Origin of the sequence: Bacillus sp. ISL-55, assembly GCF_018613155.1 — a bacterium.
GTDB lineage: Bacteria > Bacillota > Bacilli > Bacillales > Cytobacillaceae > Mesobacillus.
Map to the genome: position 1 here is coordinate 1 of NZ_JAGGQU010000038.1, position 57,671 is coordinate 57,671.

Consider the following 57,671-nt stretch of genomic DNA (forward strand, 5'->3'; position numbering starts at 1 on the left):
ACCCATGCTGGGCGCACACAAGAAAACGGCTTCCCATTCAGGGAGCCGCTTTTTTTTGGTTCTCTATCCTATGTCTCAAGACAATCCAATTCAACAATCACTGTGGTCCCTTGGCCTTTTTCACTGACAATCTTCATTGTGCCATTGTGCTCCTGGATGATTTTATTGCTGACAGTCAGGCCAAGCCCGATTCCTTTATCTTTTGTTGTATAAAAAGGCGTTCCAAGGTATCGCAGCCGGTCCGATTCGATGCCTGCTCCTTCGTCGGCAATTCTTATCAGTACTTTACCCGGTTCATTCATCTGAAGGTCAATCAGAATTTTTCCGCCATCATTCATTGATTCTATCGCATTTTTTAAGAAGTTCAGAAATACCTGCTTTAGCTGATGCGGATTGCAGGAAAGCATGATAGTTTCTTCTGGATAATCAGTGATGATTTGGACGTTGTTCATCAATGCCTGCGGATGGATGATATTGATCGTACTGTCCAGGATAGACTTCAGATCTTCTTTTACATACCGCACTGCCTGAGGCTTTGCCAGTGACATGAACTCATTGACGATCGTATCGATCCTATCGAGTTCATTCATCATGATGGCAAGGTAATCACTTTGCTTCTCCTTATCGAGACATGTCTGCAATAACTTCGAAAATCCCTTCAACGAAGTCAGCGGGTTGCGGATTTCATGAGCCACACCAGCTGCCAGCTGGCCGGTGACAGAAAGCCTGTCAAGATTTCGGATGGTAGCATCCTGCTTGACCCGGTCCGTAATATTCCTGCCGACACTGACAAAGGACTCTATCTCTTTTTTTTCATTATATATCGGTGAAAAATTGTACTCTGTGTAAACGACATTTTGATCACAAGTGGTAAACTTCTTCCGTAAAATCTGCGGCTCACCTGTTTTAATTATTTCCACCAGTTTTTTATCAAGAATGGCATCTTCCTCAGGAGACAAAAATTCACTCAGGCTTCTGCCTACAATTTGTTCCGGCTTCAGACTGATTACTTTTTCATGTGAAGGTGAAGCATACACAATCATCTTATCCTTATTAATCACCTTGATCATGTCACTCGTATTTTCGGTGATCAATTCATACAATTCCCGGGTTCTATTTAATTCACGCTCCATGCTCACTATTTTCGTGATATCACGGTATATCGCAATGATCGCTATGATTTTCCCATGCTTGTTCCGGAAAGGAGAATAAGAAACTGCAATATCCAGCATGGAACCATCTTTATGGAATCGCTTCGTTATCATATTGGTAAACGCTTTCCCATTCTGGACTTCAGAAATGATTCCCGGGACGAAATCGGGATTTGAAAACTCATAAAAAGTTCTCCCAATCAAGTCTTCTTCTGTATAGCCGAAAATTTCCGTATACTTATGGTTGATCCTTAAAAAACGATTCTCCATATCGACAATAGCAAATCCGTCAGCCGTGCAATCCAAAAATAAACTCAGCAGTTCATCAGGATTATAGATTGTTTCATCATCTGTCCCAAATATAGGGAAACTACTTCGCATAGAGATCTCTCCAAACTTTTTCTACCTTATAACTCTATTTTACAGAAGATTATGATATTAAAAAAGAAGTATTTGATTATCTCTCTAGTAAAAATAATAACCGCTATCTCTAAAAGATAGCGGCAGGAATTATTATAAGGAAAAATGAGCGATTACTTTATCCACCGCAGCCTCCGCCTGATCGATACAACCAGGTATGCCAACACCCTCAAATGACCCTCCGGCAAGGAAAACACCAGGGAGTTCCTCGTCGAGTTTCTTTTTAACATGGGCAATCTTTTCGAGATGCCCAACCGTATATTGCGGCATCGCTTTTCTCCATCGGGATACGACATGGAAGATTGGTTTTTCAGTGATATTCATCGTCTTGTTCAAATCTTTCAACACCAGTTCGACAATTTCTTCATCGGATAATTCGACTGCTTCCTGGTCATCCGGTTTGCCGACATAGCAGCGGAGCAAAGCCATATTTTCAGGGGACGTGCCAGGCCACTTCTTGTGTGTCCACGTACAGGCGGTGATCCGGAAATCACTGTTTCTCGAAACAAGGAAGCCTGTTCCTTCAATATCTTTTTCAATCGCGGATTTCGGGAATGCCATCGCGACATTCGCCACGGAATTGGACGGCATATCTTTGAATTGTTCCATGAATGCATACTCCGAAAGCATGCGTTGCGCATGGAAATGGTCAGTTGTGATGACGACACTGTCCGCTGATTCAACCTCTCCAGTTTCGAAGTGGACTTGATAGGTACCGCCTGTTTTCACTACCTTTTTTACAGACGTTCCTTTGACAACCGTTCCTTGTTCCAGTCGGCTTTCAACCTGGTGAATCAGCTCCTCAAGGCCCGTAGACAATGAGATGAACATTCCTTTTTTAGAACCAGGCTTTTTTACTGTTTTGGGCGGCTTTGGCATCGATTTATTCAATCCAATCACAAGGCTCCGATGCTTCTGCTCGATTTCATAGAAGTTCGGGAACAGCGCCATCAAGCTCAGTTCGTCAATATCGCCAGCATAGATACCTGACAATAGTGGATCAATCAGGTTGTCGACCACCTCGTCGCCAAGGCGATGGCGGAAAAAGGCTCCAAGCGACTGGTCTGCTTTAGGCTCTCCTTTTGGTAAAATGAAATCCCCCGCCGCACGCAATTTCCCGAGCGGAGAAAATAATCCTGATAACGCAAATGGCGTCACCTTTGTTGGAATGCCCATGAAAGACCCTTCAGGCATCGTATGAAGCTTGCCTCTAGCGTAAATATAAGACTTTCCGGCAGTGTTGGAGATGATTTTATCTTTAAGGCCAACTTCTTCTATCAATCTCATCGCACTCTTTTTTCTTGCTATGATCGAATCCGGTCCTCTTTCAATGACGAACCCGTCCCGTTTCTCCGTGCTGATGACACCGCCAAGACGATCGCTTGCCTCAACCAATTTCACTTTAATGGACATTTGCTTTTCTCTTGCTTCCTTTTGGAGATAATATGCTGTCGCGAGCCCAGTAATCCCGCCGCCGACTACAATGACCTTCTTTTCTTCCATTCCGCTCACCTATTCTCAGTAATATATTTTGATTATCCTATATTTAAATTAAGTAGGTATGTGAAGTTTTTAACACATTTAAGTATAGCACCCATAACGAGAAGGAAGATGCCTGTTTTTTTACTAAAATGTGAACGGGGAAATAAGTGAGAATTTTCAGGGCGGGAAATGTAATGGATTATTGCGGAATAGATTTCGATTTTTAAGTGGGGACGGGTGGAATTAAGGATATCGCCTTCGCTCATCGTATAAATATATTAATGAAATGTACCCTTATCGAAGACGGAAACCTCGCATAAGGGCACGTTTAACCCAAGAATCACATATTCATATCTCTTTTACGATAAAAAACGTAGGTCACGATTGTCAGCCCGAACAGCAGCAGAGCTGACAGTGCCAGATAGAGGGGTTCGAACCCGCCTTCCTCCAAAACAAGCTTCGCATCATAATATTTAAATGGAGTCAGGAACTTCAATCCATCCAGCTTTTCATTCATATCAATTGCTATTGATAAAATGAAAAGGATAAGCAAGGTGCCAGTTGCCAGCGATGTGGCTTTTTTGGCGTTTTTATAGATAGCAGCGATTGCGGTTCCGGTAACCAGGAAGATCAGCTGCAGAATAAACATTCCGGCCATCAGTAAGGAAATATCCCCGGTCACGCTCTCACCTTCCGCATAGTATTGGACCATTCCCACAGAGGTAGCGAAGGTCACAATATTGAAAATCAGAATGTTGACCAAAGCGGCTATTAGTTTGGATGTGATCATTCTCGTTCTTGAAACTGGTTTGACAAGCAGGAACTCGACCGTCTTGTCACGCTCTTCCTTGGCAATGATGTTTGAGCCGAGCATCGCTGCGTGGATAGCTCCCATCACAGCCAGGTATAGGAATAAGACTCCAAAATAACCAATCGGTGTGGACAGATCGAGTGAACCCGTTCCCATGATGGCCTGCAGCGATTTAGGCATATCGGCCATCAACGCATTCATCGATTGCCCCGTCACTTCCAGACTTGAGTACTTGCCCATGCCCGCGGCGACCATGAAGATGACACCGATACTCCAAATGATGAGCGACTTGCGATTTGCTTTCATTTCCCTTTTAAAAAGATTCATGACTTTCCCTCCTCCCTAAACGGAATGGACATCTTTTTTAGCATAAAAATAATAGCTGGCCGAGACCGCAGCGATGATAAAAATGACCCCCGCTATGATAAATGAAGTTTCATAGCTTGAGTTTTCTGTGATATAAGCAGAGTCGAAATAATTGAACGGCGTCAAATAACGTAAAGCTTCATCCTCTGTCGTCGAACTGATCATTCCGAGCATGAAAAATCCAAAAACAGTACCTAGTGAAACGGATATCACAGATTTTATTCTCGGGAAAATTACCGAAATGATAATTCCTAGTGCCATGAACATTAGCTGGATGAAAAACAGGGAAATAGCAATCAGGAACAAAGCTTGCTTGTTAAAATCGTCACCTTCTACAATAGACGCCATCACGAAAGTCGCTCCGATAAAAACGATGTTGGTGATTACCAGCGAAACCAGCGCTGCCAACAGCTTGGAAGTGACTACCTGAGTCCTTGTCACTGGCTTGGTGAGCAGGAAGTCGGCTGTCTTTTCCCGTGTTTCCTTTGATAGGATCGAGGTTCCAAGTTTCATAGCCTGGATGGCGCCCGCTAGCTTCAGGTATAGGAATGCGTAAGAGAAAAAACCAATCAATGTCGCGATGCTGTCCACTGACAATCCAATTGCTTTCCTTAATTCAACCGGGAATCCTTCAAGCAGCTTCTTAAACTCTTCTGCATCCTTTGAAAAGGAAGGAAACATTGATAAAAACAAGACAACCATCGCCACCAACGACAAGGTCCAAATAATAGTCGACTTTCGATATGCCTTCAGTTCATGAAGGAATATATTCATGTTCTATTCCTCCTTTTCATAGTAATGCATGAAGATCTCTTCCAAGTCAGGCTCCTCGACCCATAGGTTCGCAATCTCGATTTCAGCAATTTTCTTCATGATGGAATTGATGTTGCCTCTGAAAAGGAAGCTGACCAATTCACCGTCCTGCTCAAGCTGGTTCACACCGTCAATATTGAAAAGGGTTTTATCGATTACGGAATTGGTTTCGATTTTGAATTTCTTGTAGGTGTTTTCTTTTAACGTGCTGATTTTCTCGACAGTGACAATCCGGCCATCCTTGATAATCGCAACCCTGTCGCACAGTCTCTGCACCTCGCTGAGAATATGAGAAGAAAAGAGAATCGTCGCGCCTTTCTTGTTTTCTTTTTCAAGAAGGTCAAAGAACTTCTGCTGCATGAGCGGATCCAGCCCGCTCGTCGGTTCATCAAGGATAATTAGCTTCGGTTCATGAAGCAGTCCCTGAACGATGCCAACCTTCTTTTTGTTACCAAGCGAAAGGTCATCGATTTTCTTCGTAAGGTCGAGCTCCATGATGTCAGCAAGCTCTTTAATCCGCTTTGTGCAGTCCTTTTTGTAAAAGCTTGCGGAATACTTGAGCAGATCCATAACCTTCATATTGTCATAGTAAAATACCTCAGATGGCAGGTACCCGATATCCTTTTTGATTTCCGGAGCAGCGGTGATGATATCTTTTCCAAATATCGTCGCGCTGCCGCTCGTTGGATAAATCAATGATAGTAACGTCCTGATCGTCGTTGATTTCCCTGCGCCATTCGGGCCAATGAACCCGAAAATTTCTCCTTCCTTCACATTGAAACTAACATCCTCAATTCCCCTGGCCTTGCCGTACATTTTAGTCAGATTTTTAATCTCAATCACGTTCATGCCAGACCCTCCCAGATTATAATTCTTTTTATCTTTTCATTCTCTTTTTCTTAGACATTCTTGTAAAAAGCCTTCTTCATCATCTCGATATACACTTCGACTTCTTTGAATGCTTCATCAAAGTCGTGATGTGCTTTGTTCAGCTTTTTGGCTTTTTCTAATTCCTGGTTGCTGAAGCCCTGGAGTGTCCACATTATGATGTTGATGGCTCGCTGGATGTCGACTCCAGCCCTGAACCTAGTGATGTCAATATTCTCGAATAGCCTGCTGTAACTTGCCTGGATCAGCTCTGTATTTGTGTTATTCAATATTTCCTTTACTTCTTCCGCGGTTTCCATGGAGGCTGCCACCATGAAGTCGAATACTTCCGGATGCCTTGCCATCAGTTTGTTTTTCAGGATCATCAGCGTTTTCATCCGTTCGAAAATGTCGCGTTCGCTCAGGTCCAATTCATTAAAGAACTCTTCTACCATCACACCGGCAAAGTGGTTATAAAGGAACAGATAAAGTTCTTTCTTGTTATTAAAATAGTGGAATAGCAGTCCTTTTGAGATGCCTGCTGATTTGACGATTTCATTCGTGGATGCCTTTTCGTATCCTTTCAGGGCAAACTCCTTTAGAGCGGCGTTCAGGATTCGTTCTTGCTTTTCAGGATTCAAGCTTAAAAACTTTGAAGACATAACGCCCTCCTTAAATTATTATTGACCACATCGGTCAATTACATCTTACTCCTCATTGACCACATCGGTCAACAATGTTTGTGGCAAAATTTTCGACAAAAAAGAGACTGCACCAAATGGCAGCCTCCCTCTTCTAACTTTATTTAATTTCACGGATCACGGCTCTGACAGGACTGCCGTCACCCTGTTCCAGCGGCAGAGGCAGAGCAGCGAGCTCGTATTCTCCTGGTTCAATTTTATCAAGTACCAATCCTTCAAGGATATGAATGCCCTGGCTGTTCAATTCATGGTGGGCCCTCAGTTCCTTGCTATCCAATGGATCGACCGATGGCAAATCAAGACCAAGCAATTGCACTCCTTGCTCAGCAAGATAAGCAGCCAATTCAGGCTCGATATGCGGAATAGATTCAGGGAACACAGTCTTATCCTGCCACGCGTCCGTACGGATCATCAAACGCTTGACCCCCTGCAAATCCAAAGATTCTACTTCCTTAACTCCGATACTGGCTGGATTTTGCAAATGGATGACCTTTGCAGGGCCGATATAAAGGTTAAAGTCGAGATCGATCACTTTTCTTCCATCGTTTTCGAAATGGAAAGGCGCATCGATATGCGTGCCGGTATGCGTGCTCATCGTCACCTGTCCGACATTCACAGAGCCGCTTTCTTCCATTCCCCAGCTCACTTCATAATGAAATGGAGTGTCGCCCGGCCAAACAGGAATTTTATCATTTAAAACCTGCGAAATATCAATCCAATTTCCCATACTGTTTCCTTCTTTCTTTTAAGCTCTTTTCTCAAACTATTGACTACAAAATAGGATTGAATGACACTTTTTCTTTGCATCCTTGACTCCTTTATAAAGAGAAAAGAGCATGCAAACTTAATACCGACCAGCAAAATAACTTTATATACGTTAAAATCGGCTTTAGGATTTTAACAACAATCTCTAGTAATCAGCCCTTATTTTATAGCTTCGTCCTCAGGCTCCATAGCTCAGGGAAAAATCGGTGGTCTACGACCTTTTTCAGATAGGATACACCGGCGGAACCGCCTGTTCCAGTTTTGTGGCCGATAATCCGTTCCACCGTACTCATATGGTTAAAACGCCAAAGCTGCTGCTGGCTGCCGATATCGACAAGCTTCTCCGCAAGCTCATATAAATCCCAATATTGATCGACGTTACGGTACACCGTCAGCCACGCTTCCTCGACACTGGCATTTGGTTCGTATGGAGCAGACCAATCACGATTTAAGGCTGCATCATCTATCGGCAGGCCGCGCATCGCCATCGCACTGATCGCCGCATCATAAATCGACCGTTCATACAGCGCATCCTCCATCTTTTTATACAGGTCCGCATCGTGCTTATAAACAGATAGAACATGAGATTGTTTTTGTCCCAAAGCAAATTCAATCAAACGGTTCTGATAGGATTGAAAACCTGATGAATGGCCAAGCTTGTCTCGGAATTCCATATACTCAGCCGGAGTCAGCGTCGATAGTACACTCCACGACTGGATCAGCTGCTGCTGGATCCTCGACACCCTCGACAGCATCTTAAAGGATGGCTCCAGGTCATTTTTACGGATGCAGTCAATCGCCGCGCTCACTTCATGTAAAATCAGCTTCATCCACAGCTCGCTAGCCTGGTGGATGATGATGAACAGCATTTCATCATGGTGATCAGACAAGCGGTGCTGGCTCGATAAGATGTTATCCAATTGCAGATAACTTCCGTAAGACAGCTCTTTTGAAAAATCGGTATGAATTTCATGTGAAGTTTTTTGTTCTTCCTTCATTGCCAGACTCCCCCCTACGCTACAACTCCGCGCTCATTGCTGAATTTCTCGTATAATTTATGATCCATGATTTCTTCTAACATCTGGACAGCATTCCAGACATCAGTGTAAGAAGTGTATAGGGCCACAGGTGCCAGTCGGACGATGTTCGGAGCGCGGAAATCAGGGATGATTCCTTTTTCCTTCAACGCCTTGCAAATCCTTGCTGCTTCTTTGTGCTCAAGACTGACATGGCCGCCACGTTTAAAATCTTCAACAGGACTGCCGATTTTAAAACCTGCTTCGCCTAACTCATGCTGAATCAGGTCCATTAGATATTGATTAATCCTCAATGATTTTTCGCGGATATTCTGAATTCCCGCTTCGGCGAACATTTCCAATGAGCCAAGTAAAGGAGCAAGGCTCAACACATGTGGTGTACCAATCTGGTAGGCACCGGCATTCTCTGCAGGTGTCAGAACATGCTCCATATCAAACTGTTTATCTTTCCTTGAACCGAACCAACCTGCAAGACCAGGCTTCGTGCCAAAATGCTTCGAGTTCACATAAAGACCTGCCACAGCCCCTGGCCCGCCATTCAAATGCTTATAATTGCACCAGTAGGCAAAGTCGACTCCCCAATCAGAGAAAGCATGAGGAATTGCGCCAATTGAATGGCAGCCATCGAAGCCAATAAGGATTCCACGCTGGTGAGCCCCCCTTGTCAACCGCTCCATATCGAGGATTTGCCCACTGCGGTACAGCACAGTCGGCAGCACAACAAGCGCAATTTCTTCGGTCATTGCCTCAATGATATCGTCCTCAGCCAAGAACCTGCCATCCCTGCTTTTCACTCTGATCAGGTGCGTATCCGGATCATAGCCATGGATTCGCAGCTGGCTTTGAAGCGCATAGATATCGGACGGGAAATTCAATTCATCAGCAAGAATTTTTGTCCTCTTCCCCTCAGGCTTATAAAAAGTAGCCACCAGCTGATGCAGGTTGACTGTTGTGGATCCGCTTACAATAACCTCTTCAGGAGCGGCACCAACAAGCGGAGCAGTCAATTCTCCTAGTTTTTCAGATAAATAGAACCACGGATGGTTGCCTTCCATCCAGCCATCGATGCCAAGCTCGCGCCAGTCGGCCAATGATTCAAGCAATGTTTGTTCAGCCCGCTTTGAAAGAAGACCAAGCGAGTTTCCATCAAGATAGATTGAATCAGGTTTCAGGTAAAATTCATCCCGGTAACAGGCTAATAGATCTTCGCGGTCAAGCTGTGCGGCAAATTCCGCATCAGGTTGAAAAGAATAAGGCTTCATCGTCATCTCTCCCATTCCATTTGCAACTAGAGAAATCGTAACAAAGAACAGAAGCAAGCGTCAACAAAAGGTCTGATAATTCTAAAAAGAAAAAGCAGCCCCATTGAGGCTGCTTAAGCAAATCGATAATAAATCAACACAAAGGTCGATAAGACGAAAATGAAGTTCAAAAATATAAAGATGAATTGGTCCACTCTTGTTTTGTGCATTTTAATTGGCGGATTATAGAAGGATACGCCTTCGATGATGAAGATGATCAGGACAATATGAATCATAAAGTGGCCGATGATTTCAGTAAAACCGAACAACATTGTCGTTAAAATAAAAATCGTTGTGACCACAAAACCAAGCACTCGATTCAGGATACCGACAACCAGCAAGTAGCCGACTACGAATTCTACAAAAGCGGCCATGACGATAAAAGCTGCTGGTTCAAAGCCGAAGGTAGGTACCTGGTGGTTTGCGACGATATCCAGCGACATGGTTGGGTATACCCATTTTTCAACGGCGACCCAGCATAATGAAAGTCCTGTCCCCAAATATAAGAATGGGAAGCCAACGTTTTCAAGCTTAGTGCTGCCGACAAGCAGCACGCCGATGATAGCCACATAAAAACCGTAATCAAGCATATAAAAAATACCATGCTTTACCGTGACCATGATAAATAGGATCAGTAAAATGGATGCCCCTAATTTTGTTGAGATATGGTGCGGAACAAGGAGCAGGCCAATCGTGACCCACGCTAAAACCGTCATCAAGCTGCTGTCCAACTGGAACTCCGGTGCAAACAAGGTACCGTTTGTGACCTGGATAATCAAGGCCGCTGCCGTTCCGTACTTCAATAAGTATCGGGAATACTTCCGGAACCCTGAAAGGTAATCATCCCACTTTTTGATTAGCGGCATTTGAGCCATTTTCGGAATAATAATAGTCAATGAAGCGAGAACAACTGCCGCCAGTATGGCAAGACCCATAAATAACGGCGATAAAATATTTTCAATACTTTCTTTCTTTGGCGCAACTTCGGTAAACCACTTTACGTGAGCATTTGTATATAAAGGTGTCAGAATGAGTCCGAACACAATAAAGATTTGCAACAGTTTTTTCACTATAAAACCTCCTGGCATATAAACACTATCTAGATAGTAATAATACTACTGAATCATAAGATATTAGCAGCAGAGTTTTGAACTTTATGTGAATCTTTTCACAAAAATATCTTTGGATAGTTTTACTATACAAAGTTTGCCCTGTCACCAAGCTAGTATGCTTTTTTAATCAAGTATTAATGGGTATATTGGTGATAAGGAACTAAGGATGGTGAGAAAACTCTTGAGACGTTTATTTTCCCTCGTGATTTTAGGGGCTTTGTTTTACTTTGCATGGCCATTTTTAACGAATGAAAAAGATTTTCAAAGTTTAAATACTGAAATAGATAAGTTAAAAGAAAATCCCGAACTCAGCAAAGCATTGGAAACGGTGAACAGCGGGATCAATCAGCTGATATGGCAGTTAAATGAGAAAAAGGAAGAATTGACGCAGGAAGAGCAAAACCTTTTGCCTAAAGTGGCTAAGCCCGAGCTGGAAACACCTTCTGAAAAAACATTCACCATCCATAATATTGGCATTGGCGATGCGAAACCTGAAGTAGAAGCTCAGCTTGGTGATCCTAAACGGGTTTCCGTGAACGAGTATGGAACAGAGTGGCATGCTTATCATGAGAATTTCCAAAACTTCATCATGATTTCATACAGCAAAGATGGGGTTGTGAATGCTTTGTATACAAATCAGGATTTGGTTGCGGCTAAAAATGGAATCAAGTATGGCACTCCAAAGGAAACAGTCCGTCAGACACTTGGGGAGCCGCTTAGCGAAATAAGGAAAGGACTTGTCTATTACCAGTTTCAAAAGGACCAGGACTATGACGTCTATAATTTGGATGACAGCTATGTGACGGTTTTTTATGATAAACATAAAAACAATACCGTGACAGCAATCCAGATGGTCAGCGAAAAGCTGGAACAAAGCAAGGCGGGTTTTTATACGGAGGCAAGTGAGGCATTGAAGGAAGGATTTGAATACCAGCTGTTTGATCTGACCAATGCTTCAAGGTTGATGCACGGACTTGGCATTCTTACCTGGGACGACGAGGTGAGAGTCACTGCCAGAAAGCACAGCGCCGATATGGCGGAAAACTCATATTTCAGCCACACGAACCCTGAAGGCCAGTCGCCTTTTGATAGGATGGCTGAGGATGATATCGCGTTCTCGGTCGCCGGGGAGAATCTTGCGTATGGGCAGTTCAGCAGCATCTTTGCCCACGAAGGATTGATGAACTCGCTCGGCCACCGTGAAAATATTTTGAAATCCGACTTTAAGCTGCTCGGTGTCGGCGTCGCGTTCGGGCCGAAGCATGAGCCTTATTTTACAGAGAACTTTTATAGTAAGAGGAAGTTTTAAACCGAGTTAAATCGCTCGGTTTTCTTTATTACTGCTGGAAAAAATCGCGGATAATTTCCAATTCGCTATAAAAACGAAAAAATCGCTATAAAAAAATTTTTTTCGCTATAAAAATCAGAAAATCGCTATAAAAAATCTATTTTCGCTATAAAAATGAAAAAATCGCTATAAAAAATATGAAAGTCGCTATAAAAAATCTATTTTAACTATATAAATCAGAAAGCCGCTATATAAAATTAAAATTTCCGCTATATTATCGTGAACAAGCATTAGAAAGTCCAGATTTCAATACAAGTTCCAACTCTTTTTCATGCGTGAATTCATTTTATTGGCGGTTTTCACAACTTTATTGGCGATTTTCACCTGCTTATTGGCGAAAATCAAATTATATTGGCGAACTGGAAATTTTGGGCGCTTTTTCCCAGTTCACCAATAACAAAAACCGCTTAATCACAGCACTCGATTAAGCGGTTTTCCTAACAATATTTACTTCACACGCGGGAATCCAAATCCTGAAGCATAGTCATCACCAGATGCTGCTCCTGATCCGCCAAGGATATCGTTACCTTTTGCACGGTTCTGAAGCTCAGCACGAAGTTGTGTATGGCTCATGTTTGGATTGGCAGCCCAGATTTTCGCTGCCAATCCGGAAACGTGCGGTGTTGCCATTGATGTACCACTAATTGTGTTGTATGAACCGTCATACCAGGTAGATTCGATTGCTCTGCCTGGTGCGGACAGCTCCACATCAAGCTCACCAATGACATAGTCACCATCTGTAAGCGGATTTCCGCGGGATGAGAAGTCAGCGACACGGTATGTACCGTTTTCCTGGACATCTTCTAAAGCTGCTACTGCTACTGCATTGGTAAGCGCACCTGGGTAACCAATAGTATTGGCGTTCGGTCCGCTGTTACCTGCTGCGGCAACTACGAGGACGCCTTTTCCATATGCATAATTAACAGCATCAGCAATCATCGCACTCTTGCTGCTTGATCCAAGTGACATCGAAATAACGACTTTTGAGCCTGTTCGAACTGCTTCATCCGCAGCATGCCTAATTGCTCCTGCGATGTCATCAGAATAGCCTGATCCTCTGTCATTCAACACTTTATAAGCCCAAAGGTCAGCATCTGGTGCCACTCCGTAAATTCCCAAACCAGATCCGCCATGAGCAAGGACTGTTCCTGCAACATGAGTTCCGTGTCCATTTTTATCGGAACAAGAATTATTAACCAGCGGTGACTTTCTCTGTGTAAAATCCTTACATTGTTCATCGCTTCCTGCTAAGTCAGCATGGTTTACGTTGACTCCAGTATCGAGAACCGCTACTTTTACACCGTTACCACCGGATGTTGCCTGTAGATTGTTATCATTATAGATTGCTTCCATCCCCCATGGTGTTTGATCGGTTGGCGATGCCTGGGCTCCTGCACCCGGCTTTGCATTCACCTGTACCTGGGAAACTGCTTCAACTTGAAGGTTCTTATTTTTCAATAGTGCCTGGTATTGCTTTGCATTAACAGTTGTTGTAAAACCATTCGCTCCGAAGTCCCATCTTTTGCCGAACTGATCCTTTGCCTTTGCTTGTTCAGCTTTTGGCCCTTGAATTAATACCCGGTAAGAATCCTGTGCCTCTGGCGCCTGGCCAAATGCCCCAGCCGTGAACATAGATAAACCCATTGTCATGCTTAATAGTGCGGCTCCTAGTACTTTCTTCTTTTTCATTCAACCACTCCTCTGCATTTTATGGTGTTGCTGGTTTTACAGAATCTATTATATTTAAAATATTCTGACATCAACAATATGCTAAACTAATCATTTTTGAGTCTTTTGAATCAGGAGAAAATGCACGTTTACAAAAAAGTCACATGTATTAAGTTCTATTTTGAAATTTTCCCAATATCAAAAGAACCAAAAAGAGTGACCATTTATTTACAGGTCACTCTTTTTGGTTGGAAAATAATAGGATATTATTCACTTGTATTTCTAAATAAAGAGCAGCAAGCTGACGGCCATGACTGCCATCCCCGCGACCAAACCATAAATGGCAAGGTGTGATTCATCATACTTTTTAGCTGCCGGAAGCAGTTCATCAAGTGAAATGAAGACCATGATTCCCGCTACAGCTGCAAAAATGACCCCAAACATTATGTCATTCAGGAATGGCATTAGGAATAGGTAAGCCGCAAGAGCGCCGATCGGCTCGGATAAACCGGACAAGAATGATAGTTTAAAAGCTTTCTTCTTATCACCAGTCGCAAAATAAACCGGTACGGAAACGGCAATTCCCTCAGGAACGTTGTGTATGGCTATCGCGATGGCTATCGCGACACCCAAAGCCGGGTCCTGTATGGCCGAAGTGAAGGTGGCAATTCCTTCAGGAAAATTGTGTATCCCGATCGCAAGAGCTGTGAATGTTCCCATTTTCAGCAGGGCAGCATCGGTGGCAGGTTTGGAAGGAGCATTCATGTCCTCGACTTTTTTCAGTTCATGAGGATTTCCCTGCTTTGGTATCAACTTATCGATCAAGGCGATCAGCAGGATACCCGCGAAAAAACCGCCGACCGTTGCCCAGTTGCCTAATTGCACGCCCATCGCAGAAACAAGTGCATCCTTCGCTTTGACAAAAATTTCAATCATCGACACATAAATCATCACACCTGCTGAAAACCCAAGTGCTATTGAAAGAAATTTTGTATTGGTCCGCGATGTGAAAAAGGCAAGAACACTGCCAATTCCAGTGGCAAGACCTGCAAACAATGTCAAACCAAATGCAAATAAAATTTCCTCTGTCATTTTTATTCTCCTTTGAATATCAATTTTGAGCCTGCGCCGTAAAATTAACATAAAAGAATACAATAATTCTTAATTTATGCCGCAACACGAATTTTGTTTCACGAACGAAACTTTTGGGCACTTTTATGACCAAATGATGGTCAAATGCTAAAATGTTTCCTTTGGTCAACTTTCAGGGTGCAGGATTCCTTTTATTAAAAATAATATATGCGTTCGTATTAAAAAGTTTCCTTTGGTCAACATTGTATCGCAAAGGAAACTTGACCTGCAACTAAATAATTTTAGAATGTTCATAATTTGCTCCATTACCATTAAAAAAAAACCCTGCAGAACACTGCAGAGGCTCAATAATTACCTATAGATAACTTTTAATTTCATATTCTGCTTTTTTCTCCTCCAGCCAGTTTGGATATTCCGCCTGGACTTTCTGGTCAAATAGCAATTCCTTGATTTCTTCCTTATGGTCATCAAAATTTGCTGTCTTCGCTGCTTTTTTATCAATAAGCTTAATGATATGGAAACCGAATTCTGTTTTAACCGGCTCGCTGATTCCATTGACTTCCATTCCGAATGCAGCATTCTCGAATTCCTCAGCCATTTCTCCTTTTCCAAAATACCCGAGGTCTCCTCCGTTAGCACTATTAGATGAGTCTGTTGAATATTTTTTTGCCAGTTCGGCAAAGTCTTTTCCATTATCAAGCTCTTCTTTTACCTTCTTGGCCGTTTCCTCATCTTCTACCAGTATATGGCTCGCCTTCACCTGTTCCTTTTGGTCAAAAGAATCTTTATTTTCATCGAAATATGTCTTCATTTCCTCTTCAGTCACTTCTATAGAAGGTCCGATCATTTTTTCTGCGAGCAGGTAAATTTCGATGTCCTCCCTGATTTTGTCCATTGATACCTGGTTTTGCTCAAGTGCCGAAGCAAATGCTTCTTCACCGCCATATGATTCCTGCAATTTTGTTAACTCTTCATCTATCTCATTCCCCGTTACTTTTACCTTTTCCTTTGAAGCTTCCATTTCAATCACCTTGTTTGTGATTAAGGAATCTAAGATATCTGCACCATACATTTCTGTCAATTTTGTATTTAGTTCTTCCTTTGTGATTTTCTCCCCATCAATGCTCGCTGCAGTTTCTGTTTTGGCAAAAGCTGTTGTAAAAATCAGGAGAAGCCCTAAGAAAACCACTGTGAATACCATTAAGAGTTTATTATTTTTCATAAAAGAAATCATTATTTCCCTCCATTTATTCTGCATTAGCAGCAGACAATGCTACCTTTAAAGTTTGCTGCTTGCCGTCACGATATATTTTCAATTCGACATTGTCGCCAGTTTCAAGTTTCGTATACATGTATCTTCTTAGATCACTTGCATTCCCTACTTTTTCATCATTGATCCCCACGATGACATCCTGTTCCTTGAGTCCTGCAGCAGCAGCCGCGGAGTTAGGATCAACATAGGTAACCATCGTCCCAGAATCCACATTCTCTGGCAGGTTGTCGAGATACATATCGGGAATTTGCGCCAGATCAGCAAGGCTTACACCCAAATAAGGACGTTCCACTTTTCCTTTTTCAATCAGCTGGTTGACGATTGGCAGTGCTTCATTGCTAGGGATTGCAAACCCGAGGCCTTCCACGCCATTTTGCGAAATTTTCAAGCTGTTGATGCCGATTACTTTACCGTCTGTATTGATTAACGCGCCGCCGCTGTTGCCTGGATTGATTGCCGCGTCCGTTTGAATAACGCTCATTTCCCATTCCCCTGCAGAGGTTGGCACAGAGATTGAACGGTCTACCGCACTGACGATTCCTTGAGTCACAGTCCGCGATAAGTCCAGGCCAAGCGGGTTTCCGATGGCCAGTACCTGGTCGCCAGCCCTTAATACAGATGAATCACCAAATTCGATGACATCCGCTGCTTTAGCTGCATCAATTTTGACAACTGCTAAATCAGTCAATGCGTCTGCTCCAACCACTTCTGCATCAACTTTCTCTCCATTGTACAGGGAGACATCAACCTTTGATGCACCTTCAATGACATGATTGTTCGTGACAATGAAAGCACTGCTTCCTTCTTTCTTAAAAATAACCCCAGATCCAGAACCGCTCTCAACATTGCCCTGGCTTTGCGAAAATGGATTGCTTTGCGATTGGAGATTGGTGATGCCAACAATTGATTTCGCAGAAGTTTCAATGATATCGGCAATCGAACCAGAGCTTTTTGATGAGGTTGGTGTCGTGACGATATTTGAATTTTTTTCTGTGACTGTTTCTGTTTGAGGCTGCAGCTGATTCCCTGCGTCAGCTTCTGTAAAATTCACCGCTGCTAGTGTAATCGCGGAACCAACTACCCCAGCCATAACAGTGGACAATATGCTTTTGAATTTATTTGGTTTTTTGACCGGCGCCGGTTCCTGGTACCGGGAATTCTGTTCAAAGTCGTTCATGGTTTTTCCTCCTCGCTTCTAACTTGTCTTCATCATAACCAGAAATTATGAACAAATTATTAACAAACTGAGGCGAGAATTTTAAAAGATTGGGAAAAATTCGAGGTAATTATGAATGAAGCAGTCCATGGGATAAAACAGCCATTTAAAAAACTGCAGACAAGGATGCCTGCAGCTTCAAAAGTTATTACATTTCAATATTCTTCATCAAATTAGCCATTTCAATTGCGGACATTGCAGCGTCCCAGCCCTTGTTTCCGGCTTTTGTGCCTGCACGTTCGATTGCCTGTTCAATCGTATCGGTTGTCAGAACTCCGAAGATGACCGGAACACCTGAATTCATCGCTGCGGCTGATACACCTTTTGCTGTTTCATTGGAAACATAATCGAAGTGTGGAGTGGATCCGCGGATGACTGTGCCTAATGTGATGACCGCGTCATACTTATTGCTTTTTGCCATTTTTTGCGCCACCAATGGGATTTCGAACGCACCTGGAACCCAGGCAACATCGACATTGCCTTCCTCGACACCATGTCTTTTCAAAGCGTCCTGCGCGCCGCCCAGAAGCTTGCTAGTGATGAATTCATTGAACCGCCCGACTACGATGCCGACTTTAAGACCTGTTCCTACTAGATTACCTTCAAAAGTTCTGTTCATGTCCTATTCCTCCAATTATATGGGTTAATTTTCATTAAAAATTAAGTAAATGGCCTAATTTGCTATGTTTTGTTTTTAAATAATTCTCGTTTTCATCCCTTGTAGGCATTTGGATCGGCACCCTGTCGACTACTTCCAGGTCATAGCCCTTTAGCCCTTTGATTTTCCTTGGGTTGTTGGTCAACAATTTAATTTGCTTGATGCCAAGGTCTTTCAATATCTGGGCGCCAATTCCGTATTCACGGAGGTCTGCACCGAAGCCGAGCTTTTCATTGGCCTCAACCGTGTCATAGCCCTCTTCCTGAAGCTTATATGCGCGCAGTTTGTTCATCAAGCCAATGCCTCTGCCTTCCTGGCGCATGTACAGGAGGACACCTCGTCCTTCCTCGTTAATCTGGTTTAAGGCTGCATGCAGCTGCGGGCCGCAATCACAGCGGAAGGAACCGAATACATCGCCAGTCAAACATTCAGAGTGTACTCTCACCAGTACTGGTTCATCAGGATCGATTTCCCCTTTTACCAGGGCGATGTGCTCTTTGTCATCTACTAGATTTGAATAACCGACTGCCTTGAAAATGCCGAATTCAGTAGGAAGATTGATCTCAACCTCTCTTTTAATCAGCTGGTCTTTACGATTGCGGTATTGAATGAGATCTTTTATCGTAATCATCTTCAAATCGAATTGGTCGGCAAACTTGCGCAGCTCGGGGACTCGAGCCATTGTGCCATCTTCATTCATGATTTCACAGATGACTCCGGCAGGCTTGGCACCGCTTAATTTAGCGAGATCGACCGCCGCCTCCGTATGGCCGGCTCTCCTTAATACTCCGCCTTTCTTGGCAACGAGCGGAAAGATGTGTCCTGGTCTTTTAAAATCAGCAGCCTTTGAATCTGGGTCAAGCATGCTCAATACAGTGGCCGAGCGTTCAAAAGCAGAAATTCCGGTTGTTGAATACTTATGGTCAATGCTGACGGTAAAAGCCGTTCCGTGTGGATCCGTATTCCGTGAGACCATCGGCAGTAAGTCCAGCTTCTGTGCCAAGTCCTGTTCAATTGGCACACAGATCAATCCCCGGCCATGGGTCGCCATGAAATTGATCACATCTGGGGTCGCCTTCTCCGCAAGTGCAATAAAATCTCCTTCATTCTCACGGTCTTCATCGTCACAAACAATGACGACATTTCCCTGCATGAGTTCATATATAGCCTCTTCGATTGGATCAAACATTTTCATCACCCTCACATAAACCCGTTATCCTCTAAGAATTGGGCTGTAATATTGTTGCCTCGTTTTGGTGCTGCTGGATACTGGTTACTCAAGAAATGCCCTACATACTTGCCAATCATGTCGCATTCGATATTGACGATATCTCCTGTATCCTTGAACCCTAAGACTGTATCTTTTAAAGTGAGCGGGATGAGCGATAGAGTCAGGCTGTCTTCTGAAATTCCAAAAACAGTCAGGCTTGTACCATCAATAGCGACAGAGCCCTTCATGATGACATATTTCAGCAATTCTGGATCCACTTGAATTTCATAGTAAACCGCGTTATCTATTTGCTTTTTCGCTTTGATGGTGCCGACTCCGTCCACATGGCCAGCGACAAAGTGTCCGCCGAACCGGCCGCCCGCTGCCATCGCTCTCTCCAGGTTCACCTTTGAACCTCTTTTAACAGTTTTTAAACTGGAAGCTTTGACCGTTTCCGGCATGACATCGACGGTAAACCTGTTTTCGGTAAAAGAGGTGACGGTTAAGCATACCCCGTTTACAGCAATGCTGTCTCCGAGGTTCACATCCGTCAGCACTTTTTTCGCATCAATTGTCAGGACAAATGACTCACCGCTATGCTGGAGATTGGCGACGGTCCCAATTTCTTCTATAATCCCAGTAAACATACAAACCTCCTTCTATTCAGGCTCAGCAATGATCCGGATATCCTGGCCAATTTGTTTAACATCTATGATTTTTAAAGGAACTGTATCTTCAATCCGGGCAATTCCTTCGCCTCCGTATGCAGCCGGTGCATTTTTTCCGCCGATCAGCTTTGGAGCGATATAGGTGATGACTTGCTGGAAGGCTTTTTCTTTTAAAAAGCTGCCATGGACCTCAGCTCCGCCTTCTACGTAGACAGAAGTGACGCCGCGCTCACCGAGTTTCCCCAGCATGTCCTTAATTCCGACTTTCGCAGTCTCTAACTTGATGATTTCGATGCCTTGCTCTTTAAATTTTTCCGCTTTTTCTGGTTCGGCATCTGCTCCTGTAACGATGATTGTCGGAGCAGCCTGATCAGTGATGACTCCTGATTCCAAAGGTGTCCTGAGGGTTGAATCCAGAATCACGCGAATGGAGTTTTTCCCGCCAGCTTCAAGTCTTGTCGTCAGGCTCGGGTTATCTTTTATGACAGTATTGACACCAACCAGAATAGCATCATATGTATGGCGGAACTGATGGACATCCTTCCTCGCTTCTTCACCGGTAATCCATTTGCTCTCCCCGGTCACTGTTGCGATCTTGCCATCAAGGCTGGCAGCTGACTTCAAGGTTACATATGGAAGTCCCGTGCTTATGTAATGAAAAAACACCATATTCAGGGCAATGGCTTCTTCCTCCAACAATCCAACCTCGACCTCAATGCCTGCTTCCCGCATCCTTTTGATTCCTGCTCCGCCAACGAGCGGGTTGGGGTCAACCGATGCCACAAACACTTTCTTAATGCCAGACTCTATCACCAAGTTCGAACATGGCGGTGTTTTTCCGAAATGACTGCATGGCTCGAGAGTGACGTACAGTGTGGCTCCACTAGCTTTTTCGCCCGCCATTTGGATAGCATGCACCTCGGCATGGTGCTCACCCGCCTTCAAATGGGCGCCCATCCCAATGATCTGGCCTTTTTTTACTAGAACAGCACCAACTTTCGGGTTCGGGGAAGTCTGGCCTTCAGTCGCACTGGCTAGTTTGATTGCTAGTGACATATAGTCCTGATCATTCACCTGGCTTCCTCCTTTCTAAATTTCCTTCGGGCATTTTTTTAAAAATAAAAGACCCCGAAACAAATTTGCTTCGGGGTCCTAAAAAAGGTTATGCCAAAATAGAGGGTTAAAAAAGGGCATACTAATCCCATTCTCTTAATCCTCATTTTTTTCCTTCTCCCATCCAGACTTTAACTGTCGGCCCTGGAGTTTCACCAGATCCACCGTTTAACAAATGTTAACCGGGTCACGGACTAAGAAGCAAAAGCTTCATCACCGCCGGTTGGGAATTTCACCCGACCCCGAAGGAATGTATTAAGTTAGTGTCATTATACGTAACATGTTCTTAAATGCAAAACAAAACGGTCTGCTATTTTTTCATCAGCTTCTCAATCGTGGTCAATAGTTCATCAACCACTTCATTGTCGCCTTCCTGGATGCGTTCGACGATGCATGATTTCATATGGCCTTCTAGCAGAAGTTTGGCCACACTGTTCAGGGCAGCCTGCGTCGCCGAAATCTGCGTAATGACATCATCACAATACGTATCTCTCTCAATCAGGCCTTTGATGCCGCGAATTTGTCCTTCTATCCGATTCAATCTCGTCACAAGATTCTTTTTCGTTTTTTCAGAGTGATGGCTCTTTCGTTCTGATGAGCAACAGCTGTCACCACATTCAGATGGGTTCACTTCGGGCTCTAAAATGTCCATCTAAAAAACCCCCTTATATCTTTTAAGCTTATTTTATCATACCCCCTAATAGTACCTAACATAAAACCTATTTATTCTTAAAAACAAAAATACACCCCTCTGGACAGGGTGTAGTATATGAGACTCTAAATATTTTCTTCTCTCCTCGATTGTGAAATCAATAGGAGCTCTCTCGAAATCCCTGCGACGAAAAGGCTGCCTGCGAGTAGCGCCAGTGTTCCGTACAAGGGATCTGTCACTTTTGAAAAAATCAGTTGGGCATAGAAGTAAAATCCTGCTCCGATGGCTAGAATGAGTAAAGTATTCCAAAAGTATCGGTACATTTTTTTCCCTCCTGAATCTTATATTATTTAAAACATTATCATAGACTCTACTAGTTGGTTATTGGGAAATTTACTGTCGAATACAGTTGAGATATGAAAGGAGCGAACTAAAAATTGAAACAAAAAACTACAGCAATCATCATATGTTCACTTGTTACCATCTTAGCCATCATTCCGTTTTTTCATACAGAAGAACCGCCAGCCAAGGCTGTTGAGCCTAGTGGGCAGTTGTCCACAGAACTAGGTAGGCTGTTAACAAATGAACCGGTACTTGATGGAGCTTTGGCCGGTGTCAGCATCAGGTCTGCGGAAGATGGAAAAATTTTATACGAGCATATTGGGGATACTCGGTTGCAGCCGGCTTCGGTGCTGAAGATGTTTACAGCTGCAGCAGCTTATTCGGTTTTAGGGGCAGAATACCGCTTTACAACTGAAGTCCTGGCAGATGGAAAAATTGACGGCGGGAGGCTTTCAGGTGACTTCTATCTAAGAGGAATGGGTGATCCGACCCTGCTCGCGGCAGACTTTGATGAAATGGCAAAAAAACTTAAAAATAAGGGAATCAAAAAGGTCTCCGGCAATTTAGTGGTGGATGACAGCTGGTACGATGATGTCCGTTATTCAGAGGATCTAACTTGGAATGATGAGCATCAATATTACGGCGCCCAGGTTTCTGCCCTTACTGCTTCGCCGAATCAGGATTATGATGCAGGCACTGTTATTGTCAATATTTTACCAGGAAAGAAAGGAAAAGCCACAAACATTACACTTGAACCGGAAACCGATTATGTAACTATCTTAAATGAAACGGTAACAGTAGATTCTGGGGGAAAACATGAGGTGAAAATTGAACGTGAGCACGGATCGAATTCCATTTTAGTAAGGGGAACGATCCCGGTCAACGCCCATAAAGCAAGAGAATGGGTTGCCGTCTGGGAGCCATCCCTGTATGCAGGAAGTCTTTTTAAAAAGTCATTAGAAGATCATGGGATAAAAGTTGTTGGGAAAATTATCACGGGACGGGCGACGGAGACAATGACCAAGTTAATTTCTCATAAATCCATGCCGCTTGCAGATCTGATGATACCCTTCATGAAATTAAGCAATAACGGACATGCCGAAGTGCTTGTTAAAGAAATGGGCAAAGTCGATCATGGGGATGGCAGCTGGGAAAAGGGACTTGAGGTCATGGAGACAGAGCTTTCCCGAATCGGGGTTGACACCAGCCGGCTTGTGTTGCGAGACGGATCGGGAATCTCACACGCCAATCTCATTCCAGCGAATGAAGTTAGCAAACTGCTATTTCTGGCCCAAAAAGAGGAATGGTTTCCTGCATTCCAGCGCTCACTTCCAGTTGCCGGAGTTGAGCTCAGAATGGTTGGCGGAACAATGCGCAATAGGCTGAAAGAAGCTCATCTGAAGGACCGTGTATCCGCTAAAACAGGGACGCTGACAGGTGTTAGCACGCTAGCTGGATATGTAAAAACAAACAGTGGGGATACTCTAATTTTTTCCGTCTTGCTGAATAACCTGCTGGATGATCGAGATGGCAAGAAGGTTGAGGATAGAATCGTTAGGATACTTGCAAGATAGCGCATTAAACATAGTAATGTACCCTTATGTAGGTGAAATACGATGCATAAGGGTCCATTTAACACTTGAAATGTACCCTTATGTAGATGAATTGTGGTGCATAAGGGTACATTTAGCCTTCAAATGTTCCCTTAGGTAGGTGAAATACGATGCATAAGGGTCCATTTAGCCTTCAAATGTTCCCTTAGGTAGATGAATTGCGGTGCATAAGGGTGCATTTAGCCTTTAAATGTGCCCTTATGTAGGTGAAATGCGATGTATAAGGGTACATTTACCCTTTAAATGTTCCCTTATGTAGATGAAACGCGGTGCATAAGGGTGCATTTAGCCTTTAAATGTTCCCTTATGTAGGTGAAATGAGGTGTATAAGGCTGCATTTAACCTTGAATGGCTTTTTGAATTTCCTCCAGAAGGATACCTTTTTCATATACTTACTCTAATAGCAGATAACCCTCTTTATTTTCTTTAATTGTATAGTGAGCACCACGGCCACAGCCGCTCAATGTAAAGTCATCTACAAGAATGTTCCTGATGGCTTTTTTCGTTTTGATTGATTTGCACCAATCTTGAATCTTGCTGACTGTTAATTCTTCTTCCGGAAAAAGTAATTGAAGGTCTCTTACACTTCTCAATACTGCTTCATGAATATTTTCCCGCTTCCCGCAATTATTGCATATTAATGTTTTTCTCGTGACTATTGTATTCAATGTATGACAATGAGAACAAGCTATTCCCTTCTTCAATTTCTCGAAATTATATTCAGGGAGCCTCTTATACGGTGAATCGTGGGAATGCAAGGAAAGCAGCCTATCTGATAGATTTGTATGAGTATTTTTTATTGGGGTAATTTGTTTTTGCAGATTATGAAGTAGTCTCGGAATATGGTTGGGAAAGATAATTGGTAAATTACGAGGAGCTTGATAGAGGTAAAAGTTCGGGTTCACGAAGACTAGAGTTGATTCAATGTTAATATTGAATCCAAGTTCCCGTATCATCCTTCGCAGGAGAGACTCAGCTCTTTCCATTTGTATTAGAGGATTCTTGATTTCTGTTCCATTGCTGGTGTACCACCTGTCACCTTCCATATAATAATCGCCTTCGAAATACTTTACTTCAAACAAGTGGATGATCTTGGAGATGAATAGGGAATCGATTTGAAATTTGGTATTACCATGTTCAAGGAGCAGGTCATTCATTACCAAGAAGCCTTTTTCAATCTCCTCCATCCTGCGATCAAAAATCACTTCTCCTTCATAACCTTTTTCCAGGTAGAGATAGTTACTGTATTCTTTCGGAGACAAGTTCATTCGGGCATTCAGTATCCTCAGAATCTGCAGTTCAAGGGATTCAACACGTGATTTAACTATCAAAAAACATTCCTCCATTCGCTATGTATTGCAATTAAATAGTATGTTTTATTTGAATATTTAACAAGTTTTTTTTACTTTGAGTGTCATGCAAAAAGTTTCCGCATAACCAATTGAGAAAAAGCCGTGCAGATTGAGAATATGCACGGCTTTTTCTGGCTTAGTTCGTTACCTTTTGTTAAGGTTACTTAGCAAATCTATGATTTCCAATTGTTACGGTCACTTCTCTTGAAAACACCCATTTACTTACTGCTGTTTTAGGGTTGAAGAAGAACAATGAGCCACTTCCTTGCCCTCTGAATGCTAGCGCTTCTTTTACAGCTTTCTTTGCTTCTGCATCTGCCGGCTTATTGATCGCGCCATTTTTTACAGGAGTGAAAGCATAGTAGCCGTTTGCCTTTTCATAGACAACTCCCTTTACTGTGTTAGGGAATTCAGGGCTTGCTACTCTATTCAAGACAACAGTTGCTACTGCTACTTTCCCTGCATATGGCTCGCCTTTTGCTTCAGCGTGGACCAGCCTTGCAAGCAAGTCCTGATCTGCTGCAGATACGGCTGAAGCCGGGATGGTCAACTTTTGTCCTGGATATAGTAGATTGCTAGTTCTATTGTTCGCTTTCTTCAATTCTGTCAGTTGCACACCATATTTGCTGGCAATTCCCCACATCGTATCTCCTGTTTTCACCTGGTAAGTTGCCGCTTCAGCAGCTGCACCCGTTGAAAATAATGATAAGGATACCACCGCTGTCAGCGCTGCCAATGTCTTTTTCATTTTTCTCATTATCCATACCTCCCAGTAATGTTGCTCTCTTTCTCTACTAATAAGGCTAGCAGTTGTAACATAGTTATTCATTGCCCAATAAGTACCAGCAGAGAAAAAGGTCACAAATTCACTGAAAACGCTTGATTCTTTTTAAACATAGAAATTTATTCCACCTTTCCTAACCTTCCTTCAATAACCAGTGTTGTAAGTATACGGTTCAAATTTTACGGTATATTACAGTTTTGTAACTTGGTAACTTGCTCTATTCCTCTAAAAATTACCCTGACTGTTCGAACTAGCACGATGATCCCTGCAAATCACAAGAGATTGATATTTTATTGAAAAAAAACAAAAGATATCGACCACATTTTGCAATATATCAGCGAATTTTTATTTTATCGACCAAATTCAAAATATATCGACCACTTCCCCCTATATATTGACCACTCCACATAATCCATATCAAAATGAGAGCCTTACGTTAGATTTATTACTTAATTAAAATAATTATAATTAAGTATTGATTTTTAATTGAAAAATGTTATCATTTGACTATAAACCAAATTCACTATAAAGGCGGGATTATGATGAGCAATAATCAAAATAAACTTCTTACTACAAGCTGGGGTGCTCCGGTTGGGGACAACCAGAACTCGATGACTGCAGGACAAAGAGGTCCTACTCTACTGCAAGACGTACACTTGATGGAAAAATTGGCGCACTTTAATCGTGAGCGTGTGCCTGAGCGTGTTGTGCACGCAAAAGGTGCAGGAGCACATGGCTATTTTGAAGTTACTAATGATGTAACAAAATATACGAAGGCAGCATTCCTTTCAGAGGTTGGCAAAAAGACACCACTTTTCGTCCGTTTTTCAACGGTTGCTGGTGAACTTGGATCAGCAGACACTGTCCGGGACCCGCGCGGTTTCGCGGTGAAGTTTTATACAGAGGAAGGAAACTATGATATCGTCGGGAACAATACTCCGGTATTTTTCATCCGTGACGCGATCAAGTTCCCTGATTTTATCCATACACAAAAGAGAAACCCACAAACACACTTGAAGGATCCAAATGCAGTTTGGGATTTCTGGTCACTTTCACCTGAGGCATTGCACCAGGTAACCATCCTGATGTCCGATCGCGGCATCCCGGCTACCCTACGCCATATGCACGGTTTCGGCAGCCATACGTTCAAGTGGACAAATGCCGAGGGCGATGGCGTCTGGATCAAGTATCACTTCAAGACAGAACAAGGCGTGAAAAATCTTACAGCAGATGTAGCCGCTAAAATTGCAGGCGAAAATCCTGACTATCATACAGAAGATTTGTTCAATGCGATTGAAGCTGGGGACTTCCCTGCATGGAAGCTATATGTGCAGATCATGCCACTTGAGGATGCGAACACCTATCGTTTCGATCCATTCGATGTCACAAAGGTATGGTCACAGAAGGATTATCCATTGATTGAAGTCGGCCGCATGGTATTGAATCGTAACCCAGAAAATTATTTCGCGGAAGTTGAGCAGGCTACATTCTCTCCTGGAAACCTTGTTCCTGGTGTCGATGTTTCTCCTGATAAAATGCTACAAGGCCGATTGTTCGCATATGCTGATGCGCACCGTTACCGTGTTGGCGCAAACCATAATCACCTGCCGATCAACAGGGCAAAATCAAAAGTGAACTCCTACCAGCGCGACGGCCAGATGCGTTTTGATGGCAATGGCGGCAAATCAGTAAACTACGAGCCTAATAGTTTCGGAGGACCAACTGAAGTGAATGAGCACAAGCAAGCAGCCTTCCCTGTCAGCGGGGTAGCTGAAAACGTGGGCTACGATCACCACGACCATTATACACAAGCCGGTGACCTGTACCGCCTGATGGGCGAAGAAGAACGCGAACGCCTTGTCGCTAATATTGTCGCTGCAATGAAGCCAGTTCAGCGAGACGATATCAAACTCCGCCAGATCGGCCACTTCTACAAAGCAGATCCAGAATACGGAACACGCATTGCTCAAGGATTGGGCCTGCAGGTGCCACAGGAAGTTTAATATAACTTGAAAACGGATGTCCCATAGAGGGCATCCGTTATTTTATATAGTAACAAGCTGATAGGCTTAGAGGGATTTTTTGGATTAGTGTCCATTAGAAATGCTCTATCGGACAAACTCATGGCGATCTCTTCAAAATGTGTCCGTTAGACAGGCTCTATCGGACAAACTCATGGCACCCCCCTCAAAATGTGTCCGTTAGACGGGCTCTATCGGACAAACTCATGGCGATCTCCTCAAAATGTGTCCGTTAGACAGGCTCTATCGACACAGTCACGACAATCTCCTGAAAAAGTGTCCGTTAGACGGGCTCTATCGGACAAACCCATGGCAATCTCCTCAAAATGTGTCCGTTAAAAGACTTTCTCTCGGACAAACCCGGTTCGACATTTCAAATAAGTGGCCGTTAGAATGCCTAAAAACAAAATAAGCAGACCGGTAATCCGGCCTGCCTGGTCTTTTATTCATTAGAATGTGTGCGCCAAATCCTTAGCACGCGCAATTCCGTTTTCTTTGATTTCCTGTGCTTTTTCCGGGTTGGCATTGTGCCCTTCCAGGTATAGGCATTCCATTGAAGGTACACCGAAGAAGTTCATGATTGTTTCAATGTAGCGATTTCCCATTTCCATGTTTGCTGCAGGTCCTTCTGAGTAGTAACCGCCGCGAGCTTGGATATGGATGGCTTTTTTGTCTGTCATCAAGCCGACAGGTCCTTCCTGGGTATATCTGAATGTCTTGCCAGCAACAGCTACTGCGTCCAGATATGCCTTCATAACTGGCGGGAATGAGAAGTTCCAGAGCGGTGTTACGAAAACAAATTTGTCAGCTGCTGTGAATTGGTCAACCAGTTCAGCAAGGCGGCCTATTTTTGATTGTTCGTCTGCTGTCAGCTCAGTAAACTCTGTACCTTTTTGCAATTTGCCCCAACCGCCTAATACGTCGGCGTCAATGTAAGGAATGTTTTCCTTAAATAGATCCAAATGAATGATTTCGTCATTCTGGTTCTGCTCTTTGTACGTATCGATGAACGCTTTCCCTGCTGCAAGACTGAAAGATTGCTCTTCAGTCAGCGGGTGTGCTGTGATGTATAAAACTTTTGCCATGATGTATTCCACCTTTTCTTTCTTGATTGTAAAACTATTACGAGAAAAATAAATCTCGAATTTAAAATAGCTTACTTCGAGATATTAATCATTTTTTCATCAAAGGTCAAAAGAAATGCTCGCCTATATATCTAATGTTTTTACAAAGCTCAGCATCATAACCCGACCTCACACAGCCTTGCACTGACATGATCGAGGTGCAAGGCGTGCGGCTTACTCGCATTTAGGCTTTAGATTACTTGTGTAATCAGTAATAGTATTCTTTTTCATTTACTTTGCTGTTTCCAGCTTGATGCGGTTTCCAGAAGGATCTGTCGTAATGAAAATACGATTCTCCTCTTCGACCTGCGCCCCAATTTTCTTCAGCGAGGCAAGCGTTTCATTCAAATACTTTTCATCCGGCAATACTAAAGTAAAAGAGGCAAGACCCACGCTATTGGCAGGAGGTTTAGGTGCACCTACTCCATTCCAGGTGTTCAGCCCAATATGATGATGGTACTTTCCGGAAGAAATGAAGAGTGCTTGTGGTCCATAACGGCTTACCACGTCAAATCCAAGTCCCTTTGTGTAAAACTCTTCTGTTTTTACCAGTTCTCCGACGTGTAAATGGATATGCCCCATCACTGTCCCTTCAGGTAGCCCATTCCATGTACCTTCCATCCCCTCTGCAAAAAGGTTTTCAGCATCCAATGGTTCAGTGGCCATCACTACATGCTGCTTATTCCATTCCCATTTTGAAGCTGGTCTGTCTGTATAGATCTCGATACCATTTCCATCCGGATCTGCTAAATACAGTGCTTCACTTACAAGATGGTCAGATGCCCCCTGCAAAGGATATCCAGTCTGCAGGAAATGCTTCAGTACTTTTGCCAGGTTAGTCCGGTCAGGCAGTAACAGTGCGAAATGATACAACCCGGTAGTTCTTCCCTTCTTCGGGATCACATCGGATGGCTGCTCAAGGCTTAATAGCACATTCTTTCCATCAGCAGTTAACTGAGCGGAATTATCCGTTTTTTCATACACCTTAAAACCAATAACTTCTTGATAAAAGGCAAGGGAACGTTCCAGATTTTCTACTTTTATATTTACCTGTCCCACAAAAGTGACTGGCGGTTGATGAAAGTTCATATTCACTTCCTCCTTTTTGATTGAGCACTCTATAGTAAGTCGGATATAGTCAGGATGGCCAAATCAAGCTATGCTCACATATCGCCATTATAAAGATGCATTTAGGTTATTTTATGTAAGTAAATATATATATGTAATTAAATTACGTCAAGTATCCTTTTTATAAAAAGTAATTTATTTTTCAGTTGTTAAGTTTATAATGTTAGTAAGGAGTGATTGATATGGATAAGTCGATTTGTCCCAGATTTGAAAAAGCCATGACAATCCTAAGCCAGCGTTGGACTGGCTTGATCATATACCAGCTGATTTCCGGTCCACAGCGTTTTTGTGCGATTGAATCCTCTGTTGGAGTAAGTGGAAGAGTGCTTTCAGAGCGATTGAAGGATTTGGAAAACGAAGGGATTGTTAGACGTGAAGTTCATCCTGAAACTCCAGTCCGAATCGAATATTCTTTGACCGAAAAAGGTAAGTCTCTGGAACCTCTTATGAAAGAAATAGAAAAATGGTCACAGAGCTGGCTGGAGGCATAAATAATAGCTTCGCACTGAATTCTTCTTTTAAAGCACCCGTTAAATGGGTGCTTTTTGCGTTTTGAAATACTAATTTTTTATAAGAAAAAATGCCAAGCGATAAAGAAACATTTTATAAGACATTTCGGTCCCGCATCTTGCTTGAAATGTCCATTCCCCCTCTAATTGGCTTTCTGCTGCTGACTCATACTATATTGTCTATCGAAAAAAAAGACGTATGCGAATACATACGTCTTTTTTGCCTCATATTTATCTTCCAAGGAAGGAGTTCAGCATCCACACATGCTTTTCCAGACCGGAGTGAATGGACAGAAGCAGGTCGCTTGTTGTTTCATCATTGACTTCTTCTGCCAGCTCCATTCCTTTCTTTAGTTCTTGAATCATTGTGGAATAGTCATCTACTATGCTTGCGACCATGTCAGTTGCGCTTTCATTTTCTGTTGCTTCTTTTACAGATGCGATTTCAAGTGCAGCGGACATGGTTGCGACTGGTTTGTCCCCCATTGACAGCAATCTTTCTGCTAGTTCATCGATATGTAAGGCCGCTTCGTTGTAAAGCTCTTCGAATTTTGCGTGCAGGGTGAAGAATTCTGGTCCGGTCACATACCAGTGGTAGTTATGAAGCTTGATGTAGAGTACAGTCCAGTTTGCAATTTGTTTGTTGACTGACTGCGTCAATTCATTTTTCATTTTGAATCCCTCCTATATGTATGTACGGATTCATTATAGTCCAAGATTATCCAACATTGAGTTAGAACCCGGAATTGTTCACTGTATTGTCAACTTTTAGACAAGTAATGTGCTAGTACCGGGTCAAAAACCAAAATTCTCCATAGACTATACATAAAAAAGCAATTTTTTCTCCAAACTATGCATAGAAGTGGAGGTGTCTAAAGATGGGATTGTTTAATGCGCTTAACCAATTGAGAAATGCAAGATACGAAAACCACATTGCGACAATGAAGGACCAGAATAAATGCCCGGACTGCCATGGCAGAGGATATTACGCTTTTTCCGCGAACGAGTTTGTCTATTATGCAGCACCATACGAATGTCCTGGATGCAGCGGCAGTGGTTTATATACAGATTGGAGCAACAGTACGACATAAAAAATGGCCCCTGCTAGTGCAGAGGCCATTTTTTCCATTTAATAGAGAAGGTACTTTTCCCTTACCTGTTTGAACTCTTTCAAATCATCTTCCCACATGGACTGGATTTCTTCCACGGATGTCCCCGCTTCAATTTCTTCCCTGATCCAGCCGTTACCTGTCAGAAGGTCGAAGAAGGAAATCCCCTTGCTGTCTTCAGCACGGAATTCGAAGTCTTCAGGATACATATCATGAATGGTTTTTACAATATGAAGCCCTGTTACAATCGGCTCAAAAGATTCATAGTCGGTAATATGAATCTGGATACCATGTGACAGTTTGCCAACATGCTTTGAGAACGTCGGGGTGAACGATGCTGCCCTAAATTTTACTCCCGGAAGATCCAGGGAATTTAATTCGGCAGACAAGTCATCGGAGTTGATGAACGGTGCCCCGATCAACTCAAACGGTTTTGTCGTTCCTCTTCCCTCCGATACATTCGTTCCTTCAATCAGTGCTGCTCCAGGATAGACGAATGCTGTATCAAGAGTAGGCATGTTTGGTGAAGGCATGACAAACTGCAGCGGCGTCTCATCATAATGCATTGTGCGCTTCCATCGGTCCATCTCAACGACAGTCAAGTCTGCACCGATGTTGAATTCTTCATTAAAGAGCTTCGACAGCTCACCTACGGTCATACCGTGGCGCAGCGGGATTTCATAGTTTCCTACAAAGGATTTGTATTCAGTTTCAAGGACAGGCCCTTCAACCTTAACACCGCCAAGTGGATTCGGGCGGTCAAGAACAATGAATGGGATATCGTTTTCCTTAGCAGCTTCCATTGCATAAGCCATTGTGTAAATATACGTATAGAATCTTGTTCCTACATCCTGGATATCAAACAGCAGGACGTCCACATTTTCAAGCATATCTGGTGTGGGTTTTTTCGTTTTACCGTAAAGGCTGTAAACAGGAAGCTGCGTTCTTTCATCGATATAGTACTCGACATATGCTCCTGCCTGTGCGCTTCCGCGTACTCCATGCTCCGGTCCGTAAAGTGCCGTCAACTCGACATCAGGATCGTTGAAAAGCAAGTCGACAACACTGTTCAAGTTTTGATCTATTCCAGTAGGATTCGTGATCAGTCCGACTCGCTTTCCTTTGATCAAGTCTTTGTGGTCGTCAAGCAATGCTTCAGCACCAACCTTGAATTTCTTCAGATCCTGGCTCTTGCCCTGTCCGCTATCATGATTTGCCAACGCAATGGTCAATGAAGAGAGAATGAGTACGGTCGTTAATAATGCTGCCAGCCATTTTTTCAACATGATCACTCCTGTTTTAATAGATTTTGAGACTCTTTCATATGGCAAAAATTAAACATACTACCAAGGGCGGGCCTTGCACAAAGCCCGCCTATTCACTTATTAGTAGGTTAAACCATGGCCAAACTCGTAAAGAACTCCGCCATTATAATCAGGAATCGTGATAGGCAGCTTTCCTGTTGGTGCGAATTCACCAAACATTGCTCCGGCCGCTGCTTCAAAGCTTGCTGGACGGAATCCGTATTGGGTCATGTACGCGTCGATTTCTGGGAAAGCCATAATGTCATATGGATTGCGGATGCCGACACCGATAACAGGAGCATCTGCTAGCTCAATGATCTGGTTGACCATTGCCATCTGGGCACTAGAAAGTGTACGGCCTGATACATTGTAAGTATAGGTGCCGACTACCACCGCGTTGGCGTTTTTGATTGATTCCAACTGATCCTCAGTCAGCTTATAAGTTGAAGAGGATATGACGGTTGTATTTTCATGGCGTTTTTTAATTGCATCACCCAGGCTGCTGATAAAAGTGTTGCCCACAACGACGACCTTCTCACTGCTTTCAAGGTTCAAAGGAAGTCCAGCATCATTTTTAACCAGCGTGATTGATTTCTCTGCCGCCTCTTTTTCAATACGCTTATGCTCAGCAGAACCGACCACTTTCACCGCATTCGCAATCTTGTCTTCAACTGAAACAGGATTTTCTTCCTTGATCACGCCTCTTTTTACCTTCAAGGTTAAAATGCGTCTAACAGATGCTTCTACCCGTTCTTGGGAAATCTCGCCAGACTTCACTGCTTCTAATAATCCTGATGCAACTTCTTCAAGACCGACTGGCATTAAAACGATATCCGTGCCTGCTTTTACCGCGCGGATAGCCGCATCAACTGGGCCGAAATGGTCAGCGATCGCTTTCATGTTCATTGCATCTGTTGTGATGACACCTTCATAGCCCATTTCTTCACGCATCAGCTCTGTCAGGACCTTGTATGAAAGGGTTGCCGGAATCGCGATTTCTTCTCCCGTTTTCTGAGAAATGGCTTTTGTTCCGTCGATTTTAGGGAAAGTGACGTGTGCTGTCATAATCGCATCCACGCCTGCTTCCATTCCTTTTTGGAACGGATACAGTTCAACTTCCTTCAAGCGTTCTTTATCATGGGGAACTTCAGGCAATCCAAGGTGTGAATCGACAGCTGTATCCCCATGTCCCGGGAAGTGTTTCGCTGTCGCCGCAACACCTGCGGCCTGGAGTCCTTTTGTATAAGCAACACCCATGTCAGCAACAAGCTGCGGGTCTTCGCCAAATGAACGAACGCCGATTACCGGGTTGTCCGGATTGTTATTGACATCCATAACTGGCGCAAAGTTCATGTTAATACCCAGAGACGCCAATTCCTCGCCGATCGCGTTGCCCACGTTATAAGCGATTTCTGGTGACCGTGTTGCCCCTAATGCCATATTTCCCGGCATATCCGTCCCGGATTGGAGCCTTGTGACAATTCCGCCTTCCTGGTCAATCGTCAGCAGCAGGCCGAATTTTTCAGCAGCAGCTTGATAATCAGAAACCAGGCGTGCCGTCTGTTCGGTTGTCACCACATTTTCTCGGAAAAGGATAACTCCGCCCAAATGGTATTTTTTCACGAGTTGCTCTATTTCCGGCAGCATTTCTGTTACGTTTTCACCCTTCCATGTCCTGAAATCCGGCATCAGCATTTGCCCTGTTTTTTCCTCCAGGCTCATTTTGCTGATTGCATTGCCAATCAAGTCATACCGCTTGCCTTCCTGCTTAATGACCACTGCTTCCGATTCAGGCTTTCCATTTTCCCCTTCTTCTTTAGAGGATGATTTCACTTTATAATCGAGTGCGATGCGGTCCTTGAAGCTACCGTCTGTCACTGTAATGAACGTCCGTCCATTCTGTCCTGTGAACTCCACATTTCCATCCTTGTCCACAGTTGCGACATTTTTATTCGCCGACTCCCATTTAAGGTTTTCGGATGCCAGCATAAAGTGTCCTTCTGAATACACATGGAGTGCTTTCAACTGTAATTTTCCATCTCTCACTGCTGTTTCCGCTTCTGGTACATTTTCGTAAATCACCAGATCTTCCACTGTGTTCTTTTCCTCGGCATTCGCCTTCTTCAAAGAAATGCCAGGCAGCATTTGTGAAAAAGCCAGCATGAACACTAGTGAATAGAGCATCACCTTACTGAGTTTCCTCATCGTATCTCCTCCATTTTGCATATTTTATCCATTTTATTAAGAATTACTAAAGTTAGTAAGTTCTTTGCTCCCAGCCTTCTCCTGAAAACTCAGGCTCAACCTTTTTACCATCAGAAGTTACTAGACTAATATTGTCCACATACCAGCCGCGGCCATTTGTATAACTGTCTGTTTGGTAGCGGAAACGGATGTGCTTAGTCCCTGCTGGAATTTCAACTTGCTCTGAATTCCAATCTATACTGCTTCCTGTAAAAATAGCTGCTTGCTGCCAGCTTTCACCGTCTTCTGAGATCTCCAGATAACCATAATCTGCATCATTTTCAATCCGATGCCAGGTGTCGAATGATAGTTTAGCAGACTTTTCAAGTTTTACCTCTGCTGTCATCGTGCGTTGGAGTTTGTCTCCATATCCTGAAAACCACGCAGACCCATCCGGAATGTTAACCGGGATTGAATCGGCAACCTGTCTTGCCAGCTGTCTCCGTGCGACATTCGTGGAAACCGTGCTGCGGCTTGGATGGACTCTGTTGGTGAGCAGGATAGCAATTGTGCCATTATTCCTGTTCACGACGATTGAAGTTCCGGTATAACCTGTATGGCCAAGTGAAGTACCTTCTGATAAGGCATCCATGAACCAGCCCTGAGCTAGCTCCCAGCCTAATCCATGGTCATCACCAGGGAACTCTGGGATTTGGTTTTCAACAATCATTTCTACGGTTTCTGGCTTTAAAATGACTTCGCTTCCATAACGGCCGTCATTCAAATACATATGGGCAAGCTTTGCCAGATCCTCCGCTGTCGAGAACACTCCTGCATGCCCGGCAACACCATCCAGTGACCAGGCGTTTTCGTCATGAACTTCACCCCAGACCATTCCGCGATGAAGCGCTGGCTGGTATTCTGTGGCGGCGATCCGCTTTTTCAGTGAAGCCGGCGGATTGTACATCGTATCAGCCATTCCCAGCGGCTCTGTTATATTCTCTTTGACAAACTCATCCTGGCGCTGGCCAGAGAGCCTTTCGATCAACAAACCGAGTGTGATCATGTTGAGGTCGCTGTATGTATAAGTACTGCCCGGCTCATTATTTAGCGGATGCTCTAACACAAAATTCATTCTGTCCTCTCGGCTGCTTCCTTTTGTATAAAGAGGCACCCATGCAGTGAAACCAGATGTGTGGGTAAGGAGCTGCCTGATGGTGACGTCTTCTTTTCCATTGGCGGCGAACTCAGGAATATGCTTAGAAACTTTATCATCGAGTTCAAATCTGCCCTGGTCATATAAAATCATCGCCGCAGTGGTCGTAAAAATTTTACTGATAGAAGCAAGATCAAAGATTGTATCCTCCTCCATCTTGATTGGTTCACTAGATTCAGTGAACTGGTCATCTTCATATCTGTAGGCAAAACCATAGGCTTCCTGCTTCACGATATGGCCGCGGCGGGCGACGAATGCGACAGCCCCTGGCATCACGCCGTCAGCAATCATTTTTTCCATATGCCCGTCGATCTCGTCAAGCGGCTGCTGTACCATCCCCGCTCCCCGAACCGACCCTCTATGGAGCACTGGCGATAAAGGGCCTGGCTTGTCCCATGAAAAGACAGGATGGACTTCCTTGAAGCCACCTTTGCCCTCCCGCTGTTCAATTGAAACCCCTGGTGCCTGATTGCCTTCCGCAAATGATACCGGAATCATCACTCCTGTACCGAGAACTGCTGCCGTTAAGGCAATTGATAGTCGTTTGTTCTTCATGTTTCCTCCTTTTCCGAGCTATTGCTCCATTAATCTAGTAAACTTTGAAAAGGCTTTCATGTTGTAACCTTAGACTATCTAAATAACAGTATAGATGTCTATACCACTATAGACCCAACCCTCCTGATAAATAGAAAAATCCCGGGACTGCTCTCCCGGGATTTTAGAATCATTTTTGTAAAAATATTCAAATATTTTGCAGGGATTTTCCCAACATCAAACTTCGTGAATTATTTTCGCTTATTCTCCTTTTGTTTGATCCAATACCTGATCCCCTTACCTGCAAGAGGTTCATCCTTGAAACGCGGTATGACATGCAAATGGGCATGGAAAATCGATTGTCCTCCAGCCCTTCCCGTATTCCATCCAACACTGTAGCCGTCCGGAGTATACTTATCGTCAAGAAATCTTTTTGCACCAAGCAGTAACTCCCGCGAATCCTTCCACTCCTGTTCAGTTAACTCAAAGACGTTCTGCTTATGAAGCTTCGGGATAATCAGCCCGCTCCCCTGCAGGACCTGCTGCTCAGACTCCTTCTGGATGAAGTAACAGGTTTCATTCTCTAGTACAATTTCTTGCTCTTCATCTGCATGTACATTGCAATATGGGCAATTGTCATGGTACATCTTTTAGTGCCTCCATTCCCACTAATTTACTAATCATGCGTATCTTCTTGTTCATGGAATACCTGCATAATAAAACGGACTTACTCTCGATAATCGCGGAATACATTTGCGTCACAGTAAAACCATTTTCTTGACAGCTTTGCCCCTTAATCTTGAAACCTGTCACAATAAACCCGGTTTCTTGACAGCTTTGGGCCTTAACCCCTGAAACCTGTCATAATAATCCCGGTTTCTTGACAGCTTTGGGCCCTAACCCCTGAAACCTGTCATAATAATCGCATTTTCTTGACAGCTTTGAGCCTTAACCCCTGAAACCTGTCACAATAACCGCGTTTTCTTGACAGCTTTGGGCCTTAACCTCCGAAACCTGTCACAATAAACCCGGTTTCTTGACAGCTTTAAGCCTAAAACCATGAAACCTGTCACAATAAACCCGGTTTCTTGACAGCTTTAAGCCTAAAACCATGAAACCTGTCACAATAAACCCGGTTTCTTGACAGCTTTGAGCCTAAAACCATGAAACCTGTCATAATAAACCCGGTTTCTTGACAGCTTTCGGCCTAAAACCATGAAACCTGTCACAATAAACCCGGTTTCTTGACAGCTTTGAGCCTAAAACCATGAAACCTGTCATAATAAACCCGGTTTCTTGACAGCTTTGGGCCTAAAACCATGAAACCTGTCACAATAAACCCGTTTTCTTGACAGCTTTGCGCCTTAACCACTGAAACCTGTCATAATAATTTGCGTTTTCTTGACAGCTTTGTTCACTACAACCTGAAACTTCTTAGTTATTCGTTAAAAACTTTATACTTCGTGGAATTTGAATATGGATAAAACACTAGGTATCTCGCCTTATCCATGAGCTGTTGTTTTCCCAACCCACCTATATAGCAACTTTTTTCCTATATCAATTGATGCTCCAACTTCGATTAACGAAGTGAATCTTTATTTTTCATTACTTTTTTTACCTAACTTATTAAGCCAGGTTTCATAAAACTGATATACAAACCCAGCAGCGACGAAACCAATCAACAGCATGATGACTGAAAGCGTCTTTCTGACCCACGTGATGTCAATAAAAAGGAACAGTGCTCCAGCTACCGCCAAGGAAATGAATATGATGAGCCACCTTCTGATAATCATTGAATCCTTATCCTTGCTCATTTCTCACACCTGCCTTCCTTATTTACTAATACGTAATAAGTGATAACAGGTTTCAAAAAAAGGGCCCAAAATAGGACCCTGCTACATTATATCTATACTAATTTTCTCATCGCATGAATTTGGCCAAGGTGATAGGCTTCATGGAATAGTGCCATGTTGGCTAGCTCTCCAAAAGTCTCCAGACCCAGGAATGGCTTCTTGAGCTTTTCTTCCAGTATTGAAGCAGGCACTTCCTTGATCCTTCCCAGCTGAGCTCTCAATTGGTCAGTCAATACCTCAACAGAAGGAACATCTCCTGTCCACTCGGATGGTCGGGTACCATTTCCGAATAACTCTATGTAGTTCGCAGGAAGATGATTTGATTTTTTCGGGAATCCCATCATGAACTGTTCAGTAACTGTCAGGACATGCCCTATGTGCCAGTGGATGTTATTGTTGAAGCCTTCTGGCTGCACACTTGCCTGTTCAGCAGTGATACCCTCAATGTTTTTTAAAAAAGAACCTCTCGTTAATTCAAACTGCTTAAATAAAAGCTCGCTCATATTTCCCTTCCCCTTTCCAGCTTGTACTTCGTCCTATATTTATTCTATATATTCCCAATATATGCAGCAAGGAAAAAGACAGATTTTACAAATACCCCTAAATGTATTTTATTCCAATAAAGGAAATTCATTGACAAAATTTGTTCAAAACATTATGGCTGATATGTGTCTTCACAGTTTTTTCACAGATTTCCATACATTGCTTTGATATCTTATAAGTGTAATAATAATTCATTTTTGAAGGGAAGCGATTTAGATGTTCGCTAAATGGTTAAGAGAAAACAATATTGCTGCTGGTCTGTTGACTGTGATTCGTGTTTGGCTGGGTTACAATTGGATGACTGCTGGATGGGGAAAATTAACTGGTGAAGGATTCGACGCAACTGGATATTTAAAGAATGCTGTTGCCAATCCAGTAAAAGGTCCAGACGGAAATGCAGTATATGGCTGGTACGTGAACTTCCTTGAAAGCTTTGCACTTCCGAACATTGAATTATTCAACTTTATCGTACCGCTAGGCGAATTCCTTGTTGGTCTTGGTTTAATACTTGGAACACTGACAACTGCTGCCATGTTCTTCGGCCTGGTAATGAACTTCAGCTTCTTCCTTGCTGGAACTGTATCTCATAACCCAACTGACATCTTCTTCGGCTTCATCATCCTGTTCGCTGGTTACAACGCTGGCAAGTACGGCTTGGACCGCTGGGTGGTTCCTTTCATCCGCAAGACTGTTTTCAAACAAACACCAGAAGCTGCACATAAATCTGCTTAACAATATAGATAATGCCCTCCACCATTAGGCAGAGGGCATTTTTTACATAGATTTCTCCTCAATTGTTTTGAGCATGATCTTTTTCCTGAAGCCGCCGCTGCGAGTCTTCTTAAGCTGGCGCATGAACTCCAATTCAGATTCCGTAATGCCTCGATGATCGGCAATCGCATATACCACTTCAAGCAAGTCAACGACCTCACTCAATAGCCTGTCTGTTCCAGTATTTCGGAACTTCTCAACTTCCTCATTGAACTTTTCCATAAGTTTTTCACTATATTGACTTCCATCCAAAATTTCAAATTCTACATTTTTTCCTTTTTCCTTCATCAAATCTGGAAAATAGTCTCTAACAAGCTTGTTATATTCCTTTTTCTCCATGTGTCGATTCCCCTTTAGCTGTCCTATTGATAAACATAACCTTTATTCGAGAGGTTCAAACACTTTTTAAAACAGGTTTAGGGGACTTCCAAAATAAATAGAGTAATAGAAAAAGCCTGCGGACCGGTCCACAGGCTTTCAAAGTCAATTTTCACACTACATAATCTTCTGTTAATTTACTGCAGGCATTCGATAGATTTTGCAAACATTCCATCCTTAGCTTCTCGTCACAGATAAAATCGTTCCGAAGCTCTTCTTCCAGCTTCATTTGGATTTGCTGGATTTCTTCCCGAAATTTCTCGCGTTTTTCGATCTCTGTTAAGTGAAATTCAATTTCCTGTTCAAAATACTCTACCGTTCCAAATAAAACAGTCAACGATTCCTCCACCTTCCGTAAAATTTTAATCCTATGTGATAAAACCAAACCTGCCAAAAGGATTATTTTATTTCGTCCTGTCAAGTTACTTAAGTATTATTTATCCTTTCTCGCAATCGGCAAACGTGAATTTCAGGTCTTTTTGCAATATTGAGCAGAAAGGGACATTCCAAATAAAAAAAATCCCCAAAAAGATGGCGGATTTTTTTCGACAAGTGGTAAAACAAACCTTTTACCTATCTTTTTATTTGCATCCGATCTTTTTTGGCAACCCGACGATCATAGCGAAACGCCTTAGACTCGTGGCTTTGCGTCCTTACCTTTCGATAAGTTTGCCTTTTTCAGTTCTACTAAAAATATAAATCTTTAGAACCATTTATTCAACAAAATTCGCCAATTAATTACAAATATAAGTCTATTTTCCTATAAAAGATTGTTAAGAAAACTTTTCGGCGATAGTTTAATAGTCGCGGATTGGTAGACAAGGCTTTGTGGAAAGGCAGGGCCGGTTAGGATTCGATTGTTTTAACAATGTAATATAGCAGCAATCTCTATGTAAAATTCACTTGCTAGAATAGAGAGAAGAAGCTTTATTACAGGCGAACGGCAGGAGGATCCGTATGGAACAGCATGTTAAGATGTCGCTAGATGCATGGAAAGCAGAGATTGAAGAAATTCTCAAAGAGATTGATGCGGAATATGAAGAAGTGAAGAATGAGCTACAGGTGTATACATATAAATTCAACATTACAAAGCAGGTTGTTCAGTCAACCGTTAATCCCGATTTGAACAGGAAGATTCGCGAATTGTACCATCAGCCATTTGAGGAGAAGTTCAATGATCTGAAGGAATATATCAAGGAACTGGAAGAGAAAAAAAGAGTCTTCCAAATGTTCACCGATAAAATCGACAAAGTCACTGAAAAAGAAGAAACACCACATTTTGCAGTTGCTCAATCGGAGTAAAATGAAAGCCTGGCTGATGATAAATATCAGCCAGGCTTTTTTGTTTTATTTCTTCCACCATGAATCAAACATGGATGCGGGCACATGCCGTTTATGCTCTGATGTAAGATATCTTTTCTCAATTTTTGCTGCATCTGCTTCGTCAATTTGCTTTCCTTCCAGGTAATCATCGATTGCTTCATAGCTCACACCAAGCTCGGTTTCATCTGCCTGGAGCGGCTTGTTGTCCAGAAGGTCAGCCGTCGGCTCTTTGAGGTATAATCTTGGTTCTGCATTCAATGCTTTGAGCAGTTCCCTTCCCTGTCTCTTGTTCAATCCGGTTAGCGGCAGCAAGTCAGCTCCGCCATCACCGAATTTTGTGAAGAATCCTGTCACGGCCTCAGCGGCATGGTCGGTACCAATCACAAGCAAACCTTCCTGACCGGCAATCGCATATTGCGTGATCATCCTCATCCGTGCTTTTGCGTTACCTTTGTTAAAATCGGTCATTTTATCACCAATAGCATCCTCAAACTGCGTGTTAAAAGTGTCTACCGCTGGCTGGATGTTGAAAGTGATCGTTTTATCAGGCTGGATGAACTTCAGCGCTTTCTGTGCATCATCTTCATCCTTTTGCACTGAGTACGGAAGTCTTACTGCAACGAATTTGGCATCAGTACCCTCCGAACGCAGTTCCTCGGCTGCGAGCTGTGCTAATCTTCCGGCAAGAGTTGAATCCTGGCCTCCACTTATTCCAAGAACGAATCCTTTTGCTTTTGAAACTTGTAAGTACTCCTTGAGGAAGTCAATTCTGTTCCTGATTTCCTCCTGAGGATCAATTTCCGGACGGACATTCAACGCTTCTATAATCTGTTTTTGCAAGCTCATAATAAACCTCCTAAATCACTATTAACTATTCATCATGCTCTTTTGCTAATTCAGGTTAGAACACCATTATAAAAAGAGCATATCCCTTAAAAAGTTTAAAGTCCAGATGTTGGTCAGGAAATCTCACATCACGATTAATAGGTTCACGCTTTATTTTACCCAATAGCTTGTTGTTCGTAACATTTTGTCCTGCTAGATTTTTTTGCTAGACTATAACTTATACTATAAAAGCTTAATCAAAATGGAGGCATTCACAATGGCAGCTAATCAAAAATTTACAGGCTATTTTGGTACATACACAAAAGGTGATAGTGAGGGCATCTATTCTTTTACACTGGATGCAACCAATGGAAAAATCGTTGATGTGAAGGCGGCAGCAGCGCTTGAAAACCCTACCTACCTGACAATCAGTGAAAATAACCGCTTCCTATATGCAGTGGCAAAGGAAGGAGGAAATGGTGGCGTGGCTGGATTCAGCATTAAGGATTCAGGACAATTATCGTTCATTAATACCCAGCTTTCCGCAGGAGCATCTCCATGCCATGTGAGCGTGAACAGAGAAAACAACCTGCTTTTATCTGCGAATTATCATAAAGGATCTGCAGATTCGTATCTGATAAACCCTGAAGATGGCAGTATTAAGGAACTTTTATCAAGCGCTGTACATGAAGGCTCAGGTCCTGATGAGCGTCAGGAAAAAGCGCATACCCATTATGCCGGCTTTACTCCTGATGGGAAGTACGCAGCAGTCATCGACCTTGGAATCGACCAGTTGATCACTTACTCCCTGGATAACGGGCAGTTGATTGAGAAAAGTGTATTGGATGTAGCGCCTGGAAGCGGTCCAAGACACCTTGTTTTCCATCCGAACAATAAAATTGCCTATATGATGACAGAATTCAGTTCAGAGGTTCTTGTATTAAAATATAATTCCGAAGATGGCAGTTTTGAACAGCTTCAGGCCATTACCACTCTGCCAGCTGATTTCACTGAAAACAACCAGGGAAGCGCCATCCATATTTCCTCTGACGGGAAATTCGTCTACGCTGCCAACCGCGGCCATGACAGCATTGCTATTTTCCAAGTGGATTCTGAAAGCCACAAGCTAGCATTTGTCGGACATACCTCGACAGAAGGAAATTGGCCAAGGGATTTTGTGCTAGATCCAACTGAGAACTTCCTGATTGCAACAAACCAGAATTCCAGCAATGTTGCGCTATATTCTCGTAATCAGGAGACAGGCAAATTGACGCTGCTTCAATCAGATGTCAAGGTTCCTGATCCAGTATGTGTTAAGTTTTTGAATTACTAGAAAAGGAAAGGAAGGTGCCGCCTGTGCACCTTCCTTTTATTTGTCACTCGGGAACCGGACTCCCATTTGCTTTCTTGCTTCATCGAGTATGGCCATCGTAATTCTTGAATTTTCAAGCGAGTTATTGGCAGATTCCTGCTTGCCTTGCTGAATCAAACTGATGAACTCCTCAGCTTCATAAAACATATTATCAGCAAGCTGCTCTCTTGATAGATCTTCCGTTTTTCCATCACGATAAATGATTTCCACTTTTTCAGGTGTACTGATTTTATCAATCCTGATGTTGCCATCCTCGCCGTGGATTTCAGATGGAAGCGTTGAATCGGTAATTTTCGAGAACATGATGACAGCATCCATTTCATCGTATTTCAATATCAGACTGCCTTCCCCATCCACCCCTGACTCGAGAACATATCCATTAGCCTGAACCGATTTTGGCTCTCCAAACAAGACTACTAGCGGATAGATGCAATAGATGCCGATATCCATTAAGGAACCTGCCGAAAATTCCGGGTTAAAGGCATTCAGCACTGTGCCCGCTTTATATTTGTCATAACGGGAAGAATACTGGCAATAGCTTGCAAAGTACCTTCTCACCTTGCCGATTTTATCAATATTCTCCTGGACAGATTTAAAGGTAGGCATGAGGGTTGATTTTAACGCCTCCATCAAAACTACCTGATTTTCCCTTGCAGTCTTTATCATTCGTGAAAGCTCATTGCTATTTGACGCGATTGCTTTTTCACATAACACATGCTTGCCATTCTCCATGAATGTGATTGCCTGGCTCGCATGCATGGAATTCGGGCTGGCGATATAGACTGCATCAATCCCATCGCTTTTTGCCATCTCTTCTAAATCAGTAAAAATGGTATTCACTCCGAGTTTTCCAGCAAACTCCGCAGCACGATCCTCTGTCCGCGAATAAACTGCCGCAAGCTGAAAGTCCTCATGATGACTAGCACCTTTTATAAAAGCTTCTGTAATCCAATTCGTTCCTATCACACCGAAACGTACCATGTTGTTCACCCTTTCAAATATCAAAAGCTGCTGGCAAGGCCCGCAGCTTCTTTTTTCATCTTATCGAAAAGGGAGCTCGATCACAAACTTTGTCCCTTTTCCACGCTCGCTTTCAACGTTAATTTTTCCATCGTGCATCTGAACCAGCTGTTTGACGATAGACAAACCAAGTCCAAACTCACCAAACGGATTACTTGTCCTTGAGATGTCCGCTTTGTAAAAGCGATGCCAGATTTTTTCGATTTCTGCTGGTTCTATTCCCATTCCGGTGTCCTCGATTTCGATTATCGTATTGCTTCCATCCAACCTGCCACGAAGCCAGATTGTCCCGTTTTCAGTGAACTGGATACTGTTCTTCGTAATATTGATAAGAATCTGGACGAGACGGTCATAATCGGCATATACCATTGCCGATTCATCCGCTTCGATTTCAATCTGGTTATGCCGCTCATCCGCCTGCAATCCGAGCTGGTCCTGGATGATTTCCAAAACCTCAATCAATTCAATATTTTCTTTAAAAAGCTGGACCTGATTTGAGCGGATTTTATCATAGTCGAGATTTTCATTTACCAGTCGGATAAGCCGCTTCGTTTCCTGGCTGACCAAATTGATGCCGCGCTCCTTTTCAGCTTCCGGAATCATATTATTTCTTAACCCTTCAATGATACCGCTGATTGTCGTAAGCGGTGTCCTCAATTCATGGGAAACATCCGACATGAACTTGCGGCGCCTGTTTTCCAGATTTTCGATCTCAGATTTTGATTCATTAAGCTTGCTTACCATACTGTTAAAATCATTCGCCAATTCCCCGATTTCGTCGAAGTCAGAGGACGGAACTTTTATCGTATAATCCCCTGCCGAAACGACTGATGTTGCTTCCTGAAGTTTTTTGATCCGATTGACATGGATGCGCGCCAGCACCCAGCTCAGCAGGAACGATACGGCGAGCGCAATCAGCATTGTATAAAATAAGTTCTTATTGATTTCCGTGATCATTTCCCTTGTCCCACTGATTGGTGAGGTGAGCAGAATGCCGCCAACGAAATTTCCGCGATCCACATAGGGCAGAACAACAAGGGTCACGGCTCTGTCATAACGTTCGAGATCATAATTTTTAACAATCGGCGTTCCTTTCGTAAGCTGGCTCCACTCACTCTCCGTTAATTCAATCGCCGGTCCTCTCCATCTGATTGGATTGAGGAGCTGGATATTTTCATCGAACACACTGAATTGGATATCCCGGCCGAAAAGAACCCGGGCATATTGATTGATTACCTGATCAGGGCGTTCTCCTCCCCGGTCGAGATCACGGAGAATATTCTCTCCGTATGAAATCAGCTCTTCAGTCTTGTTTTTATAAACCAAAGTTTCCACATACTGTGTGAAAACAAGGCTCAGGATGAGGAAAGCAACGATGATGATGCTAATATGGCTGATGAACTGCTGGTAAATATACTTAACTTTCATGCCCATCAACCGACTCATCGAATTTATAGCCGACGCCCCACACAGTATGGAACAATGGCTGTTCAGGCGTCCCAACCTTTTTCCTCAGACGCTTGATATGGACATCTACAGTACGCTCATCTCCGTAAAACTGATATCCCCAAACACGTTCGAGTAGCTGCTCCCTGGTGAAAACCTGGCGGGGATGCTGGGCAAAAAAGAGAAGCAGGTCAAATTCCTTCGGCGTCAGGTTAGTAACTGGTTTGCCAGCCAGCGTCACTTCACGTGTTTCCTTATTGACTTTAAGCAGACTTGTCCCAACTTCACTGTTCTCTTCTGGCTTTTGCTTTTGATAGCGGCGGGCAACAGCCTTAATCCTCGCCATCAAAGCCAGCGGGCTGAAGGGCTTTGTCACATAATCATCCGCACCCATTTCCAGTCCGAGCACCTGATCCGACTCACTATCCTTCGCCGTCAGCATGATGATTGGCACATCACTGCCCTCCTGCCTGATCTTCCTGCACAGCGTGACCCCATCCATCCCCGGGAGCATCCAGTCGACAATCAGCAGATCCCAATCTTCGCTTTTAAAAGCCTCATAACCTCGGAAGCCATCATTCACAAACCTTCCTTCGATTCCCTCTTTTAAAAAGAACATCTCGATCATCGCGCAGACACTTTCATTATCCTCTATGACTAATATTTTCACCGCAATCCCCTCTATTTCTCCTTCTGTATGTGCTAATGTGACGATAATTCCTGCTGCTCCTTCTTTATCCGCACATTAGAGCCATTTATGTGACGATAATTCCTGCTGCCTCTTCTTTATCCGCACATTTCAGCCGTCAACCTGTTATCTGTTATATTCTAAATTATAGCGGAATTGAGCTGGAATCAACTTTTTTAATAATTTTTACAGATTATTTAATCATTTGGTCATAGTTTGTTCATGTTTTAAGAGTGATGTGTGTTTGCTAATTTATAGATAGTTATTCCTTTTAATCATAAAAAGAAAACCAGCTCATCAACTGAGCTGGCTCTAGGGTCATTAGTCTTTTTTTACAGGTAGGCCTTCTTGTTCCCAGGCGGAGTAGCCGCCTTCGAGATTGACTACGTCTTTGTAGCCGTTTTTCAGTAACAGGCTTGTGCCGATTGCGGAGCGCGCGCCTGACTGGCAGTGTGCGATGATTTTTTTGTCTTTAGGAACCTTGTCCAGGTTTTCAGTCAGGTTTCCGAGCATCAGATGGTGGGCACCTGGAATATGGCCGCTATCCCACTCACTCTGGTTGCGGACATCGATGACGAAATAGTTTTCGTCTTCCATCAGTTCTTTTGCCTCGCTGGCAGATACAGTTTTGTATTCTTCCAGCTGACCGCCAAGTTCTTTCGGGTCCATGTAACCAGTTACCTGGTCAAGACCAATCGACTGCAGGGATTTTTTAATATCAGGAAGCTTTTCAGGATCAGCAATCAGCACGATGTCCTGATCATAGCTTAATAGCCAGCCTGCCCAGTTCGTGAAGGACTTATTATATGGAATATTGATTGTTCCCTCTGCATGTCCCTCCGCGAACTCACCTGCCGGCCGGGTGTCGACAACTGCTGCATTGCCAGCGTCAGGTAATGACACCTTAGGGGTTTCTTCACGACGCAACAATTCTGGTCCAACTTTATTGAGCTTTTTCATCTCGGCAAAGTACTTAGGAGGTTCTGGCTGGCCTGCAAGCAGCTCTTCTACGAACTTTTCCTCCTCATTGATTTGGAAAGCCCAGTTAAATTTTTTCTCATAGCCTAAAGTGGACATTGGAACAGCGCCGAGGGATTTTCCGCATGCACTGCCTGCGCCGTGAGCTGGCCATACCTGCAGGAAGTCCGACAGCTTTTCCACTTTGCGGAGTGATTCGAACATCTGTCGTGCCCCTGATTCAGATGTATCTTTAATGCCTGCCGCTTTTTCCAATAGGTCTGGTCGCCCGACATCGCCTACGAACAGGAAGTCACCGGTGAAAATGCCCATCGGTTCATTAGCACCGCCGCCCTTGTCAGTCAATAGGAATGAGATGCTTTCCGGTGTATGGCCCGGCGTGTGTATAACCTCAAAATAAATATTGCCAATGTTAAAAGTCGAACCCTCAGTCAGCAATTCATGCTCATACTGATCGACATATTGATACTTCCAGTCTTTATCACCTTCGTCTGATACATAAAGCTTAGCGCCATGATGGTGGGCAAGCTCCCTTGCACCAGAGCGATAGTCTGCGTGAATATGAGTTTCTGTTGCGGCTGAAATATTGAAGCCTTCTTTTTCCGCGATATCAAGGTAAGGCTGGATATTTCTTGCCGGATCAATGACAATGGCCTCACCCGTCCTCTGGCAGCCTATTAAATAAGACATATGTGCTAACTGATCATCAAAAAAAGATTTGAAATACATAGCGATTCCTCCTGCATTTTTTGTTTTCATAGGTTCATGAAGACTATACTTCTTTATACCCTGCACCATATTTTTTAAAAGCATTAAAATATGCCAGTGGGCGCTGCCTTAATTCCAATATATACCTATAACTGTATTTTACTTTGTATCGCCCTTTGCTTCAAATAAAAAACCTGCTCCGGTATGGAACAGGTCTAATTTCTCACAGTTCTTCTTCCCATAAAAATATACAAGATAATCGAGATTGAAACGGAAATGGCTGAGGCAATGTAGATGCTCCCATATCCAAGCCAGTGACCGATTTGCCCAAAAGCCATTGCCCCGACGCCAACGCCTAAGTCGAAAAAGGAGAAGAAGGTTGCGTTCGCCATTCCCTTGCGATTCATTGGCGCATCCTGGACGGCCCATGCCTGCAGTGCCGGCTGGACGGATCCAAAGCCGAATCCATATAACCCCGCGGCGATGAACATAACTAGGCTATTCGGCAGCCATGCCAGCAGGATCATTGCGATCATGATTAATAAAGTCCCTGGCAGGAAAACCGCGCCGTGGCCTTTTTTATCATAGAGCTTGCCGGCAAAGGACCGTGACAGCATTAGAGCCATCGCAAAAATAAAAAAGTACCACTGGATTCCTTCAATACCTTTCTGGGCGGAATAGAGTGGTAGAAAGGATGCGATTCCTCCAAAAGTCACCGTGATGAACAAGAGTAATAAAGATGGCTGCAAAGCAGATTTCTCATATACATCCCATTTGCGCCGGTCAACTTCCCTCTCGCTTTTTTCAACTGTTTTATACGTGATCCTTGATGCTAGTACGAAAGCTGTCAGGCCGAGAAAGGCACTACCTAAAAACAGCTGTTTAAATGTAATGACTTCAGCTAGTGCCAGTCCGAGAGTCGGGCCCATCGCAAGCGCAACGTTTCCGGAGAGCCCAAAATAGCCCATCCCTTCCCCTCGGCGCCGGGGTGGGATTAAATCAGTAGCAATTGTGCCAGAAGCAGTAGTAGAAAAACCCCAGCCAACTCCCTGCACTACCCTCATTAAAAACAAGAAGGCGATGCTGACTGCAAACCCAAATGAGCCCACCGATATCACGAATATTGCCAGGCCTATTAAGTAAACAAAGCCTCTCCCCTTTGTTTCAAGCATTCTCCCTGCGAAAGGGCGGACAAGCAATGCTGAAAAAGTGAAGATCCCGACGACGAAACCAATCAGCTGGTCATTTCCACCCAGCTCCTCCACAAACAATGGTATCGTCGGCAATGTCATTTGAAATCCAAGGAAAATAAAAAAGTTAGCAAGGAAAATGAATAAAAAGTCCTTGCTCCAGATTTTCTCAGTGCCCGGGTTTTGTTGAGTTGCTCCTGATTGTTGATCCATCTGTTTTCATCCTTTCTGTTAGGCGCTTTGCTTAGGCACTGTAGCCGACATTTCCTCTTTTCAGGGTTCGTGTTCAACAATCCGTCAATTTGTTGTAGCGTTTTTGTGAACAGATTCACAAGTCGCTCATTTTTATTTCGGATTCTGATATATTGTAAGTGTAATCAATAATTACTTATTTTTGAAGGGAAGCGATTTAGATGTTCGCTAAATGGTTAAGAGAAAACAATATTGCTGCTGGCCTGTTGACTGTCATTAGGGTTTGGCTCGGATATAACTGGATGACTGCTGGATGGGGAAAATTGACTGGGGAAGGCTTTGATGCATCAGGATATTTGAAAAATGCTGTTGCCAATCCGGTAAAGGGTCCAGATGGAAATGCAGTTTACGGCTGGTACGTGAACTTCCTTGAAAGCTTCGCGATTCCGAACGTGGAATTGTTCAACTTCATTGTGCCACTGGGTGAATTCCTTGTCGGTCTTGGATTGCTCCTTGGAACTCTGACAACTGCTGCTATGTTCTTCGGTCTAGTGATGAACTTCAGTTTCTTCTTAGCCGGAACAGTATCTCACAACCCAACTGACATCTTCTTCGGATTCATCATCCTGTTCGCAGGCTACAACGCTGGTAAATACGGCCTGGACCGCTGGGTTGTACCTTTCATCCGTAAAACTGTATTCAAAAGAGAAGCTGAAACTGCGCATAAAGCAGTTTAACTTAAATCATTAACAGAGAGCCCGGCATATGCCTGGCTCTTTTTTGTTATCGGCTTTTCTGATTTTTAAATGGTTTCATTTTTTGTTATGAGCTTTTCTGATTTTTAATCGGTTTCATTTTTCGTTATCAGCTTTTCTGATTTTTAGTCGGTTTCATTTTTCGTTATCAGCTTTTCTGATTTTTAGTCGGTTTCATTTTTTGTTATCAGATCTTCTAACGTTTTGATTGGCTCTTTTTTCGTTATCGGCTCTTTCTGGCATTTTAACTGGCTCTTTTTAGTTATCAGCTCTGCCTGGTGATTTGATTGCTCTTGCCAGTATCTCCCCTGCCTGATATCATGACTGATTCCTTTTTTCCGTAATCAACCACTTGTACTCCTCCCGATTTTCACGTTTATCCTCCACATCTCTTTCTCTCACCTTTTTTACCGTTATCACCTTCGCCAAGTGTTCAAAATCCTGACAATATGTTTTAGCTAATTTGTGAACAAAGACTTCCGGCCCGCATTTAAATTTAAAAAGCCAATATATTGTAGTGTAATCAAATAATAATTCATCCTTGAAGGGAAGCGATTGATATGTTCGCAAATTGGTTGAGGGAAAACAATGTCGCCGCCGGAATTTTGACTTTTATACGTATTTGGCTAGGTTACAACTGGATGGTTGCTGGATGGCATAAAATGACCGGGGATGGCTTTGACGCAACTGGATATTTGAAAAATGCCGTCGCCAACCCGGTAAAAGGTCCTGATGGAAACATGGTTTATGGCTGGTATGTCTCTTTTCTGGAAAACTTCGCGCTGCCGAACATTGAGCTTTTCAACTTCATAGTACCGGTCGGTGAATTCCTTGTCGGTTTGGGACTCATCCTCGGCTGTCTGACAACTGCTGCCATGTTCTTCGGTTTACTGATGAACTTCAGCTTCTTCCTTGCCGGAACTGTATCCCACAATCCAACAGATATTTTCTTCGGATTCATTATCCTCTTCGCTGGTTATAATGCAGGCAGATATGGATTGGACCACTGGGTAATACCATATATTCGAAAAACTTTCTTCAAAAAGAAAACAGCCACTAAATGAATTGTCAGCCTCCTGTGCTTTTGCAGGAGGCTTTTTCTATTCCTTGTCCCAATAGGAAAACTTAGCTATAATTTTACATAGTATGCCTACTAGAAAAGGAGCGAATCCTTTGTTCAATTTCGATGAGATAGAAACTCACCAACTTTTAAATAAAATCAATGAAAATATCTTAATCGCTAATGAAGATTACAAAATCGTTTTTATCAATGATCCGGCGATGCAATTATTGGCGCAAATTGGCCCTTATGTAGGAATCAATGATCCAGTGGAATTTATCGGTAGAAATTTGGGAGAGTTCCATGGCAGCCGTCAACAGAATATCCTGGCCGGAGGAAACTTCCCTCATTCTGCTAGCATTACCTTGTTCAACAAATTCTCGGCTGAGATTATGGTGGATCGACTAACCAACAATGAAGGCAAGGAAAGCGGATTTATCCTTACTTGGAAAGATGTAACCGAATTTGAAGAAACACTGGAGGAAAACAGGAAACAGCTTCAAATTCTTGATATGCCTGTCATCCCGCTGTCAGTTGACACTGCTGTGCTTGTTCCGGTTATGGGGAAATTGACTGAAGATCGATTGGAACTGCTGGAGGAAAAAATCCTCACACACAGCGCCCAGCAAGGAAATCAATATGTCATTTTTGACTTTACCGGTGTTTCAGATGAACTGGATGCACCAATCGCGTTCCGTCTGCAGCAGGTCATCAATGCCCTGAAGCTTATGGGGGTGCAATCGATTTATGTAGGAATACGTCCAGAAATGGCTAAATCAATCGTACTGAATGGTTTGCTCGTTGATGTACCGACTTTCAATACATTTGTACATGGCATCCGCTATGTGTGGAAAGAAACTGGATTTGAACTTGTGAAAATTGGTGAATAAGGAAAGGCTTGGTCAATGGGACCGAGCCTTTTATTTTATATCGATGGAAGTTCAGAAACTGTTCTGTCATTCACTTCATCACCGGTATTAAGGGTTGATTTGGGTTCAAAGAAGATGACATGCACTTCTTCTTCAGCAACAGGGAGATGTTCTACCCCTTTAGGGACGATCATAAATTCCCCTTCGTTCAGGTGTACATCTTTATCCCTAAACTTTAGAAGCAGCTTGCCTTTCATGACGAGGAACATCTCATCTTCACGTTCATGTTTATGCCAGATGAATTCACCTTTCAGTTTGGCGAATGTAACATGCATATCATTGATCTCTCCGGCGATTTTCGGACTCCAATAGTCACTAAAAAGCGAGAACTTTTCGCTGATATTTACTTTTTCCATTTTGGCAACTCCTCCTATTGTCGGTAAGGAAAATCTGTATGAATCTCCCAATACTTCGTGACTGTATTTCCCGTTGTAAAAATAAAGCCAATCTGCACTTTTTCCTTTTCATTTTCAAAGGTCAAGATTCCTTGCGGCAAGTAATCATATGTAAATCCGTTATCATACTTAAAAGTTCTTGGGCTTTCATTAATGGCTGAGATGATTTTGCCAATCTCGTCACGGTCATTTATTACCAGGATGGTTGTGCCTTCCATGCCGCTGACTGTCAATTTGTCATAGTCACCCGAGAGGATTTTGTGTTGATTAGCCCAATATGCTGTTAAAAGGACGACACTCACTAGAATCAAAAATACATTTATAAGCTTTTTTCTTTTAGCCATGCCTACCCCTCCCATTTTCATTTTCCCATTTAGGAAGGTAAAAAAAGACCAATCACGAACGGATTGGCCTTTTGTTCCTTTTTTATATGACCAAGAGCTTAAAGATCGTCAAACCAATCCCAATCAGGAAGCCGCAGACGGCACCGTTCACCCTGATCCATTGCAGGTCTTTACCGATATTGTTTTCCATCATATCAATCAGTGTTTCCGTATCAAGCTTGTCTAGGTTCTCACGGACAAGCTTGCCAATTTTAGAATGATTTCTTTCAATCAGGCCTGCGATTTTGGCGTGGAGCCAGCTTTCGATTGCCGCTACCTTACCCTCATCTTCTTTGATCTCTTGTATGAACCTTTTCACCACTGGAGTAACGGTATCATCAACAAAACTGTCTGCTTCGATAAAAGCAATGGCACGGTCCTTTGACTTTGCCAATACACTCCTGATTTGTCCGGTTAAATCCATATCCTCGACCATCTTGTTTTTCCATGCCTGGATTTCGGACATTAATGCTTCACGCTCATTTATGCTGCCGAGTTCTTTGCGGATTTTCTCAAGAATCATATGGCGGTAGCGATTGTCTTCCTGCTGCAGGTTTTTCATTCTTTTTAAAATAAACGACTGCAAAATGTTGCCGACTTTTTCTTCCGTGATCATATTGCTGAACGATTGAATCGCGAATTTCAAAAGACCATCTGCTTCGGTTGTATCAATTGCCTGCTTCCCCAGTTTCCCAAGGACCATTTTCGCTTCATCCTGCGACGCCCATTTTTCTGTCTCGATCAGCACATAATTGAATGCTGCCGCATCATATTCTTTCGCCAATACGTGGCTGGAGGCTTTTTGCAGAAGATCGGAAGTATCAGCCGATAGCAGGAAACCTTTGATTTCTTGTTCAATTGTTGGCGCAAACCTTTCTACATCTATCTTTTTCACAACATCCAGGCCGAATGACTGGATGCTCTGCTTAACAGACTCAGAATGCAGTTCCTTCTCAACCGTTTCAAAAATTTTATCCAGGATATGAATCTGCTTGAATTTCTCCATGATGCTCTCTTTCGTGAGCCAGTCATTTTCAAGCATATTGATTAACGCGCGCGTTACTTTATCACGGTTTTTCGGCAAAAGCGCCGTGTGAGGAATCGGGATCCCCATCGGATGCCTGAATAGTGCTGTTACAGCAAACCAGTCCGCAAGCCCTCCGACGAGCCCTGCTTCAAATCCGCCCATCAGCAGTTTGCCGATCAGCGAACCCTGAAACGGCATCATTGCGAGGAACCCCGCACCCATAATCGCCAGCGATATAGCCGCCAAATGTCTAGATCTCTTATCTCGTTTTTCCATATATCTCCCTCTGTTACTGTTAGATTGATTCCAAATGGCATTCCATTACCTTTGAAAGCCCCGCAGTGTCTTTTCAAGTGCTCGTCCCGCCTGAAGAGAATTATTCTATGTGACCTTTTTTGGCTTGGTGGCCTCTTTTGGGCTTATAGGTTAATTCTATAGGACCTTTTTTGGCTCGGTTGCCTCTTTTGGGCTTATAGAATTTTTCTATAGGACCCTTTCTGGCTCGGCGGCCTCTTTTGGGCTTATAGATTTATTCTATAGGACCTTTTCTGGCTCGGCGGCCTCTTTTGGGCTTATAGGTTAATTCTATAGGACCTTTTTTGGCTCGGTTGCCTCTTTTGGGCTTATAGAAATTTGCTATAGGACCTTTTTTAGCTTGGTGGTCTTTTTTGGGCTTATAGTTGTTACCTTTCCGCCTGGTTCGTGCAGATTCAACAATAAAAGAACAAAAGAGCCTTCCTAAAAGAGTCTCTTCAATATTTTAACCAATTTATAGGGGAGAAAGCTATAAAAAAGGAAAAGTCCCGGTTGCTTTTGCTGCCGGGACTTCATTATGATAACTATTCTACTCCATCCACTCTGGCTTTCCGAAGCCTTTGAAATCTTCATCGATGATTTCTTCAAACTCAGGTGATTCTACGACTTCTTTGATGTCCTTTGCGAATTGAGCATCCTGATCTTTTGTATTGATGACGACGCGGTTGCGGTACTGGTCTGGCATGTTCTCCAGCTGAAGCGCATCTAGAAGGTCCATTTTAGCGGCAAGAGCGAAGTTGCCTGGTACTGCTGAAAGGTCGACGCTTTCGACTGCTCTTGGAAGCTGTGCTGCTTCGATTGGCTTGAACTGAAGGTTTTTAACGTTATCTTTAACATCCTTTTCAGAAACTGTCAGTGGGTCAGCATTAGGATCAAGCTTGATTAATCCGGCGTCTTCAAGAATCAGGAAGGCGCGTGCTGCATTTGTTGGGTCATTCGGAATCGCGATGGCAGAACCCTTTTCGACTTCTTCCAGTGAATTGAATTTTTTAGAGTAAATTCCCATTGGCGCGGTTGGCACTACGATCACTTCCGAAAGTTCGAGTTTATGTTCTTTCGCGAAGTTTTCCATATACACCTTGTGCTGGAACAGGTTAGCGTCAAGGTCACCCTTGGACAAAGCAAGGTTCGGCTGGATGTAATCGCTGAACTCAACTACTTTCACTTCATAGCCTTTTTTCTCCAGAAGCGGCTTGATGGCTTTTGAAACCATATCGCTGTATGGACCGGATGTCGCACCGAATGTCACTTTTTTCGCGTCTGCTTTCGCATCGCCGCTGGATGCTGAGTCGCTGCCGCATGCTGCAAGCAGCCCGATAGTTAATAACAACACGAATGAGAATAATAATTTTTTCATTTTAAAAGAACCCCCTATTATTTATCTTTTGTCTACTACTCTTGCAATCCTGTCTCCGCCAAACTGGATCAGCTGGACGAGACAGATCAGGATAATGACTGTCGTAATCATGATTGTATTGTCGTATCTGTAATAGCCGAAGCGGATTGCCAGGTCGCCAACTCCCCCTCCGCCGACAATGCCGGCCATTGCCGAATAGGCAACAAGGCTGATGATGGTGATGGTCACACCCTGGACGATGCCCGGCTTTGCCTCGGGAATCAAAACGTCTTTAATGATCATCCATGGCGTCGCACCAGTTGCAACGGCAGCTTCGATGACACCCTTATCAATTTCCCGGAAGCTTTGCTCTACGATTCTAGCGAAAAACGGAATCGCCGCGACAGATAGAGAAACAGATGCGGCTGTCGGCCCGATCGTTGTTCCTGCAATTAGATTCGCCAGTGGCAGAAGGGCGATCAATAAGATGATAAATGGAACCGAGCGAATCAAGTTGACGATGAAGCCGGCAATATTTTTAAAAGTTTGATTTTCAAGAAAAAGTCCCTTATCGGTGACAAAAAGCAGGACCCCTGTAGGCAATCCTACGATAATGGCAACAAAGATGGAGATGCCGACCATATAGATTGTTTCAAAGAATGCTTTGTTCAATTCCGGCAGCAATGAAATCAGGTTATCAAGCAGCATCATCAATCACCTCCAGGTTTTTCGTCCTTGCCGCAATGTAGGCTATCGCCCGATCAATCTCCACCTGTTCTCCCGTGACCTCCATAATGAAAATCCCCAGTGGAATATCCTGAATATATTCAATCTTCCCATGCAGAATATTGCCGCGGACCTTAAAGGTTTGAAATACATCAGATATGACTCCCTGCTCGGCAATCTCACCCTGAAAATAGATCTTGATCAGCTTTCCTTGACGCTCCTCAAGCAATCTCTCCGGCAGTTCGAATTGAAGGATTGAGTTGACGAAATCCTTTGTGAGATGTTGTTTCGGATTCGCGAAGACTTCGTATACATTCCCTTCTTCAATGATTTTTCCATCCTGCATAACCGCCATCCTGTCGCAAATCGTCTTGACGACTTCCATCTCGTGGGTGATAAGGACAATGGTGATGCCCAATTCACTATTAATCTTTTTAAGTAAAGATAGAATCGATTTCGTCGTGCTCGGATCCAGAGCAGAAGTAGCTTCATCACACAAAAGCACTGATGGATT

Annotated in this window: 56 protein-coding genes and 2 riboswitches (1 of these 58 running past the window's edge); of the genes, 11 read left to right on the forward strand and 45 right to left on the reverse strand. The window is 43.3% G+C overall.

What is annotated here, in order from left to right; genetic code table 11:
• Positions 1 to 68 precede the first annotated feature (68 nt).
• The 10 genes from J7E32_RS17530 to J7E32_RS17575 form a co-directional block, all read right to left on the reverse strand.
• The gene (locus tag J7E32_RS17530; RefSeq protein WP_214909972.1) at positions 69 to 1,532 is read right to left on the reverse strand and encodes a PAS domain-containing sensor histidine kinase; all 1,464 of its coding nucleotides are present in this window, start codon (positions 1,530 to 1,532) and stop codon (positions 69 to 71) included.
• 132 nt (positions 1,533 to 1,664) lie between these two features.
• Positions 1,665 to 3,074, reverse strand: a complete 1,410-nt coding sequence (gene hemY / locus J7E32_RS17535; RefSeq protein WP_214909974.1) for a protoporphyrinogen oxidase — start codon at positions 3,072 to 3,074, stop codon at positions 1,665 to 1,667.
• Between the two features lie 319 nt (positions 3,075 to 3,393).
• On the reverse strand, positions 3,394 to 4,191 hold the full coding sequence (locus J7E32_RS17540) for an ABC transporter permease subunit (RefSeq protein ID WP_214909976.1): 798 nt from the start codon (positions 4,189 to 4,191) through the stop codon (positions 3,394 to 3,396).
• A 15-nt stretch (positions 4,192 to 4,206) separates the two neighbouring features.
• A complete protein-coding gene (locus J7E32_RS17545) occupies positions 4,207 to 5,004 on the reverse strand; it encodes an ABC transporter permease subunit (protein WP_214909978.1) in 798 nt (265 codons plus the stop codon).
• Between the two features lie 3 nt (positions 5,005 to 5,007).
• Positions 5,008 to 5,892, reverse strand: a complete 885-nt coding sequence (locus J7E32_RS17550) for an ABC transporter ATP-binding protein (RefSeq protein ID WP_214909980.1) — start codon at positions 5,890 to 5,892, stop codon at positions 5,008 to 5,010.
• Positions 5,893 to 5,942: 50 nt separating this feature from the next.
• The gene (locus J7E32_RS17555) at positions 5,943 to 6,572 is read right to left on the reverse strand and encodes a TetR/AcrR family transcriptional regulator (protein WP_214909982.1); all 630 of its coding nucleotides are present in this window, start codon (positions 6,570 to 6,572) and stop codon (positions 5,943 to 5,945) included.
• Between the two features lie 139 nt (positions 6,573 to 6,711).
• Complete coding sequence (kynB, locus tag J7E32_RS17560; protein WP_214909990.1) at positions 6,712 to 7,338, reverse strand: arylformamidase; 627 nt, start codon at positions 7,336 to 7,338, stop codon at positions 6,712 to 6,714.
• A 202-nt stretch (positions 7,339 to 7,540) separates the two neighbouring features.
• Positions 7,541 to 8,374, reverse strand: a complete 834-nt coding sequence (gene kynA, locus J7E32_RS17565; protein ID WP_214910001.1) for a tryptophan 2,3-dioxygenase — start codon at positions 8,372 to 8,374, stop codon at positions 7,541 to 7,543.
• A gap of 14 nt (positions 8,375 to 8,388) precedes the next feature.
• Complete coding sequence (gene kynU / locus J7E32_RS17570; protein ID WP_214910003.1) at positions 8,389 to 9,675, reverse strand: kynureninase; 1,287 nt, start codon at positions 9,673 to 9,675, stop codon at positions 8,389 to 8,391.
• Between the two features lie 113 nt (positions 9,676 to 9,788).
• Positions 9,789 to 10,787, reverse strand: coding sequence for a hypothetical protein (locus J7E32_RS17575; protein ID WP_483297617.1), 999 nt, complete (start codon positions 10,785 to 10,787; stop codon positions 9,789 to 9,791).
• A 220-nt stretch (positions 10,788 to 11,007) separates the two neighbouring features.
• On the opposite strand from J7E32_RS17575, the gene J7E32_RS17580 reads away from it, so the two are divergent.
• Entirely contained in the window at positions 11,008 to 12,135 is a 1,128-nt protein-coding gene (locus J7E32_RS17580; RefSeq protein WP_286183407.1) for a CAP domain-containing protein, read from the forward strand.
• Positions 12,136 to 12,621: 486 nt separating this feature from the next.
• On the opposite strand, the gene J7E32_RS17585 is transcribed toward J7E32_RS17580, so the two are convergent.
• The 10 genes from J7E32_RS17585 to J7E32_RS17630 form a co-directional block, all read right to left on the reverse strand.
• Positions 12,622 to 13,863 carry a S8 family peptidase gene (locus tag J7E32_RS17585; protein WP_214910008.1) on the reverse strand — a complete coding sequence of 414 codons (1,242 nt, stop codon included), beginning with the start codon at positions 13,861 to 13,863 and terminating at the stop codon, positions 12,622 to 12,624.
• Positions 13,864 to 14,124: 261 nt separating this feature from the next.
• Positions 14,125 to 14,934, reverse strand: a complete 810-nt coding sequence (gene zupT, locus J7E32_RS17590; protein ID WP_214910010.1) for a zinc transporter ZupT — start codon at positions 14,932 to 14,934, stop codon at positions 14,125 to 14,127.
• A gap of 355 nt (positions 14,935 to 15,289) precedes the next feature.
• Positions 15,290 to 16,156, reverse strand: a complete 867-nt coding sequence (locus J7E32_RS17595; protein WP_214910012.1) for a peptidylprolyl isomerase — start codon at positions 16,154 to 16,156, stop codon at positions 15,290 to 15,292.
• A 25-nt stretch (positions 16,157 to 16,181) separates the two neighbouring features.
• Positions 16,182 to 17,384: a S1C family serine protease gene (locus J7E32_RS17600; protein WP_214910013.1), complete on the reverse strand. Its 1,203-nt coding sequence runs from the start codon at positions 17,382 to 17,384 to the stop codon at positions 16,182 to 16,184.
• Positions 17,385 to 17,571: 187 nt separating this feature from the next.
• Positions 17,572 to 18,042: a 6,7-dimethyl-8-ribityllumazine synthase gene (ribH, locus tag J7E32_RS17605; protein WP_214910015.1), complete on the reverse strand. Its 471-nt coding sequence runs from the start codon at positions 18,040 to 18,042 to the stop codon at positions 17,572 to 17,574.
• 34 nt (positions 18,043 to 18,076) lie between these two features.
• Entirely contained in the window at positions 18,077 to 19,270 is a 1,194-nt protein-coding gene (locus J7E32_RS17610) for a bifunctional 3,4-dihydroxy-2-butanone-4-phosphate synthase/GTP cyclohydrolase II (protein WP_214910370.1), read from the reverse strand.
• Between the two features lie 11 nt (positions 19,271 to 19,281).
• Positions 19,282 to 19,938, reverse strand: a complete 657-nt coding sequence (gene ribE / locus J7E32_RS17615; RefSeq protein WP_214910017.1) for a riboflavin synthase — start codon at positions 19,936 to 19,938, stop codon at positions 19,282 to 19,284.
• A gap of 12 nt (positions 19,939 to 19,950) precedes the next feature.
• Complete coding sequence (gene ribD, locus J7E32_RS17620) at positions 19,951 to 21,033, reverse strand: bifunctional diaminohydroxyphosphoribosylaminopyrimidine deaminase/5-amino-6-(5-phosphoribosylamino)uracil reductase RibD (protein ID WP_214910019.1); 1,083 nt, start codon at positions 21,031 to 21,033, stop codon at positions 19,951 to 19,953.
• Between the two features lie 147 nt (positions 21,034 to 21,180).
• Positions 21,181 to 21,326: riboswitch (FMN riboswitch) on the reverse strand.
• 56 nt (positions 21,327 to 21,382) lie between these two features.
• Complete coding sequence (locus J7E32_RS17625) at positions 21,383 to 21,724, reverse strand: metal-sensitive transcriptional regulator (protein WP_041968086.1); 342 nt, start codon at positions 21,722 to 21,724, stop codon at positions 21,383 to 21,385.
• A gap of 125 nt (positions 21,725 to 21,849) precedes the next feature.
• Positions 21,850 to 22,047 carry a hypothetical protein gene (locus J7E32_RS17630; protein WP_214910020.1) on the reverse strand — a complete coding sequence of 66 codons (198 nt, stop codon included), beginning with the start codon at positions 22,045 to 22,047 and terminating at the stop codon, positions 21,850 to 21,852.
• A gap of 114 nt (positions 22,048 to 22,161) precedes the next feature.
• On the opposite strand from J7E32_RS17630, the gene dacB reads away from it, so the two are divergent.
• Positions 22,162 to 23,640, forward strand: a complete 1,479-nt coding sequence (gene dacB / locus J7E32_RS17635; RefSeq protein WP_214910021.1) for a D-alanyl-D-alanine carboxypeptidase/D-alanyl-D-alanine endopeptidase — start codon at positions 22,162 to 22,164, stop codon at positions 23,638 to 23,640.
• Between the two features lie 431 nt (positions 23,641 to 24,071).
• On the opposite strand, the gene J7E32_RS17640 is transcribed toward dacB, so the two are convergent.
• Both J7E32_RS17640 and J7E32_RS17645 read right to left on the reverse strand, forming a co-directional pair.
• On the reverse strand, positions 24,072 to 25,010 hold the full coding sequence (locus J7E32_RS17640; protein ID WP_214910024.1) for an NERD domain-containing protein: 939 nt from the start codon (positions 25,008 to 25,010) through the stop codon (positions 24,072 to 24,074).
• 181 nt (positions 25,011 to 25,191) lie between these two features.
• Positions 25,192 to 25,779: a cell wall hydrolase gene (locus J7E32_RS17645; protein ID WP_214910380.1), complete on the reverse strand. Its 588-nt coding sequence runs from the start codon at positions 25,777 to 25,779 to the stop codon at positions 25,192 to 25,194.
• Between the two features lie 578 nt (positions 25,780 to 26,357).
• Here J7E32_RS17645 and katA point away from each other — a divergent pair.
• Entirely contained in the window at positions 26,358 to 27,818 is a 1,461-nt protein-coding gene (gene katA, locus J7E32_RS17650) for a catalase KatA (RefSeq protein WP_214910389.1), read from the forward strand.
• Between the two features lie 467 nt (positions 27,819 to 28,285).
• Here katA and J7E32_RS17655 read toward each other — a convergent pair whose 3' ends face one another.
• Positions 28,286 to 28,921, reverse strand: coding sequence for an FMN-dependent NADH-azoreductase (locus J7E32_RS17655; protein WP_214910026.1), 636 nt, complete (start codon positions 28,919 to 28,921; stop codon positions 28,286 to 28,288).
• A 270-nt stretch (positions 28,922 to 29,191) separates the two neighbouring features.
• Complete coding sequence (locus tag J7E32_RS17660) at positions 29,192 to 30,049, reverse strand: VOC family protein (RefSeq protein WP_214910028.1); 858 nt, start codon at positions 30,047 to 30,049, stop codon at positions 29,192 to 29,194.
• 221 nt (positions 30,050 to 30,270) lie between these two features.
• Between J7E32_RS17660 and J7E32_RS17665 the strand changes: the two genes are divergently transcribed.
• Entirely contained in the window at positions 30,271 to 30,579 is a 309-nt protein-coding gene (locus tag J7E32_RS17665) for a winged helix-turn-helix transcriptional regulator (RefSeq protein WP_214910030.1), read from the forward strand.
• Between the two features lie 249 nt (positions 30,580 to 30,828).
• Here J7E32_RS17665 and J7E32_RS17670 read toward each other — a convergent pair whose 3' ends face one another.
• Entirely contained in the window at positions 30,829 to 31,269 is a 441-nt protein-coding gene (locus J7E32_RS17670) for a Dps family protein (RefSeq protein ID WP_214910032.1), read from the reverse strand.
• A gap of 206 nt (positions 31,270 to 31,475) precedes the next feature.
• Between J7E32_RS17670 and J7E32_RS17675 the strand changes: the two genes are divergently transcribed.
• Positions 31,476 to 31,688, forward strand: a complete 213-nt coding sequence (locus J7E32_RS17675) for a methionine aminopeptidase (RefSeq protein ID WP_214910034.1) — start codon at positions 31,476 to 31,478, stop codon at positions 31,686 to 31,688.
• 38 nt (positions 31,689 to 31,726) lie between these two features.
• On the opposite strand, the gene J7E32_RS17680 is transcribed toward J7E32_RS17675, so the two are convergent.
• The 6 genes from J7E32_RS17680 to J7E32_RS17705 form a co-directional block, all read right to left on the reverse strand.
• Positions 31,727 to 32,989, reverse strand: a complete 1,263-nt coding sequence (locus tag J7E32_RS17680; RefSeq protein ID WP_286183463.1) for an exo-beta-N-acetylmuramidase NamZ family protein — start codon at positions 32,987 to 32,989, stop codon at positions 31,727 to 31,729.
• 102 nt (positions 32,990 to 33,091) lie between these two features.
• Positions 33,092 to 35,215: a glycoside hydrolase family 3 protein gene (locus tag J7E32_RS17685; protein WP_214910038.1), complete on the reverse strand. Its 2,124-nt coding sequence runs from the start codon at positions 35,213 to 35,215 to the stop codon at positions 33,092 to 33,094.
• A 52-nt stretch (positions 35,216 to 35,267) separates the two neighbouring features.
• Positions 35,268 to 36,965, reverse strand: coding sequence for a serine hydrolase domain-containing protein (locus J7E32_RS17690; RefSeq protein WP_214910040.1), 1,698 nt, complete (start codon positions 36,963 to 36,965; stop codon positions 35,268 to 35,270).
• A gap of 230 nt (positions 36,966 to 37,195) precedes the next feature.
• Entirely contained in the window at positions 37,196 to 37,591 is a 396-nt protein-coding gene (locus J7E32_RS17695; RefSeq protein ID WP_214910047.1) for an HIT family protein, read from the reverse strand.
• Between the two features lie 948 nt (positions 37,592 to 38,539).
• Positions 38,540 to 38,758 (reverse strand): hypothetical protein, encoded by a 219-nt coding sequence (locus tag J7E32_RS17700; RefSeq protein ID WP_214910049.1) that lies wholly within the window; start codon positions 38,756 to 38,758, stop codon positions 38,540 to 38,542.
• A gap of 92 nt (positions 38,759 to 38,850) precedes the next feature.
• Positions 38,851 to 39,300 carry a DinB family protein gene (locus J7E32_RS17705; protein ID WP_214910050.1) on the reverse strand — a complete coding sequence of 150 codons (450 nt, stop codon included), beginning with the start codon at positions 39,298 to 39,300 and terminating at the stop codon, positions 38,851 to 38,853.
• 256 nt (positions 39,301 to 39,556) lie between these two features.
• Here J7E32_RS17705 and J7E32_RS17710 point away from each other — a divergent pair, with 256 nt between their 5' ends.
• Positions 39,557 to 40,072, forward strand: a complete 516-nt coding sequence (locus J7E32_RS17710) for a DoxX family protein (RefSeq protein WP_214776475.1) — start codon at positions 39,557 to 39,559, stop codon at positions 40,070 to 40,072.
• A 42-nt stretch (positions 40,073 to 40,114) separates the two neighbouring features.
• Here J7E32_RS17710 and J7E32_RS17715 read toward each other — a convergent pair whose 3' ends face one another.
• Positions 40,115 to 40,450, reverse strand: coding sequence for a nucleoside triphosphate pyrophosphohydrolase (locus tag J7E32_RS17715; RefSeq protein ID WP_214910051.1), 336 nt, complete (start codon positions 40,448 to 40,450; stop codon positions 40,115 to 40,117).
• A 151-nt stretch (positions 40,451 to 40,601) separates the two neighbouring features.
• Complete coding sequence (locus tag J7E32_RS17720; protein ID WP_214910053.1) at positions 40,602 to 40,826, reverse strand: hypothetical protein; 225 nt, start codon at positions 40,824 to 40,826, stop codon at positions 40,602 to 40,604.
• Positions 40,827 to 41,089: 263 nt separating this feature from the next.
• Positions 41,090 to 41,173, reverse strand: a riboswitch (cyclic di-GMP riboswitch).
• A 273-nt stretch (positions 41,174 to 41,446) separates the two neighbouring features.
• Here J7E32_RS17720 and J7E32_RS17725 point away from each other — a divergent pair.
• Positions 41,447 to 41,791: a hypothetical protein gene (locus J7E32_RS17725; RefSeq protein ID WP_214910055.1), complete on the forward strand. Its 345-nt coding sequence runs from the start codon at positions 41,447 to 41,449 to the stop codon at positions 41,789 to 41,791.
• Positions 41,792 to 41,836: 45 nt separating this feature from the next.
• Here J7E32_RS17725 and nadE read toward each other — a convergent pair whose 3' ends face one another.
• Positions 41,837 to 42,658 carry an ammonia-dependent NAD(+) synthetase gene (nadE, locus tag J7E32_RS17730; protein ID WP_214910062.1) on the reverse strand — a complete coding sequence of 274 codons (822 nt, stop codon included), beginning with the start codon at positions 42,656 to 42,658 and terminating at the stop codon, positions 41,837 to 41,839.
• 256 nt (positions 42,659 to 42,914) lie between these two features.
• Between nadE and J7E32_RS17735 the strand changes: the two genes are divergently transcribed.
• A complete protein-coding gene (locus tag J7E32_RS17735; protein WP_214910064.1) occupies positions 42,915 to 43,970 on the forward strand; it encodes a lactonase family protein in 1,056 nt (351 codons plus the stop codon).
• Positions 43,971 to 44,006: 36 nt separating this feature from the next.
• On the opposite strand, the gene J7E32_RS17740 is transcribed toward J7E32_RS17735, so the two are convergent.
• The 5 genes from J7E32_RS17740 to J7E32_RS17760 all read right to left on the reverse strand — a co-directional run bounded on the left by J7E32_RS17740 (position 44,007) and on the right by J7E32_RS17760 (position 50,252).
• Positions 44,007 to 44,990, reverse strand: coding sequence for a Gfo/Idh/MocA family protein (locus J7E32_RS17740; RefSeq protein ID WP_214910066.1), 984 nt, complete (start codon positions 44,988 to 44,990; stop codon positions 44,007 to 44,009).
• A gap of 60 nt (positions 44,991 to 45,050) precedes the next feature.
• Entirely contained in the window at positions 45,051 to 46,457 is a 1,407-nt protein-coding gene (locus J7E32_RS17745; protein WP_214910392.1) for a sensor histidine kinase, read from the reverse strand.
• A complete protein-coding gene (locus J7E32_RS17750) occupies positions 46,447 to 47,145 on the reverse strand; it encodes a winged helix-turn-helix domain-containing protein (RefSeq protein WP_214910068.1) in 699 nt (232 codons plus the stop codon). Before J7E32_RS17750 ends, J7E32_RS17745 begins: the two co-directional genes overlap by 11 nt.
• Before the next feature lie 339 nt (positions 47,146 to 47,484).
• Complete coding sequence (locus J7E32_RS17755) at positions 47,485 to 48,870, reverse strand: MBL fold metallo-hydrolase (protein WP_214910076.1); 1,386 nt, start codon at positions 48,868 to 48,870, stop codon at positions 47,485 to 47,487.
• A 194-nt stretch (positions 48,871 to 49,064) separates the two neighbouring features.
• Entirely contained in the window at positions 49,065 to 50,252 is a 1,188-nt protein-coding gene (locus tag J7E32_RS17760; protein ID WP_214910077.1) for an MFS transporter, read from the reverse strand.
• Positions 50,253 to 50,452: 200 nt separating this feature from the next.
• Here J7E32_RS17760 and J7E32_RS17765 point away from each other — a divergent pair, with 200 nt between their 5' ends.
• The 3 genes from J7E32_RS17765 to J7E32_RS17775 all read left to right on the forward strand — a co-directional run bounded on the left by J7E32_RS17765 (position 50,453) and on the right by J7E32_RS17775 (position 52,936).
• Positions 50,453 to 50,968 (forward strand): DoxX family membrane protein, encoded by a 516-nt coding sequence (locus J7E32_RS17765; protein WP_214910085.1) that lies wholly within the window; start codon positions 50,453 to 50,455, stop codon positions 50,966 to 50,968.
• 578 nt (positions 50,969 to 51,546) lie between these two features.
• Positions 51,547 to 52,050 (forward strand): DoxX family protein, encoded by a 504-nt coding sequence (locus J7E32_RS17770; protein WP_214910086.1) that lies wholly within the window; start codon positions 51,547 to 51,549, stop codon positions 52,048 to 52,050.
• A gap of 82 nt (positions 52,051 to 52,132) precedes the next feature.
• Entirely contained in the window at positions 52,133 to 52,936 is an 804-nt protein-coding gene (locus J7E32_RS17775; protein WP_214910093.1) for an STAS domain-containing protein, read from the forward strand.
• Between the two features lie 35 nt (positions 52,937 to 52,971).
• On the opposite strand, the gene J7E32_RS17780 is transcribed toward J7E32_RS17775, so the two are convergent.
• From J7E32_RS17780 to J7E32_RS17805, 6 genes are all read right to left on the reverse strand, one after another.
• Positions 52,972 to 53,331: a cupin domain-containing protein gene (locus J7E32_RS17780; protein WP_214910095.1), complete on the reverse strand. Its 360-nt coding sequence runs from the start codon at positions 53,329 to 53,331 to the stop codon at positions 52,972 to 52,974.
• 14 nt (positions 53,332 to 53,345) lie between these two features.
• Positions 53,346 to 53,714 carry a hypothetical protein gene (locus J7E32_RS17785; RefSeq protein ID WP_214910096.1) on the reverse strand — a complete coding sequence of 123 codons (369 nt, stop codon included), beginning with the start codon at positions 53,712 to 53,714 and terminating at the stop codon, positions 53,346 to 53,348.
• A gap of 82 nt (positions 53,715 to 53,796) precedes the next feature.
• Complete coding sequence (locus J7E32_RS17790) at positions 53,797 to 55,056, reverse strand: DUF445 domain-containing protein (RefSeq protein ID WP_214910098.1); 1,260 nt, start codon at positions 55,054 to 55,056, stop codon at positions 53,797 to 53,799.
• Between the two features lie 568 nt (positions 55,057 to 55,624).
• Entirely contained in the window at positions 55,625 to 56,452 is an 828-nt protein-coding gene (locus J7E32_RS17795; RefSeq protein WP_214910100.1) for a MetQ/NlpA family ABC transporter substrate-binding protein, read from the reverse strand.
• Positions 56,453 to 56,473: 21 nt separating this feature from the next.
• A complete protein-coding gene (locus J7E32_RS17800) occupies positions 56,474 to 57,139 on the reverse strand; it encodes a methionine ABC transporter permease (RefSeq protein ID WP_214910393.1) in 666 nt (221 codons plus the stop codon).
• Positions 57,129 to 57,671: the 3' portion of a methionine ABC transporter ATP-binding protein gene (locus J7E32_RS17805; RefSeq protein ID WP_214910102.1), read on the reverse strand. Its footprint extends 471 nt past the window's final position; 543 of the gene's 1,014 nt are visible here — the last part of the coding sequence; the start codon falls outside the window, past its right edge; its stop codon occupies positions 57,129 to 57,131. Before J7E32_RS17805 ends, J7E32_RS17800 begins: the two co-directional genes overlap by 11 nt.

What these genes read in the sequence shown, in the direction of transcription:
- J7E32_RS17530 (WP_214909972.1), bottom strand. Translation starts at nt 1,532, where the DNA reads ATGCGAAGTAGTTTCCCTATATTTGGGACAGATGATGAAACAATCTAT.
- hemY (WP_214909974.1), bottom strand. Translation starts at nt 3,074, where the DNA reads ATGGAAGAAAAGAAGGTCATTGTAGTCGGCGGCGGGATTACTGGGCTC.
- J7E32_RS17540 (WP_214909976.1), bottom strand. Translation starts at nt 4,191, where the DNA reads ATGAATCTTTTTAAAAGGGAAATGAAAGCAAATCGCAAGTCGCTCATC.
- J7E32_RS17545 (WP_214909978.1), bottom strand. Translation starts at nt 5,004, where the DNA reads ATGAATATATTCCTTCATGAACTGAAGGCATATCGAAAGTCGACTATT.
- J7E32_RS17550 (WP_214909980.1), bottom strand. Translation starts at nt 5,892, where the DNA reads ATGAACGTGATTGAGATTAAAAATCTGACTAAAATGTACGGCAAGGCC.
- J7E32_RS17555 (WP_214909982.1), bottom strand. Translation starts at nt 6,572, where the DNA reads ATGTCTTCAAAGTTTTTAAGCTTGAATCCTGAAAAGCAAGAACGAATC.
- kynB (WP_214909990.1), bottom strand. Translation starts at nt 7,338, where the DNA reads ATGGGAAATTGGATTGATATTTCGCAGGTTTTAAATGATAAAATTCCT.
- kynA (WP_214910001.1), bottom strand. Translation starts at nt 8,374, where the DNA reads ATGAAGGAAGAACAAAAAACTTCACATGAAATTCATACCGATTTTTCA.
- kynU (WP_214910003.1), bottom strand. Translation starts at nt 9,675, where the DNA reads ATGAAGCCTTATTCTTTTCAACCTGATGCGGAATTTGCCGCACAGCTT.
- J7E32_RS17585 (WP_214910008.1), bottom strand. Translation starts at nt 13,863, where the DNA reads ATGAAAAAGAAGAAAGTACTAGGAGCCGCACTATTAAGCATGACAATG.
- zupT (WP_214910010.1), bottom strand. Translation starts at nt 14,934, where the DNA reads ATGACAGAGGAAATTTTATTTGCATTTGGTTTGACATTGTTTGCAGGT.
- J7E32_RS17595 (WP_214910012.1), bottom strand. Translation starts at nt 16,156, where the DNA reads ATGAAAAATAATAAACTCTTAATGGTATTCACAGTGGTTTTCTTAGGG.
- J7E32_RS17600 (WP_214910013.1), bottom strand. Translation starts at nt 17,384, where the DNA reads ATGAACGACTTTGAACAGAATTCCCGGTACCAGGAACCGGCGCCGGTC.
- ribH (WP_214910015.1), bottom strand. Translation starts at nt 18,042, where the DNA reads ATGAACAGAACTTTTGAAGGTAATCTAGTAGGAACAGGTCTTAAAGTC.
- J7E32_RS17610 (WP_214910370.1), bottom strand. Translation starts at nt 19,270, where the DNA reads ATGTTTGATCCAATCGAAGAGGCTATATATGAACTCATGCAGGGAAAT.
- ribE (WP_214910017.1), bottom strand. Translation starts at nt 19,938, where the DNA reads ATGTTTACTGGGATTATAGAAGAAATTGGGACCGTCGCCAATCTCCAG.
- J7E32_RS17625 (WP_041968086.1), bottom strand. Translation starts at nt 21,724, where the DNA reads ATGGACATTTTAGAGCCCGAAGTGAACCCATCTGAATGTGGTGACAGC.
- J7E32_RS17630 (WP_214910020.1), bottom strand. Translation starts at nt 22,047, where the DNA reads ATGTACCGATACTTTTGGAATACTTTACTCATTCTAGCCATCGGAGCA.
- J7E32_RS17645 (WP_214910380.1), bottom strand. Translation starts at nt 25,779, where the DNA reads ATGAAAAAGACATTGGCAGCGCTGACAGCGGTGGTATCCTTATCATTA.
- katA (WP_214910389.1), top strand. Translation starts at nt 26,358, where the DNA reads ATGAGCAATAATCAAAATAAACTTCTTACTACAAGCTGGGGTGCTCCG.
- J7E32_RS17655 (WP_214910026.1), bottom strand. Translation starts at nt 28,921, where the DNA reads ATGGCAAAAGTTTTATACATCACAGCACACCCGCTGACTGAAGAGCAA.
- J7E32_RS17660 (WP_214910028.1), bottom strand. Translation starts at nt 30,049, where the DNA reads ATGAACTTTCATCAACCGCCAGTCACTTTTGTGGGACAGGTAAATATA.
- J7E32_RS17665 (WP_214910030.1), top strand. Translation starts at nt 30,271, where the DNA reads ATGGATAAGTCGATTTGTCCCAGATTTGAAAAAGCCATGACAATCCTA.
- J7E32_RS17670 (WP_214910032.1), bottom strand. Translation starts at nt 31,269, where the DNA reads ATGAAAAATGAATTGACGCAGTCAGTCAACAAACAAATTGCAAACTGG.
- J7E32_RS17675 (WP_214910034.1), top strand. Translation starts at nt 31,476, where the DNA reads ATGGGATTGTTTAATGCGCTTAACCAATTGAGAAATGCAAGATACGAA.
- J7E32_RS17685 (WP_214910038.1), bottom strand. Translation starts at nt 35,215, where the DNA reads ATGAGGAAACTCAGTAAGGTGATGCTCTATTCACTAGTGTTCATGCTG.
- J7E32_RS17690 (WP_214910040.1), bottom strand. Translation starts at nt 36,965, where the DNA reads ATGAAGAACAAACGACTATCAATTGCCTTAACGGCAGCAGTTCTCGGT.
- J7E32_RS17695 (WP_214910047.1), bottom strand. Translation starts at nt 37,591, where the DNA reads ATGTACCATGACAATTGCCCATATTGCAATGTACATGCAGATGAAGAG.
- J7E32_RS17700 (WP_214910049.1), bottom strand. Translation starts at nt 38,758, where the DNA reads ATGAGCAAGGATAAGGATTCAATGATTATCAGAAGGTGGCTCATCATA.
- J7E32_RS17705 (WP_214910050.1), bottom strand. Translation starts at nt 39,300, where the DNA reads ATGAGCGAGCTTTTATTTAAGCAGTTTGAATTAACGAGAGGTTCTTTT.
- J7E32_RS17710 (WP_214776475.1), top strand. Translation starts at nt 39,557, where the DNA reads ATGTTCGCTAAATGGTTAAGAGAAAACAATATTGCTGCTGGTCTGTTG.
- J7E32_RS17715 (WP_214910051.1), bottom strand. Translation starts at nt 40,450, where the DNA reads ATGGAGAAAAAGGAATATAACAAGCTTGTTAGAGACTATTTTCCAGAT.
- J7E32_RS17725 (WP_214910055.1), top strand. Translation starts at nt 41,447, where the DNA reads ATGGAACAGCATGTTAAGATGTCGCTAGATGCATGGAAAGCAGAGATT.
- nadE (WP_214910062.1), bottom strand. Translation starts at nt 42,658, where the DNA reads ATGAGCTTGCAAAAACAGATTATAGAAGCGTTGAATGTCCGTCCGGAA.
- J7E32_RS17735 (WP_214910064.1), top strand. Translation starts at nt 42,915, where the DNA reads ATGGCAGCTAATCAAAAATTTACAGGCTATTTTGGTACATACACAAAA.
- J7E32_RS17740 (WP_214910066.1), bottom strand. Translation starts at nt 44,990, where the DNA reads ATGGTACGTTTCGGTGTGATAGGAACGAATTGGATTACAGAAGCTTTT.
- J7E32_RS17745 (WP_214910392.1), bottom strand. Translation starts at nt 46,457, where the DNA reads ATGAAAGTTAAGTATATTTACCAGCAGTTCATCAGCCATATTAGCATC.
- J7E32_RS17755 (WP_214910076.1), bottom strand. Translation starts at nt 48,870, where the DNA reads ATGTATTTCAAATCTTTTTTTGATGATCAGTTAGCACATATGTCTTAT.
- J7E32_RS17760 (WP_214910077.1), bottom strand. Translation starts at nt 50,252, where the DNA reads ATGGATCAACAATCAGGAGCAACTCAACAAAACCCGGGCACTGAGAAA.
- J7E32_RS17765 (WP_214910085.1), top strand. Translation starts at nt 50,453, where the DNA reads ATGTTCGCTAAATGGTTAAGAGAAAACAATATTGCTGCTGGCCTGTTG.
- J7E32_RS17770 (WP_214910086.1), top strand. Translation starts at nt 51,547, where the DNA reads ATGTTCGCAAATTGGTTGAGGGAAAACAATGTCGCCGCCGGAATTTTG.
- J7E32_RS17775 (WP_214910093.1), top strand. Translation starts at nt 52,133, where the DNA reads ATGCCTACTAGAAAAGGAGCGAATCCTTTGTTCAATTTCGATGAGATA.
- J7E32_RS17780 (WP_214910095.1), bottom strand. Translation starts at nt 53,331, where the DNA reads ATGGAAAAAGTAAATATCAGCGAAAAGTTCTCGCTTTTTAGTGACTAT.
- J7E32_RS17785 (WP_214910096.1), bottom strand. Translation starts at nt 53,714, where the DNA reads ATGGCTAAAAGAAAAAAGCTTATAAATGTATTTTTGATTCTAGTGAGT.
- J7E32_RS17790 (WP_214910098.1), bottom strand. Translation starts at nt 55,056, where the DNA reads ATGGAAAAACGAGATAAGAGATCTAGACATTTGGCGGCTATATCGCTG.
- J7E32_RS17795 (WP_214910100.1), bottom strand. Translation starts at nt 56,452, where the DNA reads ATGAAAAAATTATTATTCTCATTCGTGTTGTTATTAACTATCGGGCTG.
- J7E32_RS17800 (WP_214910393.1), bottom strand. Translation starts at nt 57,139, where the DNA reads ATGCTGCTTGATAACCTGATTTCATTGCTGCCGGAATTGAACAAAGCA.